Annotated in this window: 48 protein-coding genes and 1 tRNA gene (1 of these 49 cut by a window edge); 17 read left to right on the forward strand and 32 right to left on the reverse strand. The window is 65.8% G+C overall.

The window, feature by feature from the left end:
* On the reverse strand, positions 1-291 hold a 291-nt coding region (locus PMI15_RS12050; protein ID WP_007868855.1), incomplete at its 3' end, for a YraN family protein.
* Positions 292-341: 50 nt separating this feature from the next.
* Between PMI15_RS12050 and rsmI the strand changes: the two genes are divergently transcribed.
* The gene (gene rsmI / locus PMI15_RS12055; RefSeq protein ID WP_007868859.1) at positions 342-1,190 is read left to right on the forward strand and encodes a 16S rRNA (cytidine(1402)-2'-O)-methyltransferase; all 849 of its coding nucleotides are present in this window, start codon (positions 342-344) and stop codon (positions 1,188-1,190) included.
* Positions 1,187-2,419, forward strand: a complete 1,233-nt coding sequence (locus tag PMI15_RS12060) for a multidrug effflux MFS transporter (protein ID WP_007868860.1) — start codon at positions 1,187-1,189, stop codon at positions 2,417-2,419. The genes rsmI and PMI15_RS12060 overlap by 4 nt, the downstream gene beginning before the upstream one ends.
* A 49-nt stretch (positions 2,420-2,468) precedes the next feature.
* Here PMI15_RS12060 and PMI15_RS12065 read toward each other — a convergent pair whose 3' ends face one another.
* The 6 genes from PMI15_RS12065 to PMI15_RS12090 form a co-directional block, all read right to left on the reverse strand.
* Positions 2,469-2,948: a hypothetical protein gene (locus PMI15_RS12065; RefSeq protein ID WP_007868861.1), complete on the reverse strand. Its 480-nt coding sequence runs from the start codon at positions 2,946-2,948 to the stop codon at positions 2,469-2,471.
* A 79-nt stretch (positions 2,949-3,027) separates the two neighbouring features.
* Positions 3,028-4,092, reverse strand: coding sequence for a 3'-5' exonuclease (locus PMI15_RS12070; RefSeq protein ID WP_007868862.1), 1,065 nt, complete (start codon positions 4,090-4,092; stop codon positions 3,028-3,030).
* 149 nt (positions 4,093-4,241) lie between these two features.
* On the reverse strand, positions 4,242-6,008 hold the full coding sequence (gene ggt / locus PMI15_RS12075; RefSeq protein WP_007868863.1) for a gamma-glutamyltransferase: 1,767 nt from the start codon (positions 6,006-6,008) through the stop codon (positions 4,242-4,244).
* A 39-nt stretch (positions 6,009-6,047) separates the two neighbouring features.
* Positions 6,048-6,920 (reverse strand): dienelactone hydrolase family protein, encoded by an 873-nt coding sequence (locus PMI15_RS12080; protein WP_007868864.1) that lies wholly within the window; start codon positions 6,918-6,920, stop codon positions 6,048-6,050.
* The gene (locus PMI15_RS12085; protein ID WP_007868865.1) at positions 6,907-10,812 is read right to left on the reverse strand and encodes a filamentous hemagglutinin N-terminal domain-containing protein; all 3,906 of its coding nucleotides are present in this window, start codon (positions 10,810-10,812) and stop codon (positions 6,907-6,909) included. The genes PMI15_RS12080 and PMI15_RS12085 overlap by 14 nt, the downstream gene beginning before the upstream one ends.
* Positions 10,813-10,827: 15 nt before the next feature.
* Positions 10,828-13,857 (reverse strand): porin, encoded by a 3,030-nt coding sequence (locus PMI15_RS12090; protein WP_051001960.1) that lies wholly within the window; start codon positions 13,855-13,857, stop codon positions 10,828-10,830.
* Between PMI15_RS12090 and PMI15_RS12095 the strand changes: the two genes are divergently transcribed.
* Positions 13,858-14,088 carry a hypothetical protein gene (locus PMI15_RS12095; protein ID WP_036838713.1) on the forward strand — a complete coding sequence of 77 codons (231 nt, stop codon included), beginning with the start codon at positions 13,858-13,860 and terminating at the stop codon, positions 14,086-14,088.
* Positions 14,089-14,331: 243 nt separating this feature from the next.
* Here PMI15_RS12095 and PMI15_RS12100 read toward each other — a convergent pair whose 3' ends face one another.
* Together PMI15_RS12100 and PMI15_RS24775 are read right to left on the reverse strand one after the other, a co-directional pair.
* Positions 14,332-15,219, reverse strand: coding sequence for a dienelactone hydrolase family protein (locus tag PMI15_RS12100; RefSeq protein ID WP_007868880.1), 888 nt, complete (start codon positions 15,217-15,219; stop codon positions 14,332-14,334).
* A 17-nt stretch (positions 15,220-15,236) separates the two neighbouring features.
* Positions 15,237-15,386 carry a hypothetical protein gene (locus tag PMI15_RS24775; protein WP_007868882.1) on the reverse strand — a complete coding sequence of 50 codons (150 nt, stop codon included), beginning with the start codon at positions 15,384-15,386 and terminating at the stop codon, positions 15,237-15,239.
* Between the two features lie 120 nt (positions 15,387-15,506).
* On the opposite strand from PMI15_RS24775, the gene PMI15_RS24780 reads away from it, so the two are divergent.
* Both PMI15_RS24780 and PMI15_RS24045 read left to right on the forward strand, forming a co-directional pair.
* Entirely contained in the window at positions 15,507-15,920 is a 414-nt protein-coding gene (locus PMI15_RS24780) for a hypothetical protein (RefSeq protein WP_007868884.1), read from the forward strand.
* Positions 15,817-16,455, forward strand: coding sequence for an ornithine cyclodeaminase family protein (locus tag PMI15_RS24045; protein ID WP_081499604.1), 639 nt, complete (start codon positions 15,817-15,819; stop codon positions 16,453-16,455). The genes PMI15_RS24780 and PMI15_RS24045 overlap by 104 nt, the downstream gene beginning before the upstream one ends.
* 19 nt (positions 16,456-16,474) lie before the next feature.
* Here PMI15_RS24045 and PMI15_RS12110 read toward each other — a convergent pair whose 3' ends face one another.
* Together PMI15_RS12110 and PMI15_RS12115 are read right to left on the reverse strand one after the other, a co-directional pair.
* Positions 16,475-17,386, reverse strand: coding sequence for a LysR family transcriptional regulator (locus PMI15_RS12110; RefSeq protein WP_007868888.1), 912 nt, complete (start codon positions 17,384-17,386; stop codon positions 16,475-16,477).
* 95 nt (positions 17,387-17,481) lie between these two features.
* Positions 17,482-18,414, reverse strand: coding sequence for a LysR family transcriptional regulator (locus PMI15_RS12115; protein ID WP_007868890.1), 933 nt, complete (start codon positions 18,412-18,414; stop codon positions 17,482-17,484).
* Positions 18,415-18,588: 174 nt separating this feature from the next.
* Between PMI15_RS12115 and PMI15_RS12120 the strand changes: the two genes are divergently transcribed.
* Positions 18,589-19,863 (forward strand): cation:dicarboxylate symporter family transporter, encoded by a 1,275-nt coding sequence (locus PMI15_RS12120; RefSeq protein ID WP_157214605.1) that lies wholly within the window; start codon positions 18,589-18,591, stop codon positions 19,861-19,863.
* Here the strand turns inward: PMI15_RS12120 and PMI15_RS12125 are convergent.
* The 6 genes from PMI15_RS12125 to PMI15_RS12150 form a co-directional block, all read right to left on the reverse strand.
* On the reverse strand, positions 19,815-21,671 hold the full coding sequence (locus tag PMI15_RS12125) for a hypothetical protein (RefSeq protein ID WP_007868893.1): 1,857 nt from the start codon (positions 21,669-21,671) through the stop codon (positions 19,815-19,817). The two genes, PMI15_RS12120 and PMI15_RS12125, sit on opposite strands and share 49 nt — an antisense overlap.
* 63 nt (positions 21,672-21,734) lie before the next feature.
* Positions 21,735-23,294 (reverse strand): lyase family protein, encoded by a 1,560-nt coding sequence (locus PMI15_RS12130; protein WP_007868895.1) that lies wholly within the window; start codon positions 23,292-23,294, stop codon positions 21,735-21,737.
* The gene (locus PMI15_RS12135) at positions 23,281-27,186 is read right to left on the reverse strand and encodes a filamentous hemagglutinin N-terminal domain-containing protein (RefSeq protein ID WP_007868898.1); all 3,906 of its coding nucleotides are present in this window, start codon (positions 27,184-27,186) and stop codon (positions 23,281-23,283) included. The genes PMI15_RS12130 and PMI15_RS12135 overlap by 14 nt, the downstream gene beginning before the upstream one ends.
* 10 nt (positions 27,187-27,196) lie before the next feature.
* Positions 27,197-30,241 carry a ShlB/FhaC/HecB family hemolysin secretion/activation protein gene (locus PMI15_RS12140; RefSeq protein ID WP_007868900.1) on the reverse strand — a complete coding sequence of 1,015 codons (3,045 nt, stop codon included), beginning with the start codon at positions 30,239-30,241 and terminating at the stop codon, positions 27,197-27,199.
* Between the two features lie 126 nt (positions 30,242-30,367).
* On the reverse strand, positions 30,368-31,411 hold the full coding sequence (locus PMI15_RS12145) for an alpha/beta fold hydrolase (protein ID WP_007868902.1): 1,044 nt from the start codon (positions 31,409-31,411) through the stop codon (positions 30,368-30,370).
* Between the two features lie 380 nt (positions 31,412-31,791).
* Positions 31,792-32,718 carry a LysR substrate-binding domain-containing protein gene (locus PMI15_RS12150; protein WP_007868905.1) on the reverse strand — a complete coding sequence of 309 codons (927 nt, stop codon included), beginning with the start codon at positions 32,716-32,718 and terminating at the stop codon, positions 31,792-31,794.
* Positions 32,719-32,828: 110 nt separating this feature from the next.
* Here PMI15_RS12150 and PMI15_RS12155 point away from each other — a divergent pair, with 110 nt between their 5' ends.
* Both PMI15_RS12155 and PMI15_RS12160 read left to right on the forward strand, forming a co-directional pair.
* Entirely contained in the window at positions 32,829-33,878 is a 1,050-nt protein-coding gene (locus tag PMI15_RS12155; protein ID WP_007868906.1) for a Gfo/Idh/MocA family protein, read from the forward strand.
* A gap of 8 nt (positions 33,879-33,886) precedes the next feature.
* Positions 33,887-34,696 (forward strand): sugar phosphate isomerase/epimerase, encoded by an 810-nt coding sequence (locus PMI15_RS12160; RefSeq protein WP_007868907.1) that lies wholly within the window; start codon positions 33,887-33,889, stop codon positions 34,694-34,696.
* 243 nt (positions 34,697-34,939) lie between these two features.
* Here PMI15_RS12160 and PMI15_RS12165 read toward each other — a convergent pair whose 3' ends face one another.
* On the reverse strand, positions 34,940-36,397 hold the full coding sequence (locus PMI15_RS12165; protein WP_007868908.1) for an efflux transporter outer membrane subunit: 1,458 nt from the start codon (positions 36,395-36,397) through the stop codon (positions 34,940-34,942).
* A 93-nt stretch (positions 36,398-36,490) separates the two neighbouring features.
* On the opposite strand from PMI15_RS12165, the gene PMI15_RS12170 reads away from it, so the two are divergent.
* The 4 genes from PMI15_RS12170 to PMI15_RS12185 all read left to right on the forward strand — a co-directional run bounded on the left by PMI15_RS12170 (position 36,491) and on the right by PMI15_RS12185 (position 42,226).
* Positions 36,491-37,114, forward strand: a complete 624-nt coding sequence (locus PMI15_RS12170) for a TetR/AcrR family transcriptional regulator (RefSeq protein WP_007868911.1) — start codon at positions 36,491-36,493, stop codon at positions 37,112-37,114.
* A 77-nt stretch (positions 37,115-37,191) separates the two neighbouring features.
* Positions 37,192-38,301, forward strand: a complete 1,110-nt coding sequence (locus PMI15_RS12175) for an efflux RND transporter periplasmic adaptor subunit (protein WP_007868914.1) — start codon at positions 37,192-37,194, stop codon at positions 38,299-38,301.
* Complete coding sequence (locus tag PMI15_RS12180; protein WP_007868918.1) at positions 38,298-41,372, forward strand: efflux RND transporter permease subunit; 3,075 nt, start codon at positions 38,298-38,300, stop codon at positions 41,370-41,372. Before PMI15_RS12175 ends, PMI15_RS12180 begins: the two co-directional genes overlap by 4 nt.
* A gap of 47 nt (positions 41,373-41,419) precedes the next feature.
* Positions 41,420-42,226 (forward strand): oxidoreductase, encoded by an 807-nt coding sequence (locus PMI15_RS12185; RefSeq protein ID WP_007868921.1) that lies wholly within the window; start codon positions 41,420-41,422, stop codon positions 42,224-42,226.
* Between the two features lie 116 nt (positions 42,227-42,342).
* Here the strand turns inward: PMI15_RS12185 and PMI15_RS12190 are convergent.
* Positions 42,343-42,418 (reverse strand) — tRNA-Arg (locus tag PMI15_RS12190).
* 233 nt (positions 42,419-42,651) lie between these two features.
* Here PMI15_RS12190 and PMI15_RS12195 point away from each other — a divergent pair.
* A complete protein-coding gene (locus PMI15_RS12195; protein ID WP_007868923.1) occupies positions 42,652-43,206 on the forward strand; it encodes a cytochrome c5 family protein in 555 nt (184 codons plus the stop codon).
* Between the two features lie 54 nt (positions 43,207-43,260).
* Here the strand turns inward: PMI15_RS12195 and PMI15_RS12200 are convergent, their stop codons facing one another.
* From PMI15_RS12200 to PMI15_RS12215, 4 genes are read right to left on the reverse strand one after another with little or no spacing between them, the layout of a single operon-like run.
* Positions 43,261-43,830, reverse strand: coding sequence for a DUF2946 family protein (locus PMI15_RS12200; RefSeq protein WP_007868926.1), 570 nt, complete (start codon positions 43,828-43,830; stop codon positions 43,261-43,263).
* Positions 43,831-43,851: 21 nt separating this feature from the next.
* Positions 43,852-44,826 (reverse strand): YheT family hydrolase, encoded by a 975-nt coding sequence (locus PMI15_RS12205; RefSeq protein ID WP_007868928.1) that lies wholly within the window; start codon positions 44,824-44,826, stop codon positions 43,852-43,854.
* 23 nt (positions 44,827-44,849) lie between these two features.
* On the reverse strand, positions 44,850-45,296 hold the full coding sequence (locus PMI15_RS12210) for a nuclear transport factor 2 family protein (protein ID WP_007868930.1): 447 nt from the start codon (positions 45,294-45,296) through the stop codon (positions 44,850-44,852).
* Positions 45,297-45,336: 40 nt separating this feature from the next.
* On the reverse strand, positions 45,337-46,194 hold the full coding sequence (locus tag PMI15_RS12215) for a hypothetical protein (protein ID WP_007868933.1): 858 nt from the start codon (positions 46,192-46,194) through the stop codon (positions 45,337-45,339).
* 44 nt (positions 46,195-46,238) lie between these two features.
* Between PMI15_RS12215 and PMI15_RS12220 the strand changes: the two genes are divergently transcribed.
* The 3 genes from PMI15_RS12220 to PMI15_RS12230 are packed head-to-tail and all read left to right on the forward strand — an operon-like array spanning position 46,239 to position 48,336.
* Positions 46,239-46,841 (forward strand): LemA family protein, encoded by a 603-nt coding sequence (locus PMI15_RS12220; protein WP_007868935.1) that lies wholly within the window; start codon positions 46,239-46,241, stop codon positions 46,839-46,841.
* 30 nt (positions 46,842-46,871) lie between these two features.
* Positions 46,872-47,789 carry a YgcG family protein gene (locus PMI15_RS12225; RefSeq protein ID WP_007868938.1) on the forward strand — a complete coding sequence of 306 codons (918 nt, stop codon included), beginning with the start codon at positions 46,872-46,874 and terminating at the stop codon, positions 47,787-47,789.
* A gap of 4 nt (positions 47,790-47,793) precedes the next feature.
* Positions 47,794-48,336 (forward strand): TPM domain-containing protein, encoded by a 543-nt coding sequence (locus tag PMI15_RS12230; RefSeq protein WP_007868940.1) that lies wholly within the window; start codon positions 47,794-47,796, stop codon positions 48,334-48,336.
* Positions 48,337-48,710: 374 nt separating this feature from the next.
* Here PMI15_RS12230 and PMI15_RS12235 read toward each other — a convergent pair whose 3' ends face one another.
* From PMI15_RS12235 to PMI15_RS12275, 9 genes are all read right to left on the reverse strand, one after another.
* Positions 48,711-49,127: a F0F1 ATP synthase subunit epsilon gene (locus PMI15_RS12235; protein ID WP_007868942.1), complete on the reverse strand. Its 417-nt coding sequence runs from the start codon at positions 49,125-49,127 to the stop codon at positions 48,711-48,713.
* Between the two features lie 123 nt (positions 49,128-49,250).
* A complete protein-coding gene (atpD, locus tag PMI15_RS12240; protein ID WP_007868954.1) occupies positions 49,251-50,657 on the reverse strand; it encodes a F0F1 ATP synthase subunit beta in 1,407 nt (468 codons plus the stop codon).
* Positions 50,658-50,706: 49 nt separating this feature from the next.
* Complete coding sequence (atpG, locus tag PMI15_RS12245) at positions 50,707-51,573, reverse strand: F0F1 ATP synthase subunit gamma (protein WP_007868957.1); 867 nt, start codon at positions 51,571-51,573, stop codon at positions 50,707-50,709.
* 64 nt (positions 51,574-51,637) lie between these two features.
* On the reverse strand, positions 51,638-53,191 hold the full coding sequence (atpA, locus tag PMI15_RS12250; protein WP_007868960.1) for a F0F1 ATP synthase subunit alpha: 1,554 nt from the start codon (positions 53,189-53,191) through the stop codon (positions 51,638-51,640).
* A gap of 64 nt (positions 53,192-53,255) precedes the next feature.
* Positions 53,256-53,786, reverse strand: coding sequence for a F0F1 ATP synthase subunit delta (locus PMI15_RS12255; RefSeq protein WP_007868963.1), 531 nt, complete (start codon positions 53,784-53,786; stop codon positions 53,256-53,258).
* A gap of 12 nt (positions 53,787-53,798) precedes the next feature.
* A complete protein-coding gene (locus tag PMI15_RS12260) occupies positions 53,799-54,269 on the reverse strand; it encodes a F0F1 ATP synthase subunit B (protein ID WP_007868966.1) in 471 nt (156 codons plus the stop codon).
* A gap of 74 nt (positions 54,270-54,343) precedes the next feature.
* Positions 54,344-54,607 (reverse strand): F0F1 ATP synthase subunit C, encoded by a 264-nt coding sequence (gene atpE / locus PMI15_RS12265; RefSeq protein ID WP_007868969.1) that lies wholly within the window; start codon positions 54,605-54,607, stop codon positions 54,344-54,346.
* 62 nt (positions 54,608-54,669) lie between these two features.
* Positions 54,670-55,542: a F0F1 ATP synthase subunit A gene (gene atpB, locus PMI15_RS12270; protein WP_007868971.1), complete on the reverse strand. Its 873-nt coding sequence runs from the start codon at positions 55,540-55,542 to the stop codon at positions 54,670-54,672.
* Positions 55,543-55,554: 12 nt separating this feature from the next.
* Positions 55,555-56,055 (reverse strand): ATP synthase subunit I, encoded by a 501-nt coding sequence (locus PMI15_RS12275; RefSeq protein WP_007868974.1) that lies wholly within the window; start codon positions 56,053-56,055, stop codon positions 55,555-55,557.
* 195 nt (positions 56,056-56,250) lie between these two features.
* Between PMI15_RS12275 and PMI15_RS12280 the strand changes: the two genes are divergently transcribed.
* Positions 56,251-56,482 carry the 5' portion of a DUF4149 domain-containing protein gene (locus PMI15_RS12280; protein ID WP_007868975.1) on the forward strand. 215 nt of this gene lie beyond the right edge of the window, so the window shows 232 of its 447 coding nt (coding positions 1-232); it begins with the start codon at positions 56,251-56,253; its stop codon lies off the right edge, out of view.

The raw sequence follows: 56,482 nt of genomic DNA on the forward strand, positions 1-56,482 counted from the left end.
GCTGATGCTGGCCGCCGCGCCGCCATGCGAGTCGCCCGCCCGTTGCCGCACCTCCACGAACACCAGCGTGCCATCGGGGGCGCGCATCACCAGGTCGATCTCGCCGCCGCCGCGTCCGGGCGTCCGATAATTGGCCTCCACAAAACGCAGTCCCGCCCGCTGCAGGTAGGCGCGCGCGGCGGATTCCGCGGCATCGCCGCGCGACTTGGTGGTAACCTGACCGGGCACGGGCCGCGCCTCGGGGGCCGCGCCCACCGGCGGGACCTTGGAAACCTTTCTGGAAAACCACATTGAACGCTTCTTTCGACCTGGCCCTGGATGCGGCGCGCGCCGCGGCGGGCATGCAGCATTATCCGGAAAGCGCGCTGTATGTCGTGGCCACGCCCATAGGCAACCTGGCCGACATCAGCCTGCGCGCGCTGCAGGTGCTGCAGCTGGTGGACGCGATCGCCTGCGAGGACAAGCGCCACTCCCAGCCCCTGCTGCGCCAGTACGGCATCGACAAGCCGCTGCTCGCGGTGCATGAGCACAACGAAGCGCAGGCCGCGAACCTGGTGATTGAGCGCCTGCAGCGCGGCGAGCGCGTGGCCTACGTCAGCGATGCCGGCACGCCCGCCGTGAGCGACCCCGGCGCGCGCCTGGTTGCCGCGGTACGCGCGGCCGGCCTCACCGTCATGCCCCTGCCCGGCGCCAGCAGCGTCACCACGGTGCTCAGCGCGGCCGGGCTGGCCAGCCCGGGCGGCGAAACCGGTTTTGTGTTTGCCGGTTTCCTGCCGAGCAAGGCCGGCGAACGCGACCAGGCTATCGCGGCGCTGCAGGCCGATGCGCGGGCCATCGTCATTCTTGAAGCGCCGCATCGCATCGAGGCGCTGGCACGCGCCATGGCCGTGCTGCAGGGCCGCCTCGTGACCGTGGGCCGCGAGCTGACCAAGCAGTTCGAGGAAATCGCGACTGTGCCGGCGCAGGACTTCGCAGCCTGGCTGGCCGCGGGGCCGCAGCGCACACGCGGCGAGTTCGCCCTGGTGCTGCACCCCTCTTCCACGCCCGAGAGCGCCGAGGACGGCACGCGGGTGCTGCAGCTGCTGCTGGCCGAACTGCCGCTCAAGACCGCCGTGAAACTGGCCGCCGACATCACCGGCCTGGGCCGCAACGAACTCTACGAAACCGCCCTCAAACTCAAAAACGCATGAACCCCAATGCCGACCAGCTTTGGCGCGCCCCGCGCTGGACACTTGCCGCCCTGCTGGCCATCCTCGGCATGCTGGGGCCGTTTTCCATCGACACCTACATCCCGGCGTTTTCCGGCATCGCGCAGTCGCTGGGCGCCTCGCCGGTGCAGATGCAGCAGACGCTGTCGGCCTACCTGTTCGGCTTTGCCTTCATGAACCTGTTCCACGGCGCGCTGGCCGATAGTTTCGGCCGCCGGCCGGTGGTGCTCTGGGGCATCGCGCTGTTCACCCTGGCCTCGGCCGGCTGCGCGCTGTCGCAAAGCATAGGCCAGCTGGTCTTCTTCCGGGCCGTGCAGGGCCTGTCGACGGGCGCCGGCATCGTGGTCTCGCGCGCCGTGATACGCGACATGTACCCGCCGGCGCAGGCCCAACAGGTCATGAGCCAGGTCACGATCTATTTCGGCGTGGCACCCGCGCTGGCGCCCATCGTCGGCGGCTGGCTGTTTGTGCACCTGGGCTGGCACAGCATCTTCTGGTTTCTCACCGGTGTGGGCGTGGTGCTCTGGACGACCAACTTCCGCTTCCTGCCCGAGACGCTGCCGCCGCTGGACCGCCAGCCGTTTGAAGTGCGGCACCTGATGCGCGGCTACTGGCAGCTGGGCTCCAGCCCGCGCTTCTTGCTGCTGGCGCTGGCCAGCGGCGTGCCCTTCAACGGCATGTTTTTATACGTGCTGTCGGCGCCCGCGTTTCTGGGGGACCACCTGGCGCTGCAGCCCACCGAGTTCTTCTGGTTTTTTCTGCTCACCATTTCCGGCATCATGTCCGGCGCCTGGCTCAGCGGCCGGCTGGCCGGCAAGATCGCGCCCAAGCAGCAGATACGCCATGGCTTCGTCATCATGCTGCTGACCTCGCTGCTCAACCTCACGGCCAACCTGCTCTTCACGCCGCACGCCTCCTGGGCGCTATTCCCGATCGCGGTGTTCGCCTTCGGCTGGGCGCTGATGGTGCCGGTGGTCACGCTGCTGGTGCTGGACCTGTATCCCGAGCGGCGCGGCATGGCGTCGTCGCTGCAGGCCTTTATCGGCTCGACCGCCAACGGCATCGTGGCCGGTATCGTCGCGCCGCTGGTCATGCATTCCACGCCCGCGCTGGCCGCGGTGTCGCTGGGCATGATGTGCATAGGGCTCACGGCCTGGATGTATTTGCACCACCGCTGGCCCGAGATAGGCCGCGTCGCCTCGCGCGACTGATGTTTTGCACCTACTCCCTCTGGGAGGGGGAGTAAGAGAGGAAGGCACGTCAGCGGTCGTTTATCCTGACCGGAAATTCCATGCCCTGGCCGACACGCTGCACCACCCTGCCGGCATCCAGGTAGACAAAAAAGAACATGTCCTGGACGCCGTCCCGCCAGCGATAGGTCATGATGTCGCCCGACCAGGAGGCCACACCGTCGACCTTCGCGGGAGGACCGAACTCGCGCTCCACGTCCGCGCGCGTCCATTTGCCAACTTCTATCCTGGAGAAGTCCTGCGGGTTCAGGACCTGCCTGGCGCTCACCACTTTACCCGCCGCATCGAGATCGACCATGATGGCCGCTTGGCCCGCAGGCTGAAGGGAATACTGCAGACGCGTGCCCGAGGCCAGCGCCACCGTGCGCGTGGGCGTTCCATAGCTCGCGAGGACCTGCTCGCGCGACATGCCGGGCTGCACGCCGACGGCGCAGCCCACGGCCAGGAAAGCGGCAAGGGCCGCTGCGGAAACGGTTTTAACCATAGTCATAAAGGGTAGCTCCTGGATTCATCCCTGGGTTTGTCTGACATCGCCGGCATACGAAATGTTCCCGGCGAACTGGAATGGACTAGCTGTTCAGCTGCGCCCAGCCCGGCGTGCCCGCGCGGCCCGAGTAGCGGCTCGTCGCGTCGTAGCGTTCCCACGCCAGCCGCGCGGCGCGCCCGCCGTAGACCGACTGCTGCAGCCATTCACATTCGGCCTGCAGCGCGACGTCGCCGCCCAGCCGTGTATGCCAGACCTTGGCGGCGCTGTCCCAGCGGTAGCCGCGGCTTTTGAGCACCTCCTTGGCCGCGAAAGGCGCGCCCGTGGCCTGCAGGCGGTAGCTGGGCAGGCGGGCCGAGGACAGCAGCTGCACCAGGCCGTTAACCCCCTGGCCCGGCAGCTCGGCCATCAGCACCGCCAGCAGCGCATGGCAGTCCATCTCCGCGCGGTGCGCATCGTAAAACCAGCCGAGTTCGGAAGCCAGGTAGCTGAGCTTGGCCGAGCTGTGGCCTGCCGCCGTCCAGTCGATATCGGCGAAGGAGCAGGCCCAGTTCAGCGCCTGCGCCTGCGGAATCAGGCCTTCGACAAAGGGACGGTCAAAACCCGCGTTGTGCGCGATGACAAGGTCCGCGCCTTCCAGCAGGCTGCCCACGCGTGCCATGTCCAGTTGCTGGCCCGCCAGCATCCCGTCGGTGATGCCGGTGATCTCGCGCGCGATTTTCGGCACCGGCATGCCCGGGTCGCGCAGCCCGTCGTAGACCTGGACCGGGCCCGTGGCCAGGCCGGTCTGCGTGTCGACCTGTATGCGCAGCAGCGCCAGTTCCATGATCTGGTCACGCGAGGCGTCCAGCCCCGTGGTTTCCGTGTCCAGGATCACCACATGGGCCACAGGCCCCTGCGGCGCCTGCGGAAATTCCACGGCCGGCACCAGCCGCCTGAGCACGCGATAGTCGGGATGCTTCTCCAGCGCCAGGGCCATGGCCTCGGGGCTGTCGCCCGTCGCGGCGGGAGGAAGTGCCGCAGCTTCAGGCGCCACGGGCTTGGGCGTCTTCGCCGCCTTGGGCTTGCGCAGCTTGGCGGCAGCGGCCTCGGCGGCCATCGCAAGCAGGCCCTCGTCAAAACCGAAACCCAGTTGCCCGCCCGCCGTCATGCGCGCACCAAAGCCTGAAGCCTCTCAGTGGGGATACCGTCTTGCATGCTTGCTCCTGGGTTTGCTTGGAATAAAGCTCGCTATCTTCGCAGATAGCCGGCCCCATCGGGCCCCAGGTTTTGCAAGCCGGCCGCAGGCTCGCTATTCCCCTATTCCCCCAGCACAAAACCCTCGCGCCGCGGATCGGCGCCGCCGACCAGGCCCTGGGGTGTCACCACAATGCCCTGCAGGCCGCTGGTGAATTCGATGGCCTGCACCTCGTGGCCCAGCGCCTTCAAGGGGCCGGACAGCTTTTCCAGCTCGCTGCCCAGTTCGACCTCGGTGGCGCGGTTGCGGCTTCCCATGTTCGGCAGCGAAATCGCCTGCTGCACGTCCAGGCCCCAGTCCAGCACGCCCACCAGGGTCTTGGCCACGTAATTGATGATGGCGCTGCCGCCCGGCGAGCCCACCGTCATCTTGAGCCTGCCGTCGGCATCGAACACCAGCGTGGGCGACATGGTGCTGCGCGGCCGCTTGCCGCCCTCGATGCGGTTGGCCACCGGCAGGCCGTTCTCTTCGGGCGCGAGCGCGAAGTCCGTCATCTGGTTGTTCAGCAAAAAGCCGTGCACCATGATGTGGCTGCCGAACACCGCCTCAATCGTCGTCGTCATGGACACCGCGTTGCCGCTGCTGTCTATGACCGAGATATGGCTGGTCGCCGGTATCTCCGAATCCTCGTCGGGCGCCCAGGCCATCTTGACACCGGCCGGCACGCCCGGCGCGGCGCGCTTCATGCTGGCGTCGGTGCGTATCAGCGCGCTGCGGGTCTTGAGGTACTCGGGCGAGACCAGCGCCGTCGCCGGTACGTTCACGAAATCGGGATCACCCACGTAGTAGTCGCGGTCGGCATAGGCCAGGCGGCCGGCTTCGGAAAACAGGTGCACAGCCTCGGTGGAATTGGGCCGCACGCCGGACATCGGGAAACGCTCCAGCGCGCCCAGCATGGCCAGTACCGCGATGCCGCCCGACGACGGCGGTGGCATGCCGCAAACCTTGTAGGCGCGGTAATGGCCGCACAGCACGGCGCGCTCCCGGGCCTGGTAAGCAGCGATGTCCTGCGGCGTCATGTCTCCGGGCTGGGCCTGGCCGTTCACGGCGGCGGAAATGTCGCGGGCGATCTCGCCTTTGTAGAAAGCATCCGGGCCCTCCTTGGCGACGCGCCTGAGCACCGCCGCGAAGGCCGGGTTTTTCAGCGTGGCGCCGACCGCCAGCGGCTCGCCGGCCGCGTCGTAAAAATAAGCGCGCGCATTCGCGTTGGCGCGCAGCGTCTTGTCGAGCTTGATCACGTGGTGCAGCCGCTCAGACACCGCAAAGCCGTTTTCGGCCAGGCGTATGGTGGGTTCAAACAATCTGGCCCAGGGCAGCTTGCCGTGCTTCTGGTGCGCGAGCTCCATCACACGCAGCAGGCCGGGCACGCCCACGGACTTGCCGGAGTTGATGGCATCCCTGAGCGGCAGGGGCTTGCCCTTGGCATCAAGGAAGCGGTCGCCCCTGGCCGAGGCCGGCGCTTTTTCGCGGCCGTCATAGGCGTTCAGCAACTTCTGCGCCGCGTCGTAGCTCACTATGAAGGCGCCGCCGCCTATGCCCGAGGATTGCGGCTCGGTCAGGTTCAGCATGAGGGCGGCGGCGATGGCCGCATCCACCGCGCTGCCGCCGGCCTTGAGCATCTCCTGGCCGGCGCGTGTCGCATGCGGGTTGGCCGTGGCGATCATGAATTTTTTGGCCGTGACGGCCTTCTTCTCGGTATAGCCCGAGGAGGGTTCGGGCGCGACGTCCTGGGCCGGCACCGGCAGCAGCTGCGCATGCACCGCAGCGTGCGACATGAAGACAACAAAACCCAGCCGCGCCAAAACGCGGGCCGCTGTGTGTAAACGCATCTTTTTTCCTTGTGTGATGGAGGGGGTCTAGGCGCCGGTTCACTGGGCCGGCAGGTGTCTGGCGAAAAATTCGCGAATCCTCGCGTGGGCGGCGACGCGCGCGGCGGGGTTGCCTCCCACGTGCACGGGCTTGCCGCTGCGCACCACGTCTTCGCGCAGCTTGACGGGGCTCAGCTCGTCAAAGCCGTGATAAGCGTCGGGATAAATTTCGATGTCCACGGGTTGGCCGCGTCCTTTGCTGCGTTCGGCCAGCTTCTGGCAGTAGCGGGCCGGCGTCCAGTCGTCGAGTTCGCCGGCCAGGATGAGCAGCGGCGCATAAGCCACATAGTCGGGCCTGGCCGCCAGCGTGGAGGCACAGCCGGGGTACATGGCGATAGCCGCGGCAAAGCCGGGCGCGCCCTGTTTTTTCACCGGCAGCTCGGCATTCATCACCTGCACGGCCGCCGTGCCGCCGTGCGAGAAACCGATCGCGCCTATCTTTCCGGGCACCACGTCGGCCCGCGTGTTGAGATATTCGATCACGCCATAGGCATCCAGCCAGCGATGCTCTTCCTGGATAGCCCTGGCCTTGGGATTGACGGTGCAGATCTGCCGCTCGCCGCGCGGGTTGAAGCTGTCCACCAGCAAAACGCCATAGCCCATGCCGTTCAGCAGTTTGGCGGTGTCGCGAAAGCGCTGGGTGATGAGCCCGTTTTTGCCCAGGGCCCCGGCGCAGCCGTGGAACATCACCAGCGCGACAAAGCGGCCCTGCGCCTCGGGCTTGTAGAGGTAAGCGTCCAGCACCAACCGCTCGCTGCCCTGCCAGCGGTCCAGGCTGGGGAACTGCACTTTCTCCTGCGCCAGGCAGGGCAAGGCCAGGCTGCAGGCCAGTGCGGCCGATGTGGCGAGGCGCCATGGTTTAACGTATGTCATCAAAGCCCTCCACCTTCAGCAGATTAGGCTCTTCGCCGCGCAGGGCCAACGTGCTCTCATTGGGCTCGTGGGCCGCGGCCGACTCGGGCGCTTCACCCTGCGTGGAAGCGACGATGGCGGCCTGCTGGCGCGCCGCGTCGTTGGAGCGCACCGGCAGTACGACAGGAGCGAGGAAAGACGGCGGCCGCATGTCGATGGCGCCGGAAAGCATATTGCCTATGCGCACCGAGGAAAAGCCGGCGGCGACCTGGCCGATTTCCGCGCCGCTCCAGTTGAGCTGCCCCGTCGCGCCCTCGCCTATGCCGATGGCCGCGCCCGGCGTCAGCTGTTCGATGGCCAGCACACCGCCGGCACTCGCGATGCGCACCGAGCCTGTGCCGGTGGACGTCGGCGTGCTGTCGTAGCTGTCGGTCTTGAAGCTGATGTTGCCGGCGCCCGTGGCTTCAATCGTCGCCACGTCGGTGCTGGGCCGGATGGCAATGCCGGTGCCCGAGCCCGCCGCGATGCCGGACAGCGTGATGGTGCCGGTCTGCGTGAGCCAGCTGTTTTTGCCGCTGGCCATGTTGATGCCGTCGCCGCTGCCCAGGGCCGTTCCGGTGGCCGACAGGTCACCGCCCGCGCTGCGGACCGTGTTGGTGCCGCCGGCCGCCAGCGAAATGCCATTGCCCGACCCGACAGCCTTGCCGGCCAGCACGAGCTGCCCGCTGCCGGTGGATTCAATCAGGTTGGTGCCCGAGCCCAGCGCCAGCGCGCTGCTGCTGCCGGCCGATTGCGCATTAACGGTCAGCACGCCGTCCGCCGTGCGCAAGGTGTTGTTGCCGCTGGTGCCCATGCCCAGGCCCGAACCGGATCCCGTGGCATCCGACTGCGCGTTGACACTGAGGTTGCCCTGCCCGCCGGCCTGTACCAGGTTGGTGCCGGTGGCCATGGACATGCCCACGCCGCGCGTACTGTAGCCGCTCAGGCTGATGTTCCCGCCCTGCGAGAGCACCGAGTTGTTCAGCGAGCCGAAGGTGATGCCGTCACCGCCATTCGTACTGCTGCCGGTCATGGAGAGATTGCCGCCGGCGGTCTTGACCTGGTTGGTGCCGCCAGCCAGCGAGATGCCGTTGCCCGCACCCGTGGCAGCGCCGGCCAGCACCACCTGCCCCGCGCCAGTCGCCTCCAGCGTGTTGCTGCCCGAGCCCAGGGCCAGCGCGCTGCTGCTGCCTGCGGAGCGGGCATTGATGCTCAGCGTGCCCTCGGCCGTGCGTATGGCATTGGTGCCGCCGCTGCCCATGGTCAGGCCCGAACCGGAGCCCGCGTTGCTGGACTGCACGTCGAGCGTGACGTTGCCCGAGCCCGAGGCCGCGACCAGGTTGTTGCCCGAGCCCATCAGCAAGGCGCTGCCGCCGGTGTTGGCCGCCGTGAGCGTGATGCCGCCCGCGCCCGAGGTCAGGATTTTGCTGCCGCCCGTCAGCGCGATGCCCTGCGTCGCGCCCGCGCCCGTTCCGGACACGGCGATGTTGCCGCCCGCGGAGCTGAGCGTCGCCAGGTTCAGCGCCACCGGGCGGTTGGCCGTGAGCGTGATGTTGCCCGCGCCCGTGGCTTCGACCTTGGCCTGGGCGGCGCCGTCGCCCAGCACGATGGCGCTGCCGCTGCCCGTGGCCGTGCCGCTGATGGTGATGCTGCCGCCCGCCGTGCGCATGAGGTTGGTGCCGGTGATCATGGACACGGCGTTGCCGGAACCGCTTGAGTTGCCGCTCAGCGCCAGGCTGCCGCTGCCGGTGGCCTGCAGGGTGTTGGTGCCCGAGCCTATGGCCAGCGCGCTGCTGGAGCCCGTCGACTTGGCGTTGATGCTGAGCACGCCGTCCGCGACGCGTATCGTGTTGTTGCCGCTGGAGCCCATGGTCATGCCCAGCGCGTTGCCGGTGGACTCGGCACTGATCGTGATGTTGCCCGTGCCGGTGGCCTGGATGATGTTGGTGCCGCTGTTCATGCCGAAGGCCGTGGCGTCGGCATTGCGGGCATTGATGGTGATGTTGCCGCTGGTACTCTGGATGGTGTTGGCGCTGGTGCCCATGGAGAAGGCCTGGCCGGTCGCGCCCTTGGCATTGATCAGGATGTTGCCGGCGCCGCTGCTCAGCAGGCTGCCGCCGCCCACCATGCGAAAGCCTGTGGTGGTGACGCCGCCGCCCGTGGCATAGCCGGTGGTTGGGTCGGCACCGCCGCCTATGGTGATGTTGCCGCCGTTGCTCACGATCTGCGCGCCCGAGCCCACGGACACGGAGCCGACGGTGGCGCCGCCCGCCGAGGCGGAATTCAGCACCACATTGAGTTTCGCCGTCCCGGACGTGATGTTGGCATTGACGTTGATGTCGCGGTTGGCCAGCAGGGTCAGGGTGCGGTCCGTCGCGCCGTTGTAGGCGATGGCGTTGCTGACCGTGATGTCGCCCAGCGAGGCACCTGCGCTGGCCGTGCTCACGGTCACATTGGCGCTGCCCAGCTGGGTGACCAGCGTGGTGGTGTTGAGGATGGACGAAGCGCCCGAGCCGGTGAAGGTGTTGCTGCCGTTCCAGGTCGCGGTGTTGGCGCCGGTCGAGATCGTGATGTTGGTCGGGTCCAGCAGCAGCGAGCCCGCGCTGCCATGCGCCGCAGTGAGGTCAGCCGTGCCTGCGTAATCGAGGAAGTTGACGCCCGACACCTCGGCATTGCCGCCCTGGCCACTCACGGCACCGCCCTTGGCGCTGATGCTGCCGTAGTAGCGCGTGCTCTCGTCGGACCAGGCCACGACCTTGCCGCCGTTGCCGGTGCTCACGGCATCGGCCTTGATCTGCGCGTCGGCATCGATGAACGTTGCGCGGGCGCGCTGCTCGCTGCCCGAGCCCTGCCAGTTGCCACCCAGCAGCGTGGTGCCGCCGCCCGCATCGCCCGAGGCATCAACCCGCGCGCCGGCGAACAGCCCGACCTTGTCGCCCAGCACCTTGACGGTTCCGCCGGTCTGGCCGGCGCCGTAGCCCGAGGCGTCCAGCGTGCCGCTGACGGCGACCACGCCGCTGTCGCCGCCTTCCAGTCGTATCACGCCGCTCCTGTTTGTCAGGCTCCTGGCCTGCACCGTGCCGCTGTTGTTGAGCACGGTGGCCAGCGGGTCACCGCCGCCGCGCGCGGCCAGCACCACCAGCCCGCCGTCCGCCTGGATGGCGCCGCTGTTGGACGCCAGCGCCGCCAGCGCGGCGCCGTCCACCTGCAGGTTGAGCAGCCCGTCGCCGTGCATGTCCAGTGTGACGGCACTGCCCGCGCCCAGGGCCACCGTGCCGCGCTGCGCGCTGATGCTGCCCTCATTGGCGACCTGCGGGCCTATCAGCGCGATGTAGCCGCCCTCGCCGGCCGTGAGCGTGCCCTGGTTGAGCACCTGGCCGGTGGCACCGGAGCCCCTGGTGAAGCGCATATTGCCCGCCGCGAAGTCGGCGTTGGAAATATCCAGCGTGCTGGCCACCAGCCCACCGGCGTTGATGCTGGAGCCCGGCGCGAACAGGATGCCCGCGGCATTGACCAGGAAGACCTGGCCGTTGGCGTTGAGCTGGCCGTAGATGCGCGAAGCGTCGCTGGACATCACGCGGTTCAGCGCGATGGACGAGCGCGAGGGCTGCACGAAATTCACCTTGGCCGCGGCGCCGATGTTAAAAGTGTCCCACTGCGCCGTGAGCTTGTCGCTGAACTGGTTGACGGTCAGCACATTGCCCGAGGCGGCGATGCCGCCCGAACCGGCGACGACCTGGCCGTTGGTCGGCAAGGCATTGCCCGGCAGCGCGTCGGCAAACACCCGTCCCGCCTGCAGGGCCAGGACAGCCAGCATGACGGAATTCAGGATGGGACGGAAGGAACGAGGGGAGCGGCTGTGGACGGCATGCATGCGTGACTCTCTTTCTCAGAACCTGTACTTGAAACCAAGGCCGTAGCCGGTCACGTCCGCGCCCACACCGGGCGTGTTGCCGGCCGAGGCGAACACGGCGCCGGTGCGGAAGTTGTAGCTCGCCGAGCCGTCGTTGCGTATTCGCGAATAGGTGCCGTAGACGCTCAGGTTTTTGCTGACAGTGCGGTTAAAGCCCAGCGCGACCAGGGTCGCTCCCAGGCCCGCGGTCGAGCAGCTGCGCAGCGCGGGATCGTTGGACACCACGTCGCAGCTGCCGGGCGAAGCGCGGCCGGCGCTGGCGCGCAGCTCCCAGGCGCCCAGGGTGTGGGTCACGCCGAACAGCCTGGCGCGGCGGCGGTAGCTTTGCAGGTCCAGCACTGTGTTGCCGGGAATCACGTCCGACTCGGCATACGAAAGCTTGTCGAGCAGCATGGAGAAGGTCGTCGCGCCCAGCGTGTAGCTGGCGCCCAGGCTCACGGCCCAGTCGCGCGACGACGTGCCCTGGGTCACCGCCGTGGCCGAGGAGCCGACGCCGCGGTTGTTGCGGCCCAGGCTGGCGATGCCGAAATACTGGTTGTGCTGTTCGTAGGCGATGCCGAGCTTGAGCGCGCCATTCACATAGGAGCCGCTGAAACCCCAGGCCGAACCCGCGCCCAGGTCGGGCGCCGCCCGGCGTCCGTTGTTGGAATAGGCGATGCGTGCCGACAGTCCTTTCCATTCCGGTGTGGCGTATTGCCACACGCCGGGCTGCCGGCGTATGAAGGCCGCGTCGTCGTTGTTCGCGTCGCCCACCTCGGTCACCGGGCCGGCCACGCTGGACGAACCCACGCCCAGGCCCGGTGAGCCTATGATGCCGCCCGCGCCGCCTATGCCGTAGTCATTGAAGGGATCGAACCTGGCCGTCATGTCGCGAAACGGCATGGTCCACTGGCCGTAGCGCACCGCCCCCCAGTCGGGGCTGCGCAGGCCCACGCCCGCATCCTGCAGACTGGTGGCCGCGTTGGATTCGGGGCGCTCGGAGCTGGGGCCGGTCTTGGGCACGTATTTGTAGGCTACGCCGGCCTCCACCTGCCAGAAGGCCTCCAGCCCGCCGCCCAGGCCCAGCGCGCCGCGCACCCCTATCGAGGACGAAGGGTCGCTGATGCGCAGGTAGGGAGGCAGCTGCCTGCCCGTGGGGCTGGCGGAAAAAGTGGCGCCGCGCGGGCCGGCCGGCGTCGCGCCGTCGCGCGCGACCTGCTCGAACTCCAGGCCGAAGCCGCCGTAGATCTCAAACTTGTCCGAGCTCAGTTCCGCATCGTCCGACAGCGAGGAACCCAGGCCCGCGAAGGCTTGCGGCGCCCCGCTGAGCTGCAGCCACAAGGTCGGGCTGTGCGAGGCTTCCACGGTGCTCGGCGTGCTGCCGGGCTTGAAGGCCACGCCGACACTGATGGTCAGCGCCTTGGGCCGCGTGAAGACCAGGCCCAGGCCGGCGCCTTGCAGGCTTCTGTGATTGCTGAGCTGAGCCGGGTCCCAGGGGGTTTTGTCGATGCGCACGCGACCCGCGTCGTAAAACAGAAAACCTTCCACGCCGAAACCGCCGAGCCGGCCCAGGCCGTGGCGCAGCTCCAGCCGGGACAGCCAGCCCTCGTCGCCCGCACCCTCGCCTTGCGGGTAGGCCCGCACGCCGTTGGGGCCGCCCAGGAAAAACTCTTCCGACGAGTCGAGATTTTTCGAGGCCTGCTGGCCCGACAGCGAAGCATGCAGCGTGAAGCCGCCCGGCAGCGCCTGCAGGCGCGAGAGCGACCAGTTGAGTTTGCTGAAGCGGCCGTTGGTCATGGCCGAACGCGCGTCGAAAGCCGCATCGGACATGGTGTCGCGGCTCAGGCGGCCGCGCGTCAGGCCCAGGGAATAGCTGGTCAAGGCGGGGTTGCCGCTCACGCCGTCGCGCCAGTCGCCATAGAGATCCAGCCTGGCCAGGGTCGAGGACTTCCTGACGTCCAGGCCGGCCTGGTTGACGCGGTCTATATAGTTTTTTTGCTCCAGCGAGAGTTGGCCCGTGAGGTTGGCCTGCCGGCCGCGGATGAAAGGGTAGGCCACGAAGCCGCTGAGGCTTTCGCCCTCGCCGCTGGCATCCAGCGGCGCGAAATCCCGGCCGATTTTGTAGAGCAGGTTGGTGTAGGCCAGGCCCGCGCGCAGGCCGGAGCCGCCCAGCGGCGCCGACACCCCCAGGGTCTGGGCCGTCAGCCCTTCGAAGCTGGTGATGCCCTTGGCGCTCCAGGCCTCGCCCATGCCCAGCCAGTCATTGGCCGACAGCTCCACCGTCAGGCGGTTGCGGCCGGTGTAGCTGTTGCCCTGGTTGTCGAAACCAAAACGCGCCTGCGCCAACGGGCTTTCGCTGACCCTCACCACCAGGTCGGCCGTGCCGGGCTGGGTGCCCGCGCGCAGCACCGCCCTGACCGTGATGCCGGGAAGGTCCGTCAGCAACAACAGGGCGCGCTCTATCTCGGCCTCGCGTATCACCGCCCCGGGCGCCAGGCCGGCAATGAAGCGGTGCGCCACGCCCGGGTCCAGGCGCACATTTTTGGCGGGCTCCACGCTCACCGCACCCAGCCGGCCTTCCTGGATTTCCAGCCTGACGGAGCCGCCCGCGATGTCCTGCGCGGGCAGGTTGGCGCGCGCCACGAGGAAGCCGCGTTCGCGGTAAAAGCGCGTGATGCGCGCGGCGGCCTCGGCCAGCGCGTCAAATCCGATTTCGCGGCCGGTGTAGCCGTTGAGTTCCGCGGCCAGGATTTGCGCGTCGATCGAGTCGTTGCCGCTGAACGTGAACTGCGTCACCAGCACCCGCGCGCCGGTGTCGGCGGACGGCGCGGTATTTTCCTGCGCGGGTTTTTCGATCACGGCCGGCGCGTCCGCCGGTGCCGGATTTGAAAGGCCCGGCGCGCGTTCGCGTATGGACTCCAGCATGCGGCCGGCATCGGGTGCCTGCGCGAAAGCGCCATAACCGTAAAGCGCCAGCAAGCCGCCAATGACGCTGGGTTTAAAAGGCCGGCTTCGGGACCTGTTCACATGGATTGCTTGCATCTGTCGTTTTCAAAGGCTTTCAGCCGGACCGGCGCCGTGCTTGAAAGCTGGTTCTCCCCGCCGCTTATTGGACGGGTATTTGCCCGCCAGGACCAGTTCGAAATACCCGCCCATATCCATAACCCAAGGTTATTTATCCAGGCGAAAAATATGTATCAGCGCCTGGAGGCCGAGGTGCGTCGGCAGCGCTTCCGAGAGGAATTCATCCGCCGGTGAACGCAAATGGACGCGGATTGAAGAGAGGGTATTTGCGTTTTATCTGCGCAAATCTGCGAAATCTGCGGATAAAAAATTCATCCACAAATTTCGCAGATTTACGGAGATTGAAAACAGGCTGTGCTACCCCTTCTCCCTCCGGGAGAAGGCGGGGACGAGGGCAAGCGGCGGTGGATGTTGCCGTGCCTCCGTGAAGGCCGTCGGCCCCCACCCTTTCCCAGGGGAGAGGAGATAAGAAAGGGTCTAACGCGCGAGGAATTTGCCGAAGAAAGCCTGCGCGCGCTGCTTGCTGTCCTCGCTCGCCAGTTTGTTGGCCTGCACCGATTCGCGTTTGCGCGTGGGCGTGTCGTAGGAATGCTCGACGCCGGGATACAGCACAAACTGCCAGTCGCTGCCGTTGCGCTCGGCGATCTCGGACAGCCGCGCGCAGCGTTCCGGGTTGACCTCTTCATCGTCCGTGCCTATCAGCAGCAGCATGGGCGCGTAGCTGCGGTAAGCCTGGCTGTACCTGCGCATGACCTGCCCGCAGGCCGGATACATGCTCAGGAAAGCCCGAAAGCCCGTGGTTTCGGTCGGTGCCTCAATGCCCGGCGCCGTGGTGGAGGCCGCGGACAGCGCCGTGCTGCCGCCGTTGGACCAGCCCTGCAGGAACACGCGGTCCTTGATGACGCCGGGCTGGGCGCGCAGGAACTTCAGTGCCGCGTAGGCGTCCAGCGGGCGCACCGTGATTTCATTGACGCTGGCCGGCCTGCTGCCATCGTTGGTGCCCGCCTCAAAGCCCCGCGCATAACCGCGGGGCCCGAAGGAATCCACCAGCAAGGCCACATAGCCGCGCTCGACCCAGAATTTGGCCCACATCACATGGCGCGAGGACAGGGAATCGGCGTCAAAAGTCTGCTTGAGCGTCGAATACAGGCCGCCGCGCCCGTGCAGCATCACCACCGCCGGGTGCGGTCCCGGCGTGTCGGGCGCGTACTGGTAGGCCACCAGCGTGGTCTTGCCGTCCTCGCTGGCGAAGTTCACGGTTTGTGCTTTCTGCGCCCGCGCCGGCTGGCTTGCCGCCAGCAGCAAGGGAACGATCACAACAAAAAAACGGAACGCAGGGCGCGAAAAAATTCGGGAGGCGGTCATGTTCAATGAAGACTCTTTCAGGCAACGGGCAGCGCAAAGGCGATGGCGATGGCGATGGCGATGGCGATGGCGATGGCGCGGCCATCATGACAAACGAAGCCGTGCGGCGTCAAGGCTTGCGGACGCGCGCCGGACACGGTGCGCACCGCCTCATCAGAGGAGCCCATAACTTCAGGTTATCGGGCTCGCAGAAATGTGATGAGGGCGGGCCCGCCTGCCAACTTAGGATGGCGGCTCAATGCCGACCTCCACCCCGAGCCGGCTCCCTCTTTCCGAAAGCAGTTTTCATGATCCATACCTATACCGATGAAGACGTAACCCGCACCGTCGGCTGGCGCGAAGTCCTGCAGGACCTGCCCGCGGCCTTTGAATCCCTGCGCAGCGGCGACGCGGCCATACAGGCGCGCCAGCGCATAGACTGCGGCAGCTGGAAGCTCAGCGGCATGGGCGCGTTGTGGGAAAGCCGCGGCGTGGCCGCGTACAAAACCTACACCAGCCTCAACGGCCAGTTCGACTTCCTGGTCAACCTCTTCGATCTGGCGCGGCAAGACCACCACGTGATGCCGGCGGCGGAAATCACGCGCGCGCACCGCGGCCATGACAGCCTGGGCAGCGCACAACATCACCCGGCCGGGCACGAAAAAAATGGCACTCTTCGGCCTGGGCATCCAGGGCCGCACCCACCTCGAGGCCTTGCATGAAACCATGGGCTTTTCGGAAATCGCCGTCGTCGACACGGCCGACGTGTCGCAGGCCTGCGAAATGTTTTGCGCGCGTTACGGCATTGCGGTGCGGCAGGTGTCGCCGCAGGAAGCGGTCACCGGCGCCGACCTTGTTGTCACCGTGACGCGCTCCAAGCAGCCGCTGTTTGACGGCGCCTGGCTGCAGCGCGGCGCGGCCATCTGCGCGGTCGGCACCAGCCTGCCCGGCGGCACCGAGATCGACCAGGTCAGCCGCGCGCGCAGCGACCGCGTCATTGTGGAATGGAAGCCGCAAAGCCTGGTGGAGGCCGGCGAGATCGTGATCGGGCTGGCCGACAAAAGCCTGGACATCTCGCAGATCAGCGACCTGCCCGAACTGCTGGGCAGCCGGGAGCCCTGGCGCCGCTCTCCGGAAGAGATCATCCTCTTCAAGGCCGTCGGCGTGGGCCTGAGCGACCTGGTCGCCGCCAGGCGCGTGGTGCAAAACATGCGCAGCCAGGCGATGGCGCAGCCCGCAGCCGCCAGCCAGTACTAGAGAAGCAGGCTCGCCGCCCTCAGGCCCTGGCTTGCAGGGTGGCTTCCTGCACTTTTTTGAGTTCGTCGCCGACGCACTGCGTGAGCGTGCGCATGATGTCGGTCACGGCCGCCGCCTTGAGGTACATCGCGCAGACCGGGAACTCGGCACGCGGCTCCAGCGGCAGGACCTTGAGCTTGTCGGAAAAAAAGTTGGCGCTGGCCGAATCCACAATCGCCACGCCCTGGTCCAGCTCGGCCAGCCGCACCGCCATCTGGTAGGTGCGCACCGCCGTCTTGCCCTGCTGCCAGTTGAAGCGGTTGGCATAGCGCGAATAGATGCGGCCCAGCGGGTCCTTGCCCGAGAGCTCGATCAGCTCCATGCTCGCCAGCGCCTCGGCCGAGATGGATTTGTTACGCGCATACTTGCCCAGCCGCGAAGGGAGGCAGGCCGCCACCAGCTGCAGGTGCCCTATCTCCACGCAGTCCAGCGAAGGATGCAGCGGCGGGTCGAAGGCAATGCCCATGTCCACCTCATGCATGAGCAGTTTCTGCATCATGTCTTCGGTGTGGCCGGTGTTGAGCTCGCTGCGCATCTTGGGAAACTGCTTGCGCGCCGCCAGCAGCGCGGACGGCAGCACGCTGTTGGCCAGCGAGGCGACGGCCGCCACGCGCACCGCCTTGTCGGCGCCCAGCTTGAGGTTGCGCGCCAGCTCGCGCACGGCATCGAGGCCGCCCGTGGCCTGCTCGACGACAGGGGCCAGGGCATGGGTTTCCCGGGTCGCCACCAGTCGCTTACCTTCGCGGTTGAAGAGCGCGAAGCCGACGGTCGCCTCCGCATGCTGCAAGGCCTTGGTCACGGCCGGCTGGGACACATGCAGCAGCCGCGCCGCGCCGCTGATGGTTCCGGTGCGCAGTATGGCCTGCAGGACTTCAATGTGGCGGGTTCTCATGGAGGCGGCGTTGTGGTGGCTGGCGTGTCAGGCGCGGGCAGCGGCGCCGGCCCATTTTGCACTGAAACCGGCCGGGAGGCCGAGGTGCCGGGTGCTTATATACCGTCGGCCTTGTGCTGCTGCGCAAAGCTTTTGGCCAGGTCCAGGAAATTCTTTTCGGCCGGGGAGTTGCTGTCTTCCCGGCTTACCAGCGTGATGGGCGCCACCAGGGCCGGCCGGGCATTGCGGATGCGGCAGTACACCACGCTCTCGCGGTGGAAATTCTTCATCGAGGCGGGAACGACGGAGACGCCCGCGCCGGCCGCGACCAGGCTGATATTGGTCAGCATGCGCTCGACCTCCGTGGCGATCTTGAGCGTGAAGCCCGCCTGTTCGCAAGCCTCGATCAGGTCCGAATACATGCCCGGCGCGCCGTGCCTGCGCACCAGGATGAACTGTTCATCGGCCAGGGACCTCAGGTCGAGGACCGGCATCTTGTCCCTGGTGGCGCCCGCGATCAGCGCGTGGCCCACCGGCAGGATCAGCAGCATCTCTTCTTCGAGCAAGGAAAAAAAACTCACGCCGCGCGGATGGCTGACGGGCGAACGCAAGATCGCGACATTGACCGTGCCCCTGTCTATGCCCTCGGTCAGCTCGGCCGCATTGGCTTCCCGGAGATCCAGGTGGACATCGGGATAGGCGTCGCGGTAGGCGCGGATGATGCCGGGAATCAAGGGATGGGCCGCGGCCGAACTGGTAAAGCCTATGGCCAGCGTGCCTTCAAAACCCTGCGCGGCGCGCGCGGCGCGCGCCGCGGCCAACTCGACGCCGCGCAGTATGGCCTTGGCCTCCTGGACAAACACGGCGCCGCCGGCCGTCAGCGCCGCGCCCTTGGGATGGCGGCGGAACAACTCGAAGCCCAGTTCTTCTTCCAGCAGCCGGATCTGGTGGCTCAGGGGCGGCTGCTGCATGTTGAGCCGCTCGGCGGCGCGCGTGAAGTGCTGCTCCTCGGCAACCATCAGGAAGTAGCGCAGGTGTCTCAGTTCCATCGCCTCAGCCCATCTTTTAAAGATATCAGGAGTACTGCATCCGGATTTTAGGTATATACCCTCCGCGCCGGTGACACCTGCGCGTCTTTACACTCACCGTCCATCCTAAAAAATCCACCGTATGGCGCGGCTCGCGAAGTCCCGCGGCAAGATCGCCCGTAGACTGGGCGATCGATGACCAGAACCAGAAAAACGCTTCGCCATCCCATCTCGCAGATGGCCCTCGCCTTTGCCGCCGGCATGTTGCTGGGGCACTTCTTCCCTTCAGCCGGCGCACTGATGAAACCCTTGAGCGACGGCTTTCTGCGCCTGGTCGGCATGCTGATCGGCGTGCTGATTTTTTGCCTGGTGGTATCAGGCATCGCCGGCATGCGCAACCGGCTGCAGGCCACGCAAGTGGGCGTCAAGGCTTTCTTCTATTTCGAGGCCATGGCGGCGCTTTCGCTGGCGGCGGGCATTGTGGGCGCCCTGCTGCTGGCGCCCGGCAAGGGATTCGCCCCGGTTTTTACCGCCGAGGCCGCGCAGCACGCGGCGCCCGCGCCGGCCACGCAAAGCGCGAGCGGCTTTTTGCTCGACATCATTCCCTCGACATTCACCAGCGCCTTCACCGGCAACAGCATTCTGCAGGTCCTGCTGCTGGCGCTGCTGACGGGCATCGCGCTGGCGCGCGTAGGCGAGCGCGGCCGCGGCCTGCTGGAGCTCATAGAAGGCGTGCAGCAGGTGTTCTACGGCATGGTCGGCATGATCCTGAAGCTGGCGCCGCTGGCCGCCTTCGGCGCCGTGGCTTTCATGATAGGCCGCTACGGCATATCCTCGGCGCTGCCACTGCTGCATTTTCTCGCCGCAATCTACCTCGTCAGCATCTTGTTCGTCTTCGTCGTGATGGGCCTGGTCGCGCGTGCCGCCGGCTGCAACATCTTCCGCCTGGTCGCCTATGTGAAGGAAGAGCTGATGCTGGTCTTTTTCACCAGCTCATCGATCGCCGCCCTGCCGGGCCTGGTCGAGAAGCTGGAAAAAATGGGCTGCGCCAAACCGGTGGTGCGCCTGATGCTGCCGGCCGGCTACAGCTTCAACCTGAACGGCAGCACTCTTTACATCGCGATGGCCGCGGTCTTCCTGGCACAGGTGGCGCATGTCGACCTGGGGTTCTGGCAGCTGCTGTCGCTGCTGGGCATCATGATGCTGACATCCAAGAGCGCCGCCAGCGTCGCCGGTTCGTCCTTCGTGGCCCTAGCCGCGACGCTGGCCAGCCTGAACCTGATTCCCCTGGCCGGCATGGTCTTGCTGCTGGGTGTGGAGCGGCTGATGAAATGCCGTTCCCTCACCAACGTGATCGGCAATTGTGTGGCCTGTATCGCCGTCTGCGCCTGGGAAAAAGCGCTGGACCGCCAGGCCATGCATCAGGCCCTGTCGGGCAAGGACCTCCCGGCCGCCGCCAACCAGATCTGATGCAGGCGATCGCCCAGGCACTCCGAGCGGCCCAGGAACAAGGCGTCCAGGCATTCGGGCCGCTCCAGCCGGCGGTATAGCGCGGCCCGCTCCGTGTAGTGGTCGGCCATGCGGATGGCGGCCGCGACGTAATCCTCCACGCTGGCGGCGATGCTCCAGTCCGGCAGGCCCAGGCGCCGGAACAGCGCCTCGTCGATATGCTCGAACACCTCGGGGCCCGTCTTGCACACACCGGGCAGGCCGACCGTCATCGCGTCGGTGATGCCGTTGGTGTTGCCGAAGGGGAAAGGACTCAGGAACATGTCGCAGCGGCTGAAGATGGCGAGGTAGTCCGGATAGGGCTGGTGGGCGTAGACCTCGGCGTCCGGCAGGTAGCGGCGTATCACCCTTCTCACCTGCGGGTAGATCAGGCCGGTCGCCTGCCCGATCAGGAAATGAAAGCGCACCTGCTTGCGCGAGCCGGCGCGTATCTTCTGGCAGGCCAGCAGGAACTTCGGGTTGAGCTTCATGGTGGTCGAGGCCACGGCGATGTTGACCACGGGCGAGTCCTGCCGCGGCGGCCGTGCCAGCGAGACCTCGATGGCGGACGGCCGGTAAGGCTGCCCGTCCTTCGGCAGGCGCAGCAGGGTTTCGCTGAAGCAGGCCGGATCGCCGACAAAGTCGTCCTCCACGCTGATGTAGTCGATGCGGTCGGAGTGCGTGGTGGCGGGATGGCCCAGCGCGGCCACCTGCACGGGCGCCAGGCGCTGGTTGGCCGCGAACATGGTGATGGGAAACATGCCGACGCTGGGCATGTAGAACACGGCGGGCTTGAGGGCGCAGGCCAGCGTGTGCAGCTGGCGCAGGCAGGCGATCATGTCGTTGGGCGCCTCGAAATCCACGACCTCGTCGAACACCGCCCGGCCCAGCTCGTCGATATTGCCGGGGTAGGCGACGGCCACCAGGTAGAAGTGCCGGCGCGCGGCCTCCATGCTCCTGGAATGCGTGCGGTAAATCGAATGCCCGCCGGAAAACCACTCGAGCAGCACCAGCATGACCGGCTTGTCCGCGCTGGCCGGGGTCAAGGCGGGCGGCACGCGAGCCAGGCCCAGCGCGTCCAGCTTCTTGCGGATCAAGCGGTTGATGGGGCGCTTGATTTCATGGCGGCCGGGCAGGTCGGCGTAGCTGCAATGCATGTACACGTCGTGCAGGATGCCCAGCGGCAGCAGGTCCAGTGTTTCGATTTCCTCGAGATGATCGGGCAGCCAGGCCAGCAAGGCCTCGCGCTTGGAATGCGCGGCGGGTGAGCCCAGAAAACGCGGCGAGAGCAAGGCCGTGAACAGCGCGGCGGCCAGCTTTTTGTTCTGCCGCCACAGCAGCTCCGCGTCCAACGGAATTTCCGATTCGGGCGAGTACAGGATGCAGAACTTCACCAGGTTCTGCTCGCTCACATGAAACTCCGGCGCGCCGGGGCCCAGGAAGTTAAGCGACTTCAGGATGTGGTCGCAATGGACGAAGGCGCTGGCGGCGAAGAGCGCCGAGAGCCAGCGCTGGAAGTTGATGAACTGGCCGAAGCCGCCGGGGGTGACGTGAAAGCTCGGGTCGGAAAACAGGGCCGAGATGGCGCTGGTGATGCGGGTCAGACCGTGCGCGTCGCGCTCCTGCGCGCCTATGGCGGCCGACAGGCTGAGCGCGAAGTTGCCGTCCAGGTTGCCGTAGTTCCTGTCTATGAGCAGCAGGAGCTTGACCAGCTCGCGAGCGGCCGGCTCCTGCTGCCGCGAGTAGCACAGGTATTCGAAGTTCTCCAGCGAAAAAACGTCCTCAGCCATGGCACCCCCTTGCGTCAACGGCCCGGGCGGGCAGCGCCAGTATCGCCGTTGCCGACGCCGGGCTCACTGGAACAGCCCGGAAAAAGTGCGGTCCAGCCGGTCCTGGGCGAGCGCGAGTTTTTCCTCCTGCGCCTTGAGCCAGGCGGCATCCTGTTCCATCCGGCTCTTCTCGGCCGCGAGCATCCTGGCGGTCTCCGCGCGCTGCGGGCCGCCCAGGCCCTTGCTCGAGGCCAGCATGTTCTGCGCGGTCAGCGAAGCCTGGTAGCGCTCCTGCGTCAGCGGGAATTCCGTACGCGGGAACTTGAAGGTTTTGACCGCTTCGGCATACAGCTGCCTCACGGTATCAAAGGGAATCTCGGCGGGCTTGAGCTTGTGGGCGCGCCCGTGGTTGACCAGTTCCGAGGCGAAATGGTGGCCGACACGGAAGGGGACGTCGGCGTCCCGCTGCAGGATGTCGGCCAGCTCGGTGGTGGTGGAATAGTCGGCTTCGACTTCCTGCAGGGCGCGGCTGCGGTCGATGACGAGGTTGTTCATCAGGTCGGCCAGCTTCACAAAGGCATCGGTCGTGAGCTCCAGGGTTTTTTCGACCTGGTCGCGCTTGTAGTCGGGCATGCCGGGCGTGACGTTGTGCGCCTCCAGCTGGTAGGTGAAGGCGCGGCCCACCACCTCGCTGGCCTGCAGCCGCAGCGTGTTGAGGGCATAGGGGTTGCGCTTTTGCGGCATGATGCTGCTCGTGCCGGTGAGCCGTCCTTCCCGGATGGTGATCCAGGGAGCGGTCTGGTGGTACTGGGTGTGCATGTCCTGCACCAGCACGCCCATCATCAGTGCCGCGTTGCTGCACAGGCCCACCAGTTCCACACCCTGGTCCAGCGCGCCGAGCTGGGCCGCGTCGTAGGAGTTTTCCAGCGCGCCGTCAAAACCCAGCAGTTCCGCCAGTCGCTCACGGTTGACCGGAAAGCTCGAGGTGCCGAGCACACCCGCGCCCAGCGGGCTCAGGTTGAGGCGCGCGTAGGCTTCCTTCAGGCGCGCGCTGTCGCGCCCGAAAACCGAGGCGAAGGCCAGCAGGTAGTGCGCGTAGGTGGTGGGCTGGGCCTGCACGCCATTGGTATAGGCCGGCACGATGGTGTCCAGGTTTTTCTCGGCCACGGCCAGCAGCTGCGCTTTCGACTGGATCATCGCGGCCATCAGGGCCAGCGCGCGCTCGCGCTGCATCAGGCGCCGCGTGGTGGACAGCATGTCCTGGCGGCTGCGGCCTGAATGCATGCGCGAGCCGTCCGGGCCGGCCAGCGCCAGGATCAGCGGTTCATACTGCAGATAGTCCCCCGGGCGCTTGGCGCCGGGCTGGTTGCCGTTCCTGATCACCTGGTCGACCGCCCGCGCGATTTTTTTGCCGAGCTCGGGCGGGACGATCCGGGTCTCCACCACCATCACAGTGGAGGCCTTGTTCATCTCACCGAGGAAATGGAAATTGTCGTGCTCGACCTTCCCGGGGGTTTTGTCCGCGGCGACGGCCGCCCCGCACAGCGATGCCAGCAGCAACGCAAGCAGCACCAGCCGCCCGGTGCGGCGCGGCGGCATGAAGCGGATGGTCGCCGCCGTGGACGCGGGCTCAAGGCGTCGCATCGTCTTTGCCCGCGGCGGATGCGTTGAGATCGGCGCCGGGCGACAGCACGGAAATGGTGAGCCTGTCCGTGCCGGTTCCGGGGGGCGGCGTCGCGATGTCGCCCGCCAGCGGCGCCATCCAGTCGCCGCCGGCCATTTCGGTCTGCAGCGCGGCGGTGGCGGCGGCCGACGCCGTGCTGGTCAGGCTGTTGTTGATGGTGCCGCCCAGGCTGCGCAGCACGGTGCCGGAGCCGGTGGCGGCAATCGTCGTGACATCCGAGGACTGGCTGAAGGCCTGCCCGTTAGGCGCGCTGGCGCTGATGAGCAGCAGGCCGTTCTCCACCTGCAGCTTGTTGGTGCCGCCGTCTATGCGCACGCCGTAGCTGCCGCCCGAGCCCGAAACGCGCAGGCTGCCGTCGCCGCCCGTGCTGACGGTGTTGAAGGCATTGGGGCTGCTGCCGACGATGGAGAGCCCCTCGCCGGATCCGGCGGTCGTCGCCTGGATGTCGATGTCGCCGCTGCCCGAGGTGATGCTGACGCCGTTGGCGGCGCCCGAGGCCGCACTGCGCAGCAGGACCGCCGGCGCGGTGGAGGCCGCGCCGCTGTTGCCCGTGACCGAGAGCTTGCCCGACACCGTGGAGATGGCGGCGGAACTGGTCGCCGTGGAAGGGTAGATGGTGACACCGCTGCCGTAGGTGGAACTGCCGGCCACGCTCACCGTACCGCTGCCGGTGGCGCGTATGACGTTGTTGCCGGTCAGCACGCCCACGCCGTCGCCGTAGACACTGCTGCCGGTGATCGCGAGCGCGCCGTTCTCGACGCTGACCAGCGCCTTGCCGCCGCCGTAGATGCTGACCCCGTTGCCCTGGTCGGCGGCATTGCCGACCAGCGTCACATTACCGGCGCCCGTGGTCTGGATGCGGTTGGCGACGTTCTGGATGGCGATGCCGTGGTCCAGCTCGCCGACGTTGGGTGAGTGGAAGTTGCCGACCAGCATGATGTTGCCGCCCTGAGAGGCAATGTTGTTGACCGAGTTGGTGCTCGAAGCGCTGCCGCCCAGCGAGATGGCGTCCGAGGTGCCTATGGAGTCGCCGCGGAAGGTGATGTCACCGCTTACGGTGGTGACGCTGACACCGTTCGAGTTGCCGGTGGAGTTCAGGAAGATGCCGTAGCCGCCGAAACTGCTGGTGCTGTTGCCGTTGACGGCGATGGCGCCACTGCCGGTGCTGATGTTGATCGCCGCATTGGCACCGGAGGGCGCGATGTCGACGCCTCGGCCCGAATAACTGGTGCCATCCAGCGTCAGCGCACCCGACTGCGTGCCCAGGTTGATGCTGGCGTAGGTGCCGCTGGCATCCAGCGACACGGCCTTGAACGAGCCGGTGGTCGGATTGACCACGCTGTTGTTGGCCAGCAGCTTGAGCGCGCCGGCGGTGCTGCTGATGTTGACCCTGGAGGCGGTGGCCGCGCTGGCGCCGCTGCCCGAACTCAGCAGCCCCAGCGCGGGCGTGGTGCCGCCCGAGGTGTTGCCGGCCACCGTGATGGCGCCGTCCGAGAAAATGCTGATGGAGGATCCCGAGCCCGTCGAATTGAGCACCGTGCCGTAGCTGCCGGTGCTGCTTCCGCCCAGCGTGATCGCACCGCCGGCCGTGGCATTGAGCACCACGCCGCCGGTGCCCGAGGCCGCCAGGTAAACGCCGCGGCCGGAACCGGCAAAGCCGTTGGAATTGGCCTGCACGGTCAGGTTGCCGCTGCCCACGGTGAGTTGCTGCGAGGAGGTGCTGGCGGTCGAGCAGATCAGCACGCCAAAGCCGGAAGTCGCGTTGCCCCTGATCGTCAGGTCGCCGGAGCCGCTGGCAGCCAGGGTGTTGTTGGTGCTGAAGATGCGCGTGCCGTTGCCGCTGCCCAGGTTGGTGCTGTCCACCGTGATGGAGCCGGCGCCGCTGGTCAGAACATTGCTGCCGCCGGTGAGCACAAAGGCGTCGCCGGTTCCGCTGGCGCTGGCGACGTTGGCCAGGATGGCGATGTTGCCGCCGCCGGCATTGAGCGTAGAGCCGGAGATATTCACCGCGCTGGTGCTGGAGCTTGTCGAGGTGGAGGCGCCGCGTATCGTGATGTTGCCGCCGCTGGTGCTCAGCATGCTGCCCCCGGTGATTGCCACGCCCGAGGCGCCGCTCTGGTTGGTGGCGGCATAGCCGGTCAGCGGATTGGTGCCGCCGCTGATGGTGATGGACCCGCCGTTGGTGCTGATGGTGCTGCCCGTCAGGGCCACCGAGCCGTTGCCGTTGTTGGCGAAATTGGAGGATAGCGTGACGTTGAGGCTCTTGCCGGTGCCGTTGGAGATGGTGCGACTGCCGATGATGATGTTGCGGTGCGCCTGCAGGGTCAGCGAGGCATTGCCAACCCCCTTGACGTTGTCCAGCACGTTGATGTCGCCCGAGGTGCCGCCGACGGCGGAGGTCAGGACAATCACGTTGGCGCCTTCGGACAGCGACGCGTTGAGGACGGCCGAGCTCAGGTTGGAGCTGGCCGCGCCGCTGGAGGTGAAGGGCGAGCTCGAGGTCGCACCGACGCTTGCCGTGCTTGTGATGTTGATGTTGTAGGGATCTATCAGCCAGGTGCCGCCCTTGCCGGAGGCCGCGCTGATGTCCACCGAGCCCGTCGCGTCCAGGTGGTGGCCCGAGGTCTCGACCAGGCCGCCGCTGCCGGTTTGGCCGCCGCCCAGCACGGTGATGCCACCATGAAAGCGCGTGCTGTCGGTGGACCACAGGATGACTTTGCCGCCGTCGCCGCTGCTGATCGCGTCGGCGTGGATGCGGGCGTCTTCGCCCATGAAAGTCCCGACGGCCTGGCGCTCGGCGCCGCTGCCCTGGTAGTTGCCGCCGACCAGCACGGTGCCGCCGCCGGCGTCGCCCGAGGCGTCGATGCGCGCGCCGTCGAACACGCCGACGTACTGGCCCAGGGCCTTGAAGCTGCCGCCGGTTTCGCCGGCGCCGCGGCCCGAGACATCGACACGGCCGCTCACCGCGACGACACCCGCGCCGCCGCCGTCGAGCAGCACGGCGCCGTTGCGACGCTGCAGGCTGGTCGCCTCGATCACGCCCTCGTTGTTGACCACATTGGACAGCAGCGCGTCGCCGGAGCGCGCCGACATGACGACCACGCCGCCGTTGGCCTTGAGCAGGCCCTGGTTCACCACGCTGGCGCCCAGCGAAGGGTCGCTGACCTGCATATTGATCAGGCCGTCGCCATTGAAGTCCAGCGTGACTTTTTCGCCGGCGCCCAGCATGACGCTGCCCAGGCGGGCCGTGATGCTGCCCTCGTTGCGCACCTGCGCGCCCAGCAAGGCCACGTAACCGCCGTCGGCCGCGACGATGCTGCCCTGGTTGATCACGGCGCCGCCCGAGCCGCCGGCTTCAAAACGGTTGTTGCCGGCCATGAAGCTGGCGTCGGAGAGGTTCAGCGAGCTGGCCACCAGGCCGCCGACGTTGACGGCCGAGCCCTGGCCGAACAGGATGCCCGAGGGGTTGATCAGGTAGACCTGCCCGTTGGCATTGAGCTGGCCCATGATCTGCGAGGCGTCGCTGGAGGTGACGCGGTTGAGCGCCACCGACGAGGCCGAGGGCTGCGCGAAATTGACCCTGGCCGCGCTGCCGATGTTGAAGGTGTTCCAGGTGGCGGCCATGCGGTCGCTGCCTTGCACCACGTTCATGACGTTGCCGCTCTGGCTGATGCTGCCGCTGCCGGCCGTGACCTGGCCGTTGGTCGGCAGGGCGCCGGGGTCCAGCGCATACGCCCGCAGCGGATAGATGCTGCACAGCGCCGACAGGATGGCGGCCGTCAGCGGCGTCAGCGCCGGGCGGTGTTTACGGGCCGAATGCATGGAAAAAGCCGGGGAAGGTTGGTGTGTCATGGCGAGCCCCTCAGAATGTGTAGTTGATACCGACACCGATAGCGCGAATCGTGGTGCCGACGCCGGAGGTACCGAACACGCCGGCGACGGCGTAGTTGTAGTTGGCCAGCGGCTGGTTGCGCAGCACCACGTACTGGCCGAAGATCCTGACCTGCTTGCTCCAGTTGTAGGAAAAGCCGATGGCCTGGGAGGTCGCGCCCATGCCGTCGGTGGAGCAGGTCACGCCGTTGCCGGAAATCATGGTGCAGTCGCCCGCGAAGGCCTTGGCATGGCTGGCGCGCAGTTGCCAGGCGCCTATCTTGTGGGTGACGCCGACCATGTAGGCGCGGCGGCGGTAGCTGGACATGTCGCTGGAGGTGACGCTGGTGTTGACGACGCCGGATTCGGCATAGCGCAGCTCGTCGGCGATCAGCGAGACCTTGGTGTCGCCGAAGTCGTAGGCCACGCCGTAGCGCACGCTGTAGTCGTCCGACGTGGTGCCCTGCGTGACGTGGGTATTGGTGCCGACGCCGCGCGCGTTGCGGCCCAGGCTGGCGATGCCGAAGTAGTTGATGTGCTGCTCGGCGGCCACCACGGCGGAGAAGCCGCCGTTCTCATAGGACAGGCTGCCGCCGTAGAGGTAGCCGGTGTCCACGTCGGGCGCGGCCTTCATGCCGTTGTTCGAATACGCCAGCTTGAGCTGGAAGCCGTTCATCTTCGGCGTCCAGTAGCCGTACATGCCGGCCTGGCGGCGGTTGAAGGCGGTATCGTCGTTGTTGTTCACCGCCGCCGTGCCTACGGGCCCCGAGTTCCGGGCGATGCTGGTGGCGAAACCCGGCGAGCCGATGATGTTGTAGTGGGCCGCGCTGGTGGTGCCGCCGAAGGGGTCGAAGGAAGAGGTGCTTTCCTTGAGAGGCATATCCCAGTTACCGTACATTGCGGTGCCGGCGTCGGGATGGGCGACGGCCACGCCGGTGTTGCGCAGCTCCTGCCGGTGCGTCCAGTCCGGCGAGGCGTCCACGCCCGCGGCGCCCGCGCTCAGCGACAGGCCCAGCTCCAGCTGCCACAGCAGCTTCCACTGCTCGTAAATCGGGATGCCGCCGCGCGCGCCTACATAAGAAACGTTGTCGCGCGCGCGCCAGAAGCCCGACATATTGCGCCCGTTGGGCGTGGCCAACCTGCTCTGGTCGGCGGGCGCCGCGGGCGTGGAGTCCGAGCGGCTCACGTATTCGGGGATGATGCCCAGCGAGCCGTAAAACAGCATGCCGTCCTGCGCTTCCTCGAAGTCCTCGCCGCGGTTGCCGCCGCTGCTGCTGGAGGCCAGGCCGGTGAAGGCCTGGGGCGACCCCGAGACCGACAGCCACAGGCGGCGCGCGCTTTTCGGTTCGCTGGTCGGGTTGACGCCGGGCGACATCGCGATGCTCGCATTGAACACCAGGTCCTTGTTGTAGACATTCAGGCCCACGCCGTAGCCGTAGCGGCTCGCGCGGTTTTCGCTGGCGTCCCAGGGCTTTTTGTTGATGGTCACGCGCCCCGCGTCGGCGAACAGCGCGCCTTCCACCACCGAGTTGCCGACGACGCCCAGGGTCTTGCGCAACTCCAGCCGGGCCAGCATGCCCTGGTCGCCGGCGGCCTCGCCGGCCGGGTAGGCGCGCACGCCATTGGAGCCGCCCAGGCTCATTTTTTCCGACGCGTCCAGGTTCTTGTCGGCATACTGCGCGCTGACGGAGCCCAGCAGGGAGAAGCCGCCGCCCAGTTGCTGCTGGCGGCTGAACGACAGGTTGAGTTTTTTGTAGTCGCCGGCCGCATTGGCCGTGAAGCGGTCCAGCGCGGCGTCGTTGGCGGTTTCTTTTTTCAGGTGGCCCATGCCCACGCGTGCGTTCCAGCTGTTGCCGGCCGGCGCGCCCGCCCAATCGTCGCGCCAGTCGCCGGACAAGCCCGCGCTCAGCACATGGGCGGATTTATCGACGGTGGTGCCGCCTGTGGTGTCCTGGAAATGCCGGTATTCCGCCGCCAGCGAGGCGTTGATGTTGGCACGCCGGCTGCGCAGCAGCGCGGCGTTGAGGAACAGCGTGCTGATGCGGGCTTCGCCGCTGGCCTGGACCTCCTTGAGGTTTTTGCCGATGTTGTACTGCAGGCCCGCGAAGTTCGCGCCCACCGTCAGGCCCGTCGTGCCCAAAGGCTGCTGGTAGCCGACGCCGGCGATGCGCAGGCCTTCAAAAGTCTGCTGCGTGTTGAAGCTGAAGCTTTCGCCCATGCCCAGCGCGTCGTTGAGGCTCAGGTTGGCGGACAGGCGATTGGCGCCCGTGTAAAAGCTGCCGCCGTTGTCTATGCTCACGCGCGCGGTGATCGCGCTCATCTCGCTGAGCTTGACGATGACATCGGTGGCTCCCGGCTCCGCCGACGGGCGCAGCACCGCCTTGACCGTCATGCCGGCGATGTCGGACAGGCGCAGCAGCGTATTTTCCAGGTCGCTTTCCTGGATCACCTCGCCCGGCTGCAGCCCCGCGAGGTGCCGGCCTATCAGCTCCGGGTTCAGGCGCACATTGGCGTCGGGCTCGGCCACCACCCGGCCAATGACACCTTCACGGATGCCGAGGGCGACCACACCGCCCTGTATTTCCTGGGCGGGCAGGTAGGCGCGCGCCACCAGGTAGCCGCGCGCGCGGTAATGGGCCGTGATCTTGGCGGCGGCCTTTCCCAGCCCGGCGAAGTCCAGCTCGCGGCCGACAAACTCCTGCAGTTCGGCCTGCAGCTCGGGAGCCGGCAGGGACCGGTTGCCGCTCAGCACAAAGCCGGTGACCTGCACGCCCGGCCCGCCCGCGGAAAGGCCCTGGCCCTCATCGCTGCCTTCCGTTTCTTTCTCGATGCGCGCGGGGCGCTGCACGGCGGCCGGCGCGCCGCTGGTTTCCGCGGGCGACAGCTGCTGCCGGTTCGCGTCGAACAGGGTGCCGGCGCTGGGCGGCGTTTGCGCGTGGACGGCAAATGGCACGGTGAGGGGCGCGGCGGCCAGCATCGCGCAGATCTGCGACGCGAGGATTTTTTGCCGGGGCGCGGCAAGGTGTGAGGATTTCATGGTGTCGTTTTCTGTCTTGTTGTTGTGTTCACGCCGTGGGGCCTTCTTCTGTTTTTTCTTCTTGCGCCCGCGTTTCGGCGTGTCCCTGTTTTTCCCTGTGTGTCCTTGTGCTGTCCCTGCTCTTCGCTAGTTGCCGGCGGCCTGGAAAATTTTTGCGGCGACGTCACGCGATTCAAAAATTTCGGCCGCCTCGTGGCCGGCGTCCGGCACCACCATGACCGCGCGCGCCACGGGCGTGCTCCACTTGCGGGCCAAAAATTGTTCGTAGCGCATGTAGTTCCTGTGCCGGTTCAGGCGGTCCGTGCCCTGCATGGCGGCGCCGCAGGATTTGTCGAGGGACTCGTAGGCCGGGTCGTTGTCCTGCGCGCCCACCAGGTAGAGGACTTCGCGCGCCGCATAGCGCTTGAACAGCTGTTCGCCGTCCAGGCCCTGGCCGTAGGGAACCATGTTGCCCAGGCCGTAGCGGAAATTGTTGTAGCCGGGGCAGAGGATGCTGTTCACCGGCTTGAAGTCGTCGCCCTCGGGACGGTTGGCGTCCAGGTACAGATAGGAGGACGGGCTGGAGACCACATAACGCACGCGTATGCCCGCCTTGCGCAGCGCCTCCTCGCTGTTGTTCAGCACGGCATAACGCTGCATCAGCTGGCCGCCGGCCGAGTGGCCGATAAAAACGATTTCCTTGAGCACGGGGAACCGTTTGCCAGCGCTCAGGTAGCGGGCGATGTCGTCGAGCACGCCGCAGGAGTTGATGGCCTCCTTGCCGCGGGACTCCTGGCACTGCATCCAGTTGCCGCCGCGCCAGAGCGGAATCCGGCCGTCCGGCGACGGGTCCGACGCCGTCAGGAAGTGGGGCACCAGCAACACGGTGCTGGATGCGTCCAGCCGCGCGGCCTGCAGCAGCCCCAGGCCCACGCCGAAGTAGCGGTCGGCATCGCGCTGCACGCCATGCACAAAAACCACGGCGCGCTGGATGCCGGGGTCCGGCCGTCGCAGGTCGATGTTGGAATAAACCGCAAAGGGATACGACGTGCCCGCGGTTTCCAGGTCAATCACCTGCTCCCGGGGCGGCTCGCCGCCGGCCTTGTCGGCCGCGGCAAAAAGGCGCACACAGAGGAAGGCCAGCCCCATGGCCACCACGACTTGTAACCACCTATTGCGAATGCACGTCATATCGGATCCCACCTTGTCGAAAACATGTGCATCGACAAGGCCTCACGCTTCGTGCCCGAATGCCGGTTTCCCGGCTATATGCGGCACAAATGGATCACGGATCCAGCGTTTCCTTGACGAGCTTTTTGCTGGCGACTGGGAGCGGCAATCTGTAACAACTTGCAAATCCCAGCGCTGTTTTCGGCGATTCTAGGAAGGCATGTGCAGCATGTAAAATATCTTGATTCGCGATAGTTGATACTTTTAAAGTATCCAACAAAGGGGTATCTCCCCCTTCCCATGGGCGGGAAAGCCCGCCAACGCCACGCGGGCGCCGCATGCGGTCGAAATACAACGTGTAAAAAAACCGCGGGCCGCCAGAAAGGGCCTTGGTTAGCGGCTTAGGCGGACCGTGGCGAGCGCGCGCCTATCTGCAGCGCGTGCGGGCCCCGCACCAACTGCTCCTTGAGGAACTCGACGCAGACCCTGACCTTGGCCGAGCCGGCCGAGCGGGTGCTGGTCATGGCCCAGACATCGGCCGGTTCGTGGTGTGTGGGCAGCACCCTCACCAGACGCCCGTCGAGCAGGGGCTGGGCGACATCCCAGATCGACAGCAGGCAGATGCCCTGCCCGTCCATGCTCCAGCTCTTCACCACGTCGCTGTAGTTGGAGCTGAAGCGGCTGGTCACCTTGACGGACTCCGGCCCTTTGGGCCCCGTCAGGCGCCAGGTGCCGAAGGGCTGCTCGCGCTCGCGGTACAGCAGACATTCGTGTTCGGCCAGTTCGGCCACCGATCGGGGGTGGCCGCGCCGCGCCAGGTACTCGGACGACGCGCACAGGACGCGCCAGCTCTCGACCAGGCGCTGGGCAATGAGCTGCGGCTGGGCCGGGTCGCCGACGCGGATGTCGAGGTCGAAGTTCTCGCTGACCAGGTCCACGCGCCTGTCCAGCAGTTCGAGCCAGAACTCGAGGCGGGGATGGCGCTGGCCGAGCGCGGACAGTATGGGCGCCACATGTTCGCGGCCCAGGCGCTGGCTGGTGGCGATGCGCAGCTGGCCCGAGGGCTCGCTCTTGGCACTGCTGAAGGCCTCGGACATCGCGTTGGTGTCGTCGAGGATGCGCCGCGCCCACTGGTAGGCGCGCTCGCCGTCTTCGGTGATCACCACGCGTCGCGTCGTGCGGTGGAACAGGCGCACACCCAGCTGCGACTCCAGGATGCCTATGCGCTTGCTGATGTGCGCCGGCGTGGTCCCGATCTCCAGCGAAGCGGCGGCAAAGCCGGAGCGACGAACCACCTCGCAAAACACTTCCAGGTCTTTCAGGTCCATGGCCGTGATTATCAACAGTTCGTTGAATATGACTCAACTATTTGCCGGTTGTAGATTTATTTGTTGTTACTAGACTCCACCCCATCGCAGCCCCCTATCGGCAAAATCCCATGAGCAAACTCCCCATCGCCGTGATCGGCGCCGGCCTGATCGGCGTGACCCATATAGACCGCGTGCGCAAAAGCCCGGATGTTGAACTGGCCGGCGTCGCCGACCCGACACCGGCGGCCGCCGACTTCGCGCGCTCCATCGGCGTCCCCTGCTTCCCCGACCACCAGAGCCTGCTGGCTGAAACCAGACCGAGGGGTGTGATCGTCGCGACACCCAACGTGACGCACGCCCAGATCACGCTCGACTGCCTGGCGCATGGCGCCGCTGTGCTGGTCGAAAAACCCATCGCCGACACCCTGGCCGACGGACGGCGCATCTGCGAAGCCTCGCGCGCCACCGGGTTGCCGGTGCTGGTGGGCCACCAACGCCGCCACAACCCCATCATGCGCAAGGCCAAGGCCATCGTGGCCGCCGGCACGCTGGGCCGGCCGGTCAGCGCCACGGTGATGTGCACCTGGCTCAAGCCGCGCGATTACTTCGACGTGGCCTGGCGCCGCGAGCCGGGCGGCGGCCCCATCCTGATCAACCTGATCCACGACATCGACCTGATGCGCCACCTCTACGGCGAAATCGACAGCGTGCAGGCCCTGGCTTCCAGCGCGGTGCGCAGCTTTGGCGTCGAGGACACCGCGGTGGTCGCGCTGCGCTTTCGCAACGGCGCGCTGGGCACGGTCACCGTGTCGGACACGGCGGCCGCGCCCTGGAACTGGGACCTGGCCGCCGGCGAGGCGGAGCGCTTCCCGCGCCAGGACATCAACGCGCATTTCTATTCAGGCACGGAAGGTTCGCTGACCCTGCCGCGCCTGGAAGTCTGGCGCTACCGCCAGGACCAGGGCGACGCCCAGGGCTGGCACGACCCGCTGACCATGGAGCGCACCGCCCTGCACACAGGCTGCCCCTACACCGAACAGATACGCCACTTCGCCGCGCTCATCGAGGGCCGCGAAGCGCCCGTGTGTTCGGCGCAGGACGGGTTCCGCACGCTGGAGGCGACCCTGGCGGTGACACAGGCGGCCACAACCGGGCGCGCGGTCGCGCTGCCGGCTTGAGAAACGCCATGACCCCGCTGTCACTGGCCCATCTCACCGTGCTGGACGCGGCGCCGCCCGCCTTCTTCGATCTCGCGGCCCAGGCCGGCTACCAGAAGGTCGGCATACGCGTCTTTCCCGTCGTGCCCGGCGGCGTGTCTTATCCGCTGAGCCGGCCCACCATGATCGAATGGCGCCGCCGCATGGCCGATGCCGGCGTCGGCGTGCATGACGTGGAGTTTCTCTCGATCGCGCCGCAGCTGCGCGTGGACGACTACGCGGCCACCGTGGCGATGGCCGCCGAGCTGGGCGCACGGCGGCTCAGCGTCTCGGGCGACGACGCCGACTTCGGCCGCCTGGCTGGAAACTTCGGTGCGCTGTGCGACCTCGCCGCCGGTGTCGGCATGGGGGTGGACCTGGAGTTCATGCGCTTTCGCATCGTCGGCACACTGCCGCAGGCGCTGGAGATCGTCACGCGCGCGGCGCGGCCCAACGGCAGGCTGCTGGTGGACATGCTGCACCTGTACCGGTCCGGGGGGACGGCTGCCATGCTGCGCGATATTCCGGCCGCCCTGCTCGGCTCGGTACAGCTGTGCGATGCGCCGCTCAAGGACCCGACCGACGCCGGCATCACGGATGAGGCGCGCCAGGGGCGTTTGTTTCCGGGCGAGGGCGAGTTGCCGCTGAGGGACTACCTGGATGCCTTGCCGGGCGACATCCCTTTGTCGGTCGAAGTGCCCACCGGCAAAACCCATCCGGAGCTGGGACTGCCGCAACGCGCCGCGCGGGCCTGCGCCGCGTCGCGGGAGCTGCTGAAGTCCTGGCGGCCGTCGCGGTGAAATAGCGGGGTGAGGCGCGGCGGGCGCCAACCCTGCATGGCCTTGCCTTGGCGTTGTTGCGCACCCAGGTGTCCTTGCCGGATGCCGGCATGCCGCACATCACAAGGACTTCGCTTCCCTCCTCCTGGTGGAGAGGAAAGCCGGGGTCGATCTCCTTTCCTCTGGCGTACAAGAGCCGCGTGTGCGCGTCCGCCGCTTCCAAGGGGCGGTCCCAGCAGCCTGGGGCGCGCGCGCCATGGCTTGTTATCTGGCGGCTACCGTGGACTCCTGGGGTTGCCAGCCGCCGCCGAGCGCTTTGAACGCCGCAACTGCCGCGCGTGCGGATTCGGTTTGCGCCTGCGCTCGCGCATCGGAGGCGCGCAACAGGTTTTCGTCAGCCTGCAGGACTTCGATCAGGCTCAGTACACCTTTTTGATACGCTGCAAACGATGCTGCCCGCGCGCGGCTCAGAGAGTCGACTCCCTGGGCAAGTACAGCAGCCTGCTCCTCGCGCTTGACCAGACCCGAAAAGGCGTTTTCCACATCCTCGGTTGCCCGCAGTACGGCAAGCCGGTAGGCGGCCAGCATCTCGGCCTCCTGGCCCCTGGCCTGGTCGATCTGCGCGTTGATACGGCCAAAATCGAACAGACGCCAGCGCAGGCCCAGAACGCCGGAGGCCTGAGTCGCACCGCTGGTGAACAGATTGCGGCCGGACACCGATGTCGCGCTGCCGATCAGCCCACCCAGGGAAAGTTTGGGGTAGTACTCGGCAATGGCGACACCGATACGGGCATTCGATGCGGCAAGGCGGCGCTCGGCCACAATCAGGTCGGGACGGCGCCTGAGCAACTCACCCGGAGAGCCTGTCGCAGTGATGTGCGGAGCCGCAGGGATGACATCGGCACCGGCCAATTCCGCCCGATGCGTTCCGGGTGGCGAGCCCAGCATCACGTCAAGCGCGTTCATGGCCACGTCCAGGCCCGCTTCAAGGATCGGCACAGACGCCTGAACCTGGGCAAGCGCACCTTCCGCCTGGCTCACCTGAAGTTCGGCCGCCAACCCCTTCCCATACAGAAGCTTGATGGTTGACAGCAGTTGCTGCTGCGTCTGCACCTGCCGGCGGGCAACGCCCAGGCGGGTTTGCAGCCCACGAATGAGGATGTAGGTGTCGGCGGTTTGTGCCGCCACAGCCAGCCGGACGGCGGTTGCGCCGGCCTCCGACGCCTGGTACCCGGCAAGCGCCGCTTCCTTTCCGCGGCGCAAGCCTCCGAATACATCCAGTTCCCAGCTCGCGCCCAGATTGGCTTCGTAAGAACTGCCGTGGCGGTCGAAACCGGGGTTGGCGCTCAAGACTTTGCCCAGAGGCGTTTCAAGCGATTGGTAGGCTCTGGCCGCCTGGCCGCTGACATTGCCGGAAGGCAGCAATGCGGCATTTGCCGCCCCCAGTTCCGCGCGCGCCTGGGTGACGCGGGCGGACGCCTGCGCGAGATCGAGGTTCTGCTCCAGCGCCAGCGAGACAAATCGGGTCAGCTGCGGATCGCCAAAACCCGTCCACCACGTGACGAGATCGGCGCGGGTGGTGGCCTGCCGCTGGTCGAGCGCGGCTTGGCCCAGGTACTGTTGCGGCATGGGCGTATCAGGCCTGACGTAGTCGGGGCCGACGGCGCAGCCGGCCGAAAGGACGGCAACAATGAAGATGGCAAGGGTGCGTTTGGGCAACATGGACTTGTTCCGGATCAGGTAATTGATATGGTGACTATAATACAATATGGTCACTCGTTGTTCACTTCTTTGGATACGGGTAAGCTACAGACCATGAACAAAGACAAAGCGACCACTTATCCGGTTTCCGCCCGCGGCCCGGCCGACCACGACGTGCGCGACCAGATCGTTACCGCAGCCACCGAGCACTTCAGCCGCTACGGCTACGAGAAAACGACCGTCTCCGATCTCGCCAAGGCCATCGGGTTTTCCAAGGCTTACATCTACAAGTTCTTTGAGTCCAAGCAGGCCATCGGCGAAGCGATCTGCGCGAACTGCCTGCGCGAGATTGAGGCCGAGGTCAGTGCGGCTATTGCCGGGGCCGAGATGCCGCCGGAGAAGCTGCGGCGGATGTTTAAAGCCATGACCGAGGCGAGCCTTCGCCTGTTTTTCCAGGACCGCAAGCTTTACGAGATTGCCGCATCGGCCGCTACAGAGCGCTGGCAGGCGGTTCAAGCCTACGAGGAACGCATCCAGAAGCTGCTCCAGGACGTCTTGCAGGAAGGCCGGCAAACCGGGGATTTCGAGCGCAAAACCCCCCTGGACGAGACGGCATTGGCCATCTACCTGGTCATGCGCCCCTACCTCAATCCCTTGCTCCTGCAACACAGTTTTGACTACAACAAGGAGGCGCCGGCGCATTTGTCGAGCCTGGTGCTCCGCAGCCTGTCACCTTGATGCAAATTCGTGACTATTGACTAATTTAGTCACTAGTACCATAATGAAAGTCCAATCATTTCGTCAATGGGACTTTCATGCGCAGGCCTTACTTCGCTATATCCACAGCCATTTGTGCATTGCCTTTTGTATTGGCCGCTTGCGGCGACAAGGCGCAATCTGATCCGCGTACCGAGGCGCCGCTGGTACGTGTGGCCACTGTTCAGGGCTCCGTCGCCGCGTCTCGTGCATTTACCGGGACCGTAGCCGCCCGGGTACAAAGCGACCTGGGCTTTCGGGTCCCCGGCAAGGTGCTGGAACGCCTTGTGGATGCGGGGCAGGCCGTTAAGCGCGGGCAAGCGCTCATGCGTATCGATCCTGCAGACCTGAAGCTCGCCGCTCATGCGCAGCTGGAAGCGGTGGCCGCCGCCCGGGCGCGGGCGCAGCAAGCGGCGCAGGACGAGGCCCGCTACCAGGACCTGCGCGGAACCGGAGCCATTTCAGTCTCGGCCTACGACCAGGTCAAGGCTGCAGCAGACGCGGCCAGAGCCCAGCTCAACGCCGTCGAGGCCCAGGCCGAAGTCGCCCGGAACGCGAGCCGCTATGCGGAATTGGTGGCAGATGGCGATGGCATCGTCATGGAAACCCTGGTGGAACCCGGCCAGGTCGTCAACGCGGGACAGGTCGTGGTGCGCCTGGCCCATGCCGGCCGCCGTGAAGCCGTCATTCAACTGCCGGAAACCTTGCGCCCTGCGGTCGGTTCAACCGGGCTGGCCACGCTCTTTGGCCAGGAAGGCGTTGCCGTTCCGACCAGGCTCAGGCAGCTCTCGAACGCCGCGGACCGGCTGACGCGTACTTTTGAGGCGCGCTATGTTCTGGATGGCGAGCTGTCCAACGCGCCATTGGGCAGCACGGTCACCGTTCAAATCCCGGATGCCAATTCCACGACGCAAGGCGGTTTTTCGGTACCCATTGCTTCCCTGTCCGACGCGGGCAAAGGGCCGGGAGTCTGGGTCATCCAGGGCGAGCCGGCCAAGGTTTCGTGGCGGCCGGTCAAGGTCCAGCGCCTGGGCGACGACAGTGCTTACATCGCGGGCCAGCTCAAGCAGGGTGACCGCATCGTCGCACTCGGCACGCATCTGCTGCGCGAAGGCGAGCCCGTCCGCGTGGCGGCTCCAGCACACGTCACGGCGAGCGCACGGCCATGAGCGAAGGCCGTTTCAACCTGTCGGCGCTCGCCGTGCGCGAGCGCTCCGTCACCCTGTTCCTGATCTGCCTGATCTCGCTGGCAGGGCTTGTTGCGTTCCTCAAGCTGGGCCGGGCGGAAGACCCGTCCTTTACCGTCAAGGTGATGACCATCATTACGGCCTGGCCAGGGGCGACCCCGCAGGAGATGCAGGACCAGGTCGCCGAGAAGATAGAAAAGCGGCTGCAGGAACTGCGCTGGTACGACCGCAGCGAGACCTACACCAGGCCGGGCCTGGCTTTCACGACCCTGACCCTGCTGGACACCACCCCGCCCTCCGAAGTGCAGGAGCAGTTCTACCAGGCCCGCAAGAAGGTCGGGGACGAAACCGGCAACCTTCCGGCCGGCGTGATCGGGCCGATGGTCAACGATGAATATGCGGACGTCACCTTTGCGCTGTTCGCGCTCAAGGCCAAAGGCGAGCCGCAACGCTTGCTGGCCCGCGAGGCGGAGACCCTGCGCCAGCGATTGCTGCACGTGCCGGGCGTCAAGAAGGTCAACATCATTGGCGAGCAGTCCGAACGGATTTATGTCGAGTTCTCGCACGAACGCCTGGCAACGCTGGGCATCAGCCCGCAGGAAGTGTTCGCCGCGCTCAATGGCCAGAACGCCCTGACGCCGGCCGGCTCCGTGGAGACCAAGGGGCCGCAGGTGTTCATTCGCCTGGACGGTGCCTTTGATGAGCTGCAAAAGATCCGCGATACGCCGGTCGTGGCGCAAGGCCGCACGTTAAAACTGTCGGACATCGCCACAGTCAAGCGCGGCTATGAAGATCCCGCGACTTTCATGATCCGCAATGGCGGCGAACCCGCTCTGCTGCTGGGCATCATCATGCGCGACGGCTGGAATGGGCTCGACCTGGGCAAGGCGCTCGATAAAGAGGTCGGTGCGATCAACGCCGATATGCCGCAGGGAATGAGCCTGGCCAAGGTCACGGACCAGGCCGTCAACATCAGTTCGGCGGTCGATGAATTCATGGTCAAGTTCCTCGTCGCGCTGCTGGTGGTCATGCTGGTGTGTTTTGTCAGCATGGGCTGGCGTGTGGGTATCGTGGTCGCGGCGGCCGTGCCGTTGACGCTGGCGGCGGTTTTTGTGGTGATGCTTGCTACCGGCAAGAACTTTGACCGCATCACCCTGGGCTCCCTGATCCTGGGGCTGGGCCTGCTGGTCGACGACGCCATCATCGCGATCGAAATGATGGTGGTGAAGATGGAGGAAGGCTATAGCCGTGTCGCCGCCTCCGCCTATGCCTGGAGCCACACCGCCGCGCCCATGCTCTCGGGCACGCTGGTCACGGCTGTCGGCTTCATGCCCAATGGCTTCGCCCGATCGACTGCCGGCGAATACACCAGCAATATGTTCTGGATCGTCGGCATTGCACTCATTGCATCCTGGGTGGTCGCCGTGGTCTTTACACCCTATCTCGGCGTCAAGCTATTGCCTGAGCTCAAAAAGGTCGAAGGCGGCCACGACGCGCTTTACAACACGCCGCGCTACAACCGCTTTCGCCAGCTTCTGGGGCGCGTGATTGCGCGCAAGTGGCTGGTCGCCGCCTCCGTCGTGGGCTTGTTCGTGGCGGCCATCCTCGGCATGGCGGTCGTCAAAAAGCAGTTCTTTCCGATCTCTGACCGGCCCGAAGTGTTGATTGAGGTGCAGATGCCCTACGGCACCTCGATCACCCAGACCAGCGCCAGCACGGCGACGGTGGAGGCCTGGCTGGCCAAGCAACCGGAGGCGAAGATCGTCACGGCCTACGTCGGCCAGGGCGCGCCGCGCTTTTACCTGGCCATGGGGCCGGAACTGCCCGACCCCTCGTTTGCCAAGATCGTGGTGCGCACCGACAACCAGGATGAGCGCGAGGTGTTGAAAACGCGGCTGCGCGAAGCCATCGCCGGCGGCCTCGCCCCCGGGGCGCGCGTGCGTGTCACCCAGCTTGTGTTTGGTCCCTACTCGCCGTATCCGGTCGCCTACCGGATCACCGGACCAGACCCGGACAAGCTGCGCGAGATCGCGGCCGACGTGCAGCAGGTCATGCATGCCAGCCCGATGATGCGCACCGTCAACAATGATTGGGGCACGCGCACACCCGCGCTGCACTTCACCTTGCAGCAAGACCGGTTGCAAGCCGTGGGCTTGACCTCCAGCGCCGTGGCGCAGCAACTGCAGTTCTTGCTGAGCGGTGTTCCACTGACCGCGGTGCGCGAGGACATTCGCACCGTGCAGGTCACGGCCCGCTCGGCCGGCAACATCCGGCTCGACCCGGCCAGGATCGCGGATTTCACACTGACCGGCGCCAACGGGCAACGCATACCGCTGTCGCAGGTGGGCAAAGTCGACGTGCGCGCGGAGGAGCCGATCATGCGCCGGCGTGACCGCATGCCGACGATTACCGTGCGGGGCGATATCGCTGACGACTTGCAGCCACCGGATGTGTCCACTTCCATCGCCCAGCAGCTCCAGCCCATCATGGACAAGCTGCCGGGCGGCTATCGCATCGAAGAAGCCGGCGCCATCGAAGAGTCAGGCAAGGCGATGACGGCCATGTTGCCGCTGTTCCCGATCATGCTGGCCATCACACTGCTCATCATCATCTTTCAGACGCGCTCGATCTCGGCGATGGTCATGGTCTTCCTGACCAGCCCGCTGGGGCTGATCGGTGTGGTGCCTACCTTGATCCTGTTCCGGCAGCCGTTCGGCATCAATGCGCTGGTCGGGTTGATCGCGCTGTCGGGCATCCTGATGCGCAACACGCTGATCCTGATCGGCCAGATCCGGCATAACGAGCAGGCGGGACTGGATCCGTTTCGCGCGGTTGTCGAGGCCACCGTGCAGCGTGCCCGGCCTGTGGTGTTGACCGCATTGGCGGCGATGCTGGCCTTCATCCCGCTGACCCATTCGGTGTTCTGGGGAACGCTCGCTTACACGCTGATCGGCGGCACCTTCGCCGGGACAGTTCTGACGCTGGTGTTCCTGCCGGCCATGTATTCCATCTGGTTCAAGATCCACCCGGCAGCAAAAGCTGACCCGCGCTGATTTTCCCCTTCTCACTCTCCATTTCCATTTCTATTGAAAGGATCAACATGTCGAAATCTACCGTTGTCGTTGTTACCGGCGTGTCGTCGGGCATCGGGCGCGCGGCCGCAGAAAAGTTCACCAAGCGGGGATGCCATGTGTTTGGCACCGTGCGCGGCATCACCACGGCAAAACCGCTGCCTGGCGTCGAGCTCATCGAGATGGACGTTCGCGACGACGCTTCCGTTCAACGCGCGATTCAGTCCATCGTCCTCCAGGCCGGCCGTATCGACGTGCTGGTCAACAACGCGGGGATGAACATGATCGGCGCGGTGGAGGAAACAACCACCAGCGAGGCCGCATCCCTGTTCGACACCAACGTATTCGGCCTATTGCGCACCACACAGGCGGCACTCCCCCACATGCGGGCACAACGCCACGGAAGGATCGTCAACGTCAGCTCCGTGCTCGGCTTTCTCCCCGCCCCGTACATGGGACTCTATTCGGCCTCCAAGCACGCTGTGGAGGGCTTATCTGAAACCCTGGATCATGAGGTGCGCCAGTTCGGCATTCGCGTGACGCTTGTGGAACCGTCCTACACCAGGACCAATCTGGAGGCCAGTTCGCCTCACGCAAAGTCAAGGATCGCGGACTATGACCGCGAACGCGACCTCGTCTCGCGCGCCCTGGCTGACAGTGTCAACGGGGCACCTGAACCCTCCGAGGTGGCCCACACGATCGTCGAAGCGGCGCTTGGTGCCTGGCGTATGCGCCGCACTCCCGCCGGACAGGCGTCCCTCTTGAGCAAGTTGCGCCGTTTCATGCCCGCAGGCCCCGTCGATGCAAGTCTGAGAAAAGCGATCGGCCTCGGTTAGGAACTGTTGAATTCCGTCCAAAGTCGACGCACGGCCCCTGGAAGCGTGAGCTACCGTGCCGAAACGGCACAGTGATGCGGCCAGGCACACAAGTCCTGCAACGCGACGATGGCGATTGGTGCGGCTGGCGGGGATCGAACCCACGACCCTTGGCTTCGGAGGCCAATACTCTATCCACTGAGCTACAGCCGCAACGCTGGAAAACGGTTTGCGCCCGAATTCTCGGCCGGGGAAGGCGCGAAATCAGGGCATTTGCGCCGCGCGGGCGATTCACGCCGCGCAGCGTGTCCGATTCTACCAGCCGGCCGCGGCAGGCCCCGGGCCCGGCAAGAGCCCCAGCTATAATGCGAGGTTGCTGAGCAAGCGCTGTACAGGCGCGCCACCAACACGCGATAGCCCCCGATTTTTAGTTTTTTGAGGACGCCATGAGCGCAAACGACCACACCACGGCCCACGAAGAAGCCCACACTGGCCCGATCAAGACGCCCCAGCAGCTGCTGGCAGCGGTTTTTTTCTCTTTTGTCGTCCCCGTTTTCGCCATCATCGGCCTGGTTTATTACGTCGCTTCGGCCAACAAACCGGCTGCCGGCGCCAGTGAAGATGCCAAAGCCGTCGCGCAGCGCATCCAGAAAATCGGTTCGGTTGAAATCCGCGACGCGAACCGCCCCCTCAAGTCCGGCGAAGAAGTCTACAAAGCCCAGTGCGTGACCTGCCACGGCACGGGCGCCGCCGGCGCACCAAAATTCGGCGACGCGGGCGCATGGGGCCCCCGCATCAAGACCGGCTACGACACCCTGCTGCATTCGGCACTCAAGGGCAAGGGCGCCATGGGCGCGCAAGGCGGCGGCGATTTTGAAGACATCGAAATCGGCAAGGCCGTGGTCTACATGACGACAGCCGCCGGCGGCAAGTTTGCCGAACCCAAGGCGCCTGCAGCGGCAGCGTCCGCGCCCGAAGCGGCGGCCAGCGCGGCCAAGTAAGCCCTCACGCAGTTTCTTCAAAAAGCCGGTTTTGACCGGCTTTTTTCATGGCCGCTACTTTTTTTGCTGCTGCGCCTGCGGGCTGCGCACATAGGCAAAGCGCGCCGGCAGGTCGCGGGCGGTGTGTTCCTCGGGCACCCACAGGCCCTGCTCCACCGCATCGGCGGCATGCGTCATGTCCTGGGTATGGACCAGGCCAAAACCCAGGTCGGTCTCCAGGTAAAGCCGCCCGGCCTCATCCAGAATGCAGCGCTGCGCGCGCGCGGCCGCGCCGGTGTGCGCGGTGACCGCAAAAGACGGCGCCGGGGCTACGCGCCAGACCAGCGGCGTGGCTTCAAGCTCCACATAGACGCGCTGCGGGCCGTTCTGGAAGAACCAGCGGCCGCCGGCGTCGCTTTCGTAATTGCGCTGGATGAAGTCGATCAGCTTGTCGTGCTTGAGCAGCGAGCCCTTGGCGGCCTTGTTGCGCGCAGGGTCGGCGCCGGCAATACCGCTGAAGGGCCCGGCGGCCTGCGCCCTGTCGTCGCGCATATACCAGTTGCCGCGCGCGTCCAGCCCCAGCCAGCCGTAGCAGTCGGGAACATTGGGCCATTTGGCAATCGCCTGCCGAACTATGTCGTCCATGGTCGCATTCTGCGCCGTAGCTTATAACTGCGCCGCCAGAAAGGCGGTGACGGCGTCAGGCATGGCGCGCACGTGACCCGGGAAGGGCGCGGAAGGAAAGCCGACGTGGCCGCCTTGGGCCGGTTGCCACAGCGTGACATGCGGGCCCACCTCCGAGGCCTGCGGCAGGCTGGACGCGGGCACAAAGGGATCGTTGAGCGCGTTCAGGGCCAGTGCGGGCACGGCAATCCGGTGCAGGTGCGGCTTGGCCGAGGCCCGCGACCAGTAGTCGTCGGCATTCTTGAAGCCGTGCAGCGGCGCAGTGAAGACGTCGTCAAACGCATAGAGGTCGCGCGCGGCCAGCAGCCGCTCGCGGTCAAACAGCCCGGGATGCTGCTCCAGCTTTTGCAGGGCCTTGGGCACCATGGTCTTGAGGAACATCCGGGTATAGACCAGGCGGTTAAAGCCCCGGCCTATGGCCCAGCCGCTGGCGGCAAGGTCCAGCGGCGAGCACACGGAGGCGATGCCGGCCACCACCTGCCGGGCCTCGGCGCCCATCTCGCCGGCCCAGCGCATCAGCGCGTTGCCGCCCAGCGAGATGCCGACGGCCATCACCGGCCCGCCGCGCTGTTCCGCGAAGCGCCGCAGTATCCAGTCGATCTCTGCGAAGTCGCCCGAGTGGTAGGCGCGCGGCGCGAGGTTGATCTCGCCCGAGCAGCCGCGAAAATGCGGGATCGCACAGGCCCAGCCGCGCTCGCGCGCCGCATCGGCCAGCGCTTCGGCGTAGTGGCTGGCCGAGGAGCCCTCCAGGCCGTGGAACACTACAAGCAGCGGTGTTTGGGCCGGGGCCGCATCATCCGCCACCAGCCAGTCGACATCGACAAAGTCCTCATCGGGCGTGGTCCAGCGCTCGCGGCGGAATACCGGCTGCGGGCCCAGGAAGCGGCGCGACTGCAAGGCAGCCCAGATGGTCTGCAGGTTGCCGCCCGGGAGCCACCAGGGCGCGGCATAGTTCATGGCGGGTTCCATGCGCAGCCGGATCAATGGAGAACGGTGGGTGTTTCCGACACTTCCTGCATTTCGCGCGGCGTGCCGGGACTGGCATGGTGGGCCACCATGCGCCAACCCTGCGCGGTCTTGTGGTAGACGTTGGTGGCGATGACGTAGGCGTGGCGCGGGCCTTCTTCGGTGAGCACCTCGATGCGCTCGAGCACGCTGTGGACGCTGGCGCTCATGGCTTCCACCTTGCGCACCTTGATGGGCTGCGCGCGTATGGTGCCGTTGGAAAACATCGCATCAAAAGTCGCGCGTATGGCCGCCGGCCCCACGAGGCGGGCACCCCCCGGGTGCACACAGACGATGTCGTCCTCGTCGCCCCAGCAGGCCATGAGTTTTTCAATGTCGCCGCTTTGCAGCGCATCGTAGAAAGCCGCCTCGATGTCATCGGCGTTGCCGGTGCTGGCGGGCGGGACTTTGGGTTTGGGCATGGAGGCGATCAAAAAGAGTTCGGGCAAGGGGATGGCGGCTTCAATCCGGCTTGGCGTTTGGTGCTGAATTCTGCGCGGGATTGCGCGCCGCAGCAAGCCAGGCCTGGACCACACCCTGCATGCCGCCGTCCGCCCGGCCCGGGCCGCTGCGGCTACCGCTCTGGTTGGCCTGCCACAGCAACTCGGGCGCGGCCACATGGGTGCCGGGCGGCAGCACCTGAAGGGCGGCATCGACGAACTCCGCGAGCTTGGCGGGCCGCACCGGTTGCTCGGCTTGGGGAATCATGAACCTGAGCGTGGACAGCATCCAGGCCGCGACCCGCTCCAGGGCGTTCCTTCCCGCGGGGTCCTGCGCCTTGCGGGCCGAACGCACCAGCAGCAGGCGTTCAAAGCCGAGAGCGGCGACGGCCTGCTCGTCCAGGTTGGCCAGGCCGCGCTTGAGCGCATCGGGCAGGCGCCCGGTGACATGCGGCACCACCACGACCAGGGTCTGCACGCCGCAGCGCTTGAGCCACTGCGCCAGCGCGGGCAGCTCCGAAGGCGCGGGTGTCCAGAGCGTGCGCTCACGTCCGTAGTACATGCGCGGCGGCTCGAACATGACCAGCCCGGTATGCGCCGGCAGCGGCCTCAAGGCCCATTGCGCTATCGGCGAAGGCGCGCCCGCCAACGCGATGCCGACGCCGGAAAGCCCCGTCGCCATAGCCTCGGTGGCCAGCACCTCGGTGTGCGCATAGCGGCCGCTGCCGACCAGGCGGCGCAGCACCTCATTGCCCAGCACGCCGGTGGCGCCGGCCACCAGCAGGCGCGGCTTGGCCTGCGCGGGCGGCGGCGGGCGCAAGGCGGACTGCAAAGCTTGCAGCGGGCTGCCGGAAGCGGAGGATGTGGGCAGCGGGGACATTCGACTATGTTAGTGTTGCGGCTTGCATTTTCGGAGGCATTGCCATGACGATATCCCGCTTTTTGACATTCACCCTCGCGGCCCTGCTGGGCCTGCTGCTCTCGGGCTGCGGTTACAACGACTTCCAGCGCCTGGATGAGCAGACCAAGTCGGCCTGGTCCGAAGTGCTGAACCAGTACCAGCGCCGCGCAGACCTGGTGCCCAATATCGTGGCCACGGTCAAGGGTGAAGCGGCCTTCGAACAGGATACGCTGACCAAGGTGATCGAAGCGCGTGCCAAGGCGACGTCCATCCAGGTGACGCCCGAAACCCTGAATGACCCGGCCGCCTTCAAAAAATTCCAGGCGGCGCAGGGCGAGCTCGGCAGCGCGCTGAGCCGCCTCATGGTGGTCAGCGAGCGCTACCCGGACCTGAAAGCCAACCAGGGCTTTCGCGACCTGCGCGTGCAGCTCGAAGGCACGGAAAACCGCATCACCGTAGCGCGCAACCGCTACATCCAGACCGTGCAGGAATACAACGTGCTCACGCGCAGCTTCCCGAACAACCTGACGGCCATGGTCTTCGGCTACCAGGTCAAGCCCAACTTCTCGGTGCAGAACGAGGCGCAGATCTCCACGCCGCCTGTGGTGGACTTCAACAAGAAATAGAGCACGGCGGACCCGGGCGTGCAGCGCTCCATGCTTCTCGTTCGCGACGGCGCCCGGCTGCTGGGGGGCCTGCTGCTGGCCGCCTGGCTGCCGCTGGCGGCCTGGGCGCAGGGCGGCGTGCAGCCGGTGCCGACGCTGACGGCGCATGTGATGGACGGCACCGGCACGCTGAGCACCGCGCAGCGCGAGGCGCTCGAAGCCAAGCTCACGGCCTTTGAACAAAGCCGCGGTGCCCAGGTCGTGATCCTGATGGTGCCCACGACCCAGCCGGAAGACATCGCCGCCTATGCGCAACGCGTGGGCGACAGCTGGAAGATAGGCCGCAAGGGCGTGGGCGACGGCCTCTTGCTGGTGGTGGCCAAGAACGACCGCAAGGTGCGCATAGAAACCACCAAGGCGCTGGAAGGCGCCATCCCCGACCTCGCGGCGCGCCAGGTCATAGACACGGCCATCACGCCGCGCTTCAAGCAGGGCGACTTCGCCGGCGGGCTGGATGCCGCAGCCGACCAGCTCATCGCGCTGATCAGCGGCGAAAACCTGCCCGCGCCGGAACACAGCAGCGGCGGCAACAACGACGGTTTTGAGTGGACGGACCTGGCCGTCTTCCTGTTTTTTGCCGTGCCGATTGCCGGGCGGATTGCGGCCATGGTGCTGGGGCGCAAGTTCGGTTCGCTGGCCACCGGCGGTGTGGTCGGCGTGCTGGCCTGGATTTTTACCAGCAGCCTGATCGTGACCGGCCTCGCCGTTCTGGTGGGCACGGTGTTCGCGCTGGTCGCCAGCCTGGGCGCCCTGGGTCGCGGCGGCCGCTCTTCGGGCGGCTGGACTTCCGGTGGTTTTGGCAGCGGCGGTGGCGGCTGGAGCAGTGGCAGCAGCAGCAGCGATGGTGGCGGCTTCAGCAGCGGTGGTGGTGGCGATTTTGGCGGCGGCGGCGCCTCGGGAGATTGGTAGGCATATGCTGGGCAAACTCACAACCATCCTCAAGCACCTCTGGCTGGACGCCTCCGACGCCAGGCGCGCCATTCCGCCCGACATGCTGCAGCGGCTCGCGCGGCGCGTGGCAGCCAGCGAGCGGCGCCACAGCGGCGAGATCCGCATCTGCGTAGAGGCTTCACTCCCCCTGAGTTATCTGTGGCGGCTGGACCGGCACACATCCATCGCCGCGCTCACGCGCCAGCGCGCGGTCACCCTGTTCGGCAAGCTGCGGGTCTGGGACACGGAGCACAACAACGGCGTGCTGATTTACGTGCTGCTGGCCGAGCATGCGATCGAGATCGTCGCCGATCGCGGCCTAGCGCGGCAGGTCGGCCCCGACCAATGGCAAGCCATGGTGACGCGCATGGCCGCCGCGTTTCGCGAACAGCGTTATGAAGACGGGCTGACGCAGGCGCTAGAAGAAACGTCCGCGGTGCTGATGCAGCACTTCGCGGTGGATGGCTCAGAAGAAGGCGCGCCAGCCAGGGCGAATGAACTGCCCGACGCGCCGCAGCTTCAGTAAGAGAGTCACAGACTCAGGACGAGAGCAAGACACCGAGGACAAACAACCCCGTCAACACAACCAGGATGCGGCGTATCCATGTCCTAAGCGAACGTCGTCCCCGGCGCTGCGGCGAAAGCTCTTCGTCCCACGTCAGACTGTCCAGTGCGCTGTCCATAATCCCACCTCGTCGCTTCGGTTGAATCCCTGGATCCACGATACGGCAGAGGCGCCCTCGCTGGCTGTGATTTAGGGTTTCCAGTTGTTAAGCTGAGGCGCTGGCACAACAGCATGAGTGCGAAAGGATTACCGGTCATGCGCCGCCCATGAAAAAAGCCCCTGGCTTTCGGCAGGGGCTTGCTGCATTCCGGCGATAAGGCCGGCAAGGCTTGTTTTTATTTCTTCTGGCGGTATTTGCGCAAAGCGGCGATCTGCGCGGCCATGACGGCGAGTTCGGACTGGGCCATGGCGATGTCGATGTCGCTCTTGGCGTTCTTCAGCGCTTCCTCGGCGGCAGCCTTGGCTTCGCTGGCCTTGGTCTCGTCCAGGTCCTTGCCGCGGATGGCGGTGTCGCTCAACACCGTCACGCAGTTGGGTTGCACTTCGAGCAGGCCGCCGGCCACGAAGACGAACTCTTCCGTGCCGTCGGCTTTTTCAATGCGCACGGCACCCGGCTTGATGCGGGTGATCAGCGGCGTGTGGCGCGGGTAAATGCCCAGCTCGCCAGCCTCGCCGGGCAATGCCACGAACTTGGCTTCGCCCGAGAAGATGGACTCTTCTGCGGATACGACGTCGACGTGAATGGTGCTCATCTTTTTACTCCTTGAAAAAAGTCGGGCTAAAGCAAGTAAGCGGCTGTCTGGCTAGGCGGCGCGCGGAAATGTGCAAGTGCACATTGAGCACGCCAACAACGCCAGGCGGCCGGTTACGCCGCTTTAGGCGACTTTTTTGGCTTTTTCGAAGGCTTCGTCGATCGTGCCGACCATGTAGAAAGCCTGTTCCGGCAGGTGATCGCACTCGCCGGACACAATCATCTTGAAGCCGCGAATCGTTTCAGCCAGGCTGACGTACTTGCCGGGCGAGCCGGTGAACACTTCAGCAACGTGGAAAGGCTGCGACAGGAAACGCTGGATCTTGCGGGCGCGGGCCACGGCCAGCTTGTCTTCAGGGGCCAGTTCGTCCATGCCCAGAATCGCGATGATGTCGCGCAGTTCCTTGTAGCGCTGCAGCGTGCCCTGCACGGCGCGGGCCGTGTTGTAGTGGTCTTCGCCGACGACGTTCGGGTCCAGCTGGCGGCTGGTGGAGTCCAGCGGATCGACCGCGGGGTAGATACCCAGCGAAGCGATGTCGCGCGAGAGCACCACGGTGGAGTCCAGGTGAGCGAAGGTGGTGGCGGGCGACGGATCGGTCAAGTCATCGGCAGGGACGTAAACGGCCTGGATGGAGGTGATGGAGCCGACCTTGGTGGAGGTAATACGCTCTTGCAGGCGGCCCATTTCCTCGGCCAGCGTGGGCTGGTAACCCACGGCGGAAGGCATACGGCCCAGCAGCGCGGACACTTCGGTACCGGCCAGCGTGTAGCGGTAGATGTTGTCCACGAAGAACAGCACATCGCGGCCTTCGTCACGGAAGGATTCGGCGATGGTGAGGCCCGTCAGCGCGACGCGCAGACGGTTCCCTGGGGGCTCGTTCATCTGGCCGTAAACCATGGCCACTTTGGATTCGCCGAGGTTCTCGAGGTTCACGACGCCGGAGTCGGCCATCTCGTGGTAGAAGTCATTGCCTTCGCGGGTACGCTCACCCACACCGGCGAACACGGACAGGCCCGAGTGCGCCTTGGCGATGTTGTTGATCAGTTCCATCATGTTCACGGTCTTGCCGACGCCGGCGCCGCCGAACAGGCCCACCTTGCCGCCCTTGGCGAAGGGGCAGACCAAATCGATCACCTTGATGCCGGTTTCCAGCAGTTCCTGCGAAGGCGACAGTTCGTCGTACGCGGGCGCCTTGCGGTGGATGGGGGCGGTCAGGGTCTGGTCGACCGGGCCGCGCTCGTCGATGGGCGAACCCAGCACGTCCATGATGCGGCCCAGCGTGGCCTTGCCCACGGGAACCGTGATGTTGGCGCCGGTGTTGTACACGACGTTGCCGCGGCGCAGGCCGTCGGAGGTGCCCAGCGCGATGGTGCGCACGATGCCGTCGCCCAGCTGCTGCTGGACTTCCAGCGTCAGCGCGGAGCCTTCCATCTTGAGCGCGTCATAAATCTTGGGCATCTGGTCGCGCGCGAATTCCACGTCAACCACCGCACCAATACACTGAACAATCTTGCCTTGAGCCTGAGCCATGATTGAATCCTTTTCCGTTTCTTTAAATCTTTAAATCGGGTGTGGCGGCTTAAACCGCTGCAGCACCGGCAACGATTTCCGAAAGTTCTTTCGTGATCGCCGCTTGACGCGTTTTGTTGTAAACCAGCTTGAGTTCGCCGATCACGCTGCCGGCGTTGTCGGTGGCGGCCTTCATGGCCACCATGCGGGCGGACTGCTCGGACGCCATGTTCTCGGCGACCGCCTGGTACACCAGCGCTTCCACGTAGCGAACCAGCAGGTCGTCGATCACGGTCTGCGCGTCGGGTTCGTAGATGTAGTCCCAGCCGTGCTGGTCCTTGTCGGCCTGCAGGTGCGCGGCCGTCAAAGGCAGCAACTGCTCGACCACGGGCTCCTGGCGCATGGTGTTGATGAACTTGGTGTAGCACAGGTACACCGCGTTGATCTTGCCTTCGCTGTACGCGTCGAGCAGCACCTTGACGGGGCCTATCAGTTTTTCCAGGTGCGGCTTGTCGCCGAGCTGGGTCGCGTGCGACACCACCTTGGCGCCCACGCGGTTGAGAAAACCGAGGCCCTTGTTGCCGATGGCCACCGCCCGAGCGTCATGGCCGGCGGCCTGCACTTCCTTGAGCTTGGCCGTCACGGCGCGCAGCACGTTGGTGTTCATGCCGCCGCACAGGCCCTTGTCGGTCGTCACCACGATGAACCCGGTGGCCTTGGCGTCGTTGGACTCCATGAACGCGTGGGTGTACTCGGGGTTGGCCTGACTCAGGTTGGCCGTGATATTGCGGATCTTGTCGCTGTAAGGACGGGCAGCGCGCATCCGCTCCTGCGCCTTGCGCATCTTGGAGGCGGCCACCATCTCCATGGCCTTGGTGATCTTCTTGGTGTTTTCCACCGATTTGATCTTGCCGCGTATTTCCTTGCCTGCTGCCATATGGATTCCTAAGGGGTTCCTGAGGGTTGCTTAATTACCTGCTTGACGATGAGGTCAGGCGAGATCAGGCAAACGACTTCTTGAACTCGGTCACGGCCGCGTTCAGTTCAGCCTCAGCGTCCTTGTCCATGGCCTTGTTGGCTTCGAGCTTGGCCATCAGGGCCGCGTTCTTGTCCTTCAGGTAGGCGTGCAGGCCGTGTTCGAAAGCCAGGACCTTCTTGACTTCGATGTCGTCCATGAAGCCCTTGTTCACGGCGAACAGCGTGGCGGCCATGTTGGAAATCGACAAAGGCGAGTACTGGGCCTGCTTGAGCAGTTCGGTCACGCGGGCACCGCGGTCCAGCTGCTTGCGGGTGGCTTCGTCCAGGTCGGAAGCGAACTGCGCGAAGGCAGCCAGTTCACGGTACTGGGCCAGGTCGGTACGGATACCGCCGGACAGGTTCTTGATCAGCTTGGTCTGGGCGGCGCCACCGACGCGCGACACCGAGATACCGGCGTTGATCGCGGGACGGATACCGGCGTTGAACAGGCTGGTTTCCAGGAAGATCTGGCCGTCGGTGATCGAGATCACGTTGGTCGGCACGAAAGCGGACACGTCGCCGGCCTGCGTTTCGATGATGGGCAGCGCGGTCAGCGAACCGGTCTTGCCTTTGACCGCACCCTTGGTGAAGTCTTCAACATACTTCTCGTTCACGCGGGCTGCGCGCTCGAGCAGGCGGCTGTGCAGGTAGAACACGTCGCCGGGGTAGGCTTCGCGGCCCGGCGGGCGGCGCAGCAGCAGCGAGACCTGGCGGTAAGCCACGGCCTGCTTGGACAGGTCGTCATACACGATCAGCGCGTCTTCGCCGCGGTCGCGGAAGTATTCGCCCATGGTGCAGCCGGAGTAGGCGCTGACGTATTGCATGGCGGCGGATTCGGAAGCTGCAGCGGCCACGACGATGGTGTATTCCATCGCGCCGGCTTGCTCCAGCGCGCGCACCACGTTCTTGATCGAGGAAGCCTTCTGGCCGATCGCGACGTAGACGCAGGAAACGCCCTTGCCCTTCTGGTTGATGATGGCGTCGATGGCCACGGCGGTCTTGCCGGTCTGGCGGTCGCCGATGATCAGTTCGCGCTGGCCGCGGCCGACGGGCACCATGGAGTCGATGGACTTCAGGCCGGTCTGCAGGGGCTGGTCGACGGATTTACGGGCGATCACGCCGGGCGCGACCTTTTCGATCACGTCGGTCATCTTGGCATTGATCGGGCCCTTGCCGTCGATGGGCTGGCCCAGGGCGTTCACCACGCGGCCGAGCAGCTCGGGGCCGACAGGCACTTCCAGAATGCGGCCCGTGCACTTGACGGTGTCGCCTTCGGCTATGTGTTCGTATTCGCCCAGGATCACGGAGCCGACCGAGTCGCGCTCGAGGTTCAGCGCCAGGCCGTAGGTGGGGGTGCCGTCGGCGGTTGCGGGGAATTCCAGCATTTCGCCCTGCATCACGTCGGACAGGCCGTGGATGCGGACGATACCGTCGGTGACGGACACCACGGTACCCTGGTTGCGGATGTCGCTGCTGCCGGTCAGGCCTTCGATACGGCTCTTGATCAGTTCAGAAATTTCTGCGGGATTGAGTTGCATGACTCTTTCCTTCTTTCAGTATGTTGTTGGCTAAAAACCTGCGGGTGGCGCCTGAGCACCGGGCTCAGGAGATCAGCGCCACTTTCATTTGCTCTAAACGGGCTTTGACCGAGGTGTCCAGCACCTCGTCACCCACCACGACTCGCACGCCGCCTATCAGGGCCGGCTCCAGCTCAACCTGGAGATTGAGCTTCTTGCCAAAGCGTTTTTCCAGCGTTGCCGACAGGTCGGCCAGCGCCGCGCCGTCGAGCGCAAAAGCGCTGTAGACGGTCGCATCGGACGAACCGCTCTGCGCGTTTTTCAGGACACGGAACTGCGCGGCGATTTCCGGCAGGACGCTGAGGCGGCCGTTCTCGATCACCGTGCGCAGGAAGTTTTTCGCGGCGTCCGGCAGTTTGGTCTTGGCAACGCCCGAAATCACGTCGAACGCCTGCGCCGAAGTGACGCCGGGGTTGCCGGCGTACTGCTGCAGCTGCGCATTCGCAGCGATGGCGGCCAGCTCGTCGAGCCAGGCGGCGGTGCCGCCCAGGTCGGAGCCGGAGGCCTTGAACAGCGCTTCGGCGTAGGGACGGGCAATGGTGGCTAGTTCGGCCATGTTGATGCTCGCTTAGAGTTCGGTCTTCAGGCGGCCCAGCAAGTCAGCATGCACACCGGCATTGACTTCCTTGCGCAGAATCTGCTCGGCGCCCTTGACGGCCAGCGCAGCCACCTGCTCGCGCAGGGCTTCGCGGGCCTTCACGGCCTGCTGCTCGGCTTCGGCCTTGGCGGCGGCAATGATCTTGCCGCCTTCCTCGGTGGCCTTGGCCTTGGCTTCTTCGATCAGGGCCTGGCCCCGGCGCTCGGCTTCGGCCAGGCGCACGGCCGCTTCGTTGCGCGACTTGGCCAGCTCTTCTTCCACGCGCTTGTTGGCGACGGAGAGTTCGGACTTGGCTTTGTCGGCAGCAGCAAGGCCGTCAGCGATTTTTTGCGCACGCGCGTCCAGGGCCGCCGCGATGGGTGGCCACACAAACTTCATCGTGAACCCGACCAAAATCAGGAACACGATCAGCTGGACAATAAGGGTACCGGTAATGCTCACTGCTCATCCTTTCCCTTGGGGCCCAGCTGGAAGCCGGCCCGAAGGAATGACATTCTTGGGACTTTGATCAATGCTTACTTGGGCAGGTTGGCGATTTGCGCCAGGAAGGGGTTGGCGGTGGCGAACCACAGCGCGATACCCGTGCCGATAATGAAAGCGGCGTCGATCAGACCGGCCAGCAGGAACATCTTGGTCTGCAGTTCGCCCATCAGCTCAGGCTGGCGTGCAGCTGCTTCGAGGTATTTGCTGCCCATGATGCCGATGCCGATACAGGCGCCGACAGCACCGAGGCCGATGATGAGGCCAGCGGCCAGAGCGACAAAACTAATAACTTCCATGATGACTCCTTAGGACTTTGGTTACGAGAGAAAAAAGAAAAACGGGAAACGGGGACAACTGATTAGTGGTGATCGTGCGCCTGGCCGATGTACACCAGCGTCAGCATCATGAACACGAAGGCTTGCAGCGTGATGATCAGGATGTGGAAAATCGCCCAGGCCGAGCCCGCGATGATGTGGCCTATGGCCAGGCCGATGCCGGTCGCCGACAGCGACCAGGCACCGCCCATCAGGGCGATCAGCAGGAAAATCAGTTCGCCGGCATACATGTTGCCGAACAGTCGCATGCCGTGCGAGACCGTCTTGGCGACGAACTCGATGACCTGCATCAGGAAGTTGAAGGGGTACAGCGCCCAGTGGTTGCCGAAGGGCGCGGTGAACAGCTCGTGGATCCAGCCGCCCAGGCCCTTGATCTTGACGTTGTAGACCAGGCAGGTGATCAGCACGCCCATGGACAGGCCCATGGTGATGGAGAGGTCGGCGGTGGGCACCGAGCGCATGTAAGCGTGGTGCGCATCATGGCCGGCGACGCCATAGATCCAGGCCCAGATAACCGGCAGCAGGTCGACCGGCAGCAAATCCATGGCGTTCAGCAGGAAAATCCAGACAAACACGGTGAGGGCCAGCGGCGCGACCAGCTTGCGGCTTTCGGCGTTGTGCACGATGCCCTTGGCCTGCGCGTCGACCATTTCGACGAGGATTTCAACCGCGGCCTGGAAACGGCCGGGAACGCCGGAGGTGGCTTTGCGGGCGGCTTTCCAGAGCAGGAAGCAACCGAGCACACCCAGCAAAATGGTGAAAACGGTGGAATCAATATTGATGACGCTCAGATCGAACGGACCAACAAGTTCCTTGTTGCGCCAGTGCGTCAGGTGGTGAACGATGTATTCACCGGCGGTTGGACCGCCATGTCCAGCAGCATTCTCAGCAGCCATTTATTGCTCGCCTCAAAGTTTATTTTTCCTGACCGCGAACAACAGCGCGAGCCAGGACGTTTTCATTGTCACCACCAGGCCGACCAGCATGGCCGGCCAACTCAGCATCGAAACCAGCCTTGGCGCGGCAAACAGCATTGCCACCGTCAAGGCGATCTTGACCATTTCCCACAAAAAGAAACCAGCCACCGCAGTGCCTGGGTTCATGGACCACACTTTGCCGGTCAAGCCGCGCGCAAACAGCGCGGCCGGAATCACCACCGCCAGCGCCCCGTAGAGCGCCGACCAGCCGGCGGACCGCTGGCCTGTCAGCGCCCAGGTGGCACATGCCACCAGAACCCCGACCACCAGTTGCCCCGCCAATACCGACCAGGGGGAGATCGACGGACTCGTTTCACGAAGCTTTTGGGCTTCTTCCCGCGTCAGGGTCTTGAAACCCTCGTCGTCCGCCTCAAGCTCATATGTAACTGCCCGGGGGACCGGGTCCGTCGCCGAATTCGCCGAATTTGTCATTCTGAAACCTACAAATTACGGGAAAGTTACAGGGGCCGCTATTAGCAAAGCCCTTGATTATACGTAGAAACCCCTGCACCCCCATAAAAAACCCCGCTACCGGGTGAATTAGGGGCCTCTCAAGCGCGCGCCAAGGCAGGCGGCAGGTGGTGGTTCACAATGGGCTGACTCGCAACGCCCCACTGAAAGATCCCCATGCACGCCCTGATGAAATTCCTGCACCTCGCCGCCGCCATCGCCTGGCTGGGCGGGATTTCCTTCATGCTGTTCGCCCTGCGCCCCGCCGCGGCCGAACAGCTCGCGCCGCCGCAGCGCCTGCCCCTGATCGCGCAGGTTCTGCGGCGTTTCTTCGTCGGGGTGTGGGCCGGCATCGCGGTCCTGCTGCTGACGGGACTGGCCATGCTGCTGGCCGTCGGCATGAAAAGCG

The organism is Polaromonas sp. CF318 (genome assembly GCF_000282655.1).
Classification (GTDB): domain Bacteria; phylum Pseudomonadota; class Gammaproteobacteria; order Burkholderiales; family Burkholderiaceae_C; genus Polaromonas.

Coding starts and splice junctions, on each gene's coding strand:
- rsmI (WP_007868859.1), top strand. CDS start 342: ATGCAGCATTATCCGGAAAGCGCGCTGTATGTCGTGGCCACGCCCATA.
- PMI15_RS12060 (WP_007868860.1), top strand. CDS start 1,187: ATGAACCCCAATGCCGACCAGCTTTGGCGCGCCCCGCGCTGGACACTT.
- PMI15_RS12065 (WP_007868861.1), bottom strand. CDS start 2,948: ATGACTATGGTTAAAACCGTTTCCGCAGCGGCCCTTGCCGCTTTCCTG.
- PMI15_RS12070 (WP_007868862.1), bottom strand. CDS start 4,092: ATGACGGCGGGCGGGCAACTGGGTTTCGGTTTTGACGAGGGCCTGCTT.
- ggt (WP_007868863.1), bottom strand. CDS start 6,008: ATGCGTTTACACACAGCGGCCCGCGTTTTGGCGCGGCTGGGTTTTGTT.
- PMI15_RS12080 (WP_007868864.1), bottom strand. CDS start 6,920: ATGACATACGTTAAACCATGGCGCCTCGCCACATCGGCCGCACTGGCC.
- PMI15_RS12085 (WP_007868865.1), bottom strand. CDS start 10,812: ATGCATGCCGTCCACAGCCGCTCCCCTCGTTCCTTCCGTCCCATCCTG.
- PMI15_RS12095 (WP_036838713.1), top strand. CDS start 13,858: ATGGATTGCTTGCATCTGTCGTTTTCAAAGGCTTTCAGCCGGACCGGC.
- PMI15_RS12100 (WP_007868880.1), bottom strand. CDS start 15,219: ATGACCGCCTCCCGAATTTTTTCGCGCCCTGCGTTCCGTTTTTTTGTT.
- PMI15_RS24775 (WP_007868882.1), bottom strand. CDS start 15,386: ATGGGCTCCTCTGATGAGGCGGTGCGCACCGTGTCCGGCGCGCGTCCG.
- PMI15_RS24780 (WP_007868884.1), top strand. CDS start 15,507: ATGATCCATACCTATACCGATGAAGACGTAACCCGCACCGTCGGCTGG.
- PMI15_RS24045 (WP_081499604.1), top strand. CDS start 15,817: ATGACAGCCTGGGCAGCGCACAACATCACCCGGCCGGGCACGAAAAAA.
- PMI15_RS12110 (WP_007868888.1), bottom strand. CDS start 17,386: ATGAGAACCCGCCACATTGAAGTCCTGCAGGCCATACTGCGCACCGGA.
- PMI15_RS12115 (WP_007868890.1), bottom strand. CDS start 18,414: ATGGAACTGAGACACCTGCGCTACTTCCTGATGGTTGCCGAGGAGCAG.
- PMI15_RS12120 (WP_157214605.1), top strand. CDS start 18,589: ATGACCAGAACCAGAAAAACGCTTCGCCATCCCATCTCGCAGATGGCC.
- PMI15_RS12125 (WP_007868893.1), bottom strand. CDS start 21,671: ATGGCTGAGGACGTTTTTTCGCTGGAGAACTTCGAATACCTGTGCTAC.
- PMI15_RS12130 (WP_007868895.1), bottom strand. CDS start 23,294: ATGCGACGCCTTGAGCCCGCGTCCACGGCGGCGACCATCCGCTTCATG.
- PMI15_RS12135 (WP_007868898.1), bottom strand. CDS start 27,186: ATGACACACCAACCTTCCCCGGCTTTTTCCATGCATTCGGCCCGTAAA.
- PMI15_RS12140 (WP_007868900.1), bottom strand. CDS start 30,241: ATGAAATCCTCACACCTTGCCGCGCCCCGGCAAAAAATCCTCGCGTCG.
- PMI15_RS12145 (WP_007868902.1), bottom strand. CDS start 31,411: ATGACGTGCATTCGCAATAGGTGGTTACAAGTCGTGGTGGCCATGGGG.
- PMI15_RS12150 (WP_007868905.1), bottom strand. CDS start 32,718: ATGGACCTGAAAGACCTGGAAGTGTTTTGCGAGGTGGTTCGTCGCTCC.
- PMI15_RS12155 (WP_007868906.1), top strand. CDS start 32,829: ATGAGCAAACTCCCCATCGCCGTGATCGGCGCCGGCCTGATCGGCGTG.
- PMI15_RS12160 (WP_007868907.1), top strand. CDS start 33,887: ATGACCCCGCTGTCACTGGCCCATCTCACCGTGCTGGACGCGGCGCCG.
- PMI15_RS12165 (WP_007868908.1), bottom strand. CDS start 36,397: ATGTTGCCCAAACGCACCCTTGCCATCTTCATTGTTGCCGTCCTTTCG.
- PMI15_RS12170 (WP_007868911.1), top strand. CDS start 36,491: ATGAACAAAGACAAAGCGACCACTTATCCGGTTTCCGCCCGCGGCCCG.
- PMI15_RS12175 (WP_007868914.1), top strand. CDS start 37,192: ATGCGCAGGCCTTACTTCGCTATATCCACAGCCATTTGTGCATTGCCT.
- PMI15_RS12180 (WP_007868918.1), top strand. CDS start 38,298: ATGAGCGAAGGCCGTTTCAACCTGTCGGCGCTCGCCGTGCGCGAGCGC.
- PMI15_RS12185 (WP_007868921.1), top strand. CDS start 41,420: ATGTCGAAATCTACCGTTGTCGTTGTTACCGGCGTGTCGTCGGGCATC.
- PMI15_RS12195 (WP_007868923.1), top strand. CDS start 42,652: ATGAGCGCAAACGACCACACCACGGCCCACGAAGAAGCCCACACTGGC.
- PMI15_RS12200 (WP_007868926.1), bottom strand. CDS start 43,830: ATGGACGACATAGTTCGGCAGGCGATTGCCAAATGGCCCAATGTTCCC.
- PMI15_RS12205 (WP_007868928.1), bottom strand. CDS start 44,826: ATGAACTATGCCGCGCCCTGGTGGCTCCCGGGCGGCAACCTGCAGACC.
- PMI15_RS12210 (WP_007868930.1), bottom strand. CDS start 45,296: ATGCCCAAACCCAAAGTCCCGCCCGCCAGCACCGGCAACGCCGATGAC.
- PMI15_RS12215 (WP_007868933.1), bottom strand. CDS start 46,194: ATGTCCCCGCTGCCCACATCCTCCGCTTCCGGCAGCCCGCTGCAAGCT.
- PMI15_RS12220 (WP_007868935.1), top strand. CDS start 46,239: ATGACGATATCCCGCTTTTTGACATTCACCCTCGCGGCCCTGCTGGGC.
- PMI15_RS12225 (WP_007868938.1), top strand. CDS start 46,872: ATGCTTCTCGTTCGCGACGGCGCCCGGCTGCTGGGGGGCCTGCTGCTG.
- PMI15_RS12230 (WP_007868940.1), top strand. CDS start 47,794: ATGCTGGGCAAACTCACAACCATCCTCAAGCACCTCTGGCTGGACGCC.
- PMI15_RS12235 (WP_007868942.1), bottom strand. CDS start 49,127: ATGAGCACCATTCACGTCGACGTCGTATCCGCAGAAGAGTCCATCTTC.
- atpD (WP_007868954.1), bottom strand. CDS start 50,657: ATGGCTCAGGCTCAAGGCAAGATTGTTCAGTGTATTGGTGCGGTGGTT.
- atpG (WP_007868957.1), bottom strand. CDS start 51,573: ATGGCAGCAGGCAAGGAAATACGCGGCAAGATCAAATCGGTGGAAAAC.
- atpA (WP_007868960.1), bottom strand. CDS start 53,191: ATGCAACTCAATCCCGCAGAAATTTCTGAACTGATCAAGAGCCGTATC.
- PMI15_RS12255 (WP_007868963.1), bottom strand. CDS start 53,786: ATGGCCGAACTAGCCACCATTGCCCGTCCCTACGCCGAAGCGCTGTTC.
- atpE (WP_007868969.1), bottom strand. CDS start 54,607: ATGGAAGTTATTAGTTTTGTCGCTCTGGCCGCTGGCCTCATCATCGGC.
- atpB (WP_007868971.1), bottom strand. CDS start 55,542: ATGGCTGCTGAGAATGCTGCTGGACATGGCGGTCCAACCGCCGGTGAA.
- PMI15_RS12275 (WP_007868974.1), bottom strand. CDS start 56,055: ATGACAAATTCGGCGAATTCGGCGACGGACCCGGTCCCCCGGGCAGTT.